The organism is Streptomyces sp. NPDC047042, assembly GCF_040644035.1.
GTDB lineage: Bacteria > Actinomycetota > Actinomycetes > Streptomycetales > Streptomycetaceae > Streptomyces.
Genome location: NZ_JBEYVP010000058.1, coordinates 1 through 54845 on the forward strand (window position 1 = coordinate 1; position 54845 = coordinate 54845).

General features: G+C 67.8%; 56 protein-coding genes and 2 pseudogenes. 40 read left to right on the plus strand and 18 right to left on the minus strand.

What is annotated here, in order from left to right; all coding sequences use genetic code 11:
* Positions 1–76: 76 nt before the first annotated feature.
* The 3 genes from ABZ855_RS43535 to ABZ855_RS43545 form a co-directional block, all read right to left on the minus strand.
* Positions 77–1105: a helix-turn-helix transcriptional regulator gene (locus tag ABZ855_RS43535; protein ID WP_360817950.1), complete on the minus strand. Its 1029-nt coding sequence runs from the start codon at positions 1103–1105 to the stop codon at positions 77–79.
* 212 nt (positions 1106–1317) lie between these two features.
* Complete coding sequence (locus ABZ855_RS43540; RefSeq protein WP_360817953.1) at positions 1318–2388, minus strand: helix-turn-helix domain-containing protein; 1071 nt, start codon at positions 2386–2388, stop codon at positions 1318–1320.
* Between the two features lie 132 nt (positions 2389–2520).
* Positions 2521–2988 carry an NUDIX domain-containing protein gene (locus ABZ855_RS43545; RefSeq protein WP_360817956.1) on the minus strand — a complete coding sequence of 156 codons (468 nt, stop codon included), beginning with the start codon at positions 2986–2988 and terminating at the stop codon, positions 2521–2523.
* A 168-nt stretch (positions 2989–3156) separates the two neighbouring features.
* Between ABZ855_RS43545 and ABZ855_RS43550 the strand changes: the two genes are divergently transcribed.
* The 18 genes from ABZ855_RS43550 (at position 3157) to ABZ855_RS43635 (ending at position 18711) form a co-directional block, all read left to right on the plus strand.
* Entirely contained in the window at positions 3157–3957 is an 801-nt protein-coding gene (locus ABZ855_RS43550; RefSeq protein ID WP_360817959.1) for a TauD/TfdA family dioxygenase, read from the plus strand.
* The gene (locus ABZ855_RS43555) at positions 3957–4499 is read left to right on the plus strand and encodes an ATP-binding protein (RefSeq protein ID WP_360817962.1); all 543 of its coding nucleotides are present in this window, start codon (positions 3957–3959) and stop codon (positions 4497–4499) included. Before ABZ855_RS43550 ends, ABZ855_RS43555 begins: the two co-directional genes overlap by 1 nt.
* A 239-nt stretch (positions 4500–4738) precedes the next feature.
* A complete protein-coding gene (locus ABZ855_RS43560; RefSeq protein ID WP_360817965.1) occupies positions 4739–5755 on the plus strand; it encodes a hypothetical protein in 1017 nt (338 codons plus the stop codon).
* A gap of 76 nt (positions 5756–5831) precedes the next feature.
* Positions 5832–7343: an amino acid permease gene (locus ABZ855_RS43565; protein WP_360817968.1), complete on the plus strand. Its 1512-nt coding sequence runs from the start codon at positions 5832–5834 to the stop codon at positions 7341–7343.
* Positions 7343–8728 carry a glutamine synthetase family protein gene (locus ABZ855_RS43570; protein WP_360817971.1) on the plus strand — a complete coding sequence of 462 codons (1386 nt, stop codon included), beginning with the start codon at positions 7343–7345 and terminating at the stop codon, positions 8726–8728. The genes ABZ855_RS43565 and ABZ855_RS43570 overlap by 1 nt, the downstream gene beginning before the upstream one ends.
* Before the next feature lie 345 nt (positions 8729–9073).
* Positions 9074–9532, plus strand: a complete 459-nt coding sequence (locus ABZ855_RS43575) for a GntR family transcriptional regulator (protein ID WP_360817974.1) — start codon at positions 9074–9076, stop codon at positions 9530–9532.
* Positions 9533–9613: 81 nt separating this feature from the next.
* A complete protein-coding gene (locus ABZ855_RS43580; protein ID WP_360817977.1) occupies positions 9614–9817 on the plus strand; it encodes a hypothetical protein in 204 nt (67 codons plus the stop codon).
* Positions 9814–10638, plus strand: coding sequence for an endonuclease/exonuclease/phosphatase family protein (locus ABZ855_RS43585; RefSeq protein ID WP_360817980.1), 825 nt, complete (start codon positions 9814–9816; stop codon positions 10636–10638). Before ABZ855_RS43580 ends, ABZ855_RS43585 begins: the two co-directional genes overlap by 4 nt.
* A 119-nt stretch (positions 10639–10757) precedes the next feature.
* Positions 10758–11774, plus strand: a complete 1017-nt coding sequence (locus ABZ855_RS43590; RefSeq protein ID WP_360817983.1) for a hypothetical protein — start codon at positions 10758–10760, stop codon at positions 11772–11774.
* A 46-nt stretch (positions 11775–11820) separates the two neighbouring features.
* Positions 11821–12270: a 6-carboxytetrahydropterin synthase gene (locus tag ABZ855_RS43595; protein WP_360817986.1), complete on the plus strand. Its 450-nt coding sequence runs from the start codon at positions 11821–11823 to the stop codon at positions 12268–12270.
* Complete coding sequence (locus ABZ855_RS43600) at positions 12267–13013, plus strand: 7-carboxy-7-deazaguanine synthase QueE (protein ID WP_360817989.1); 747 nt, start codon at positions 12267–12269, stop codon at positions 13011–13013. Before ABZ855_RS43595 ends, ABZ855_RS43600 begins: the two co-directional genes overlap by 4 nt.
* Before the next feature lie 54 nt (positions 13014–13067).
* On the plus strand, positions 13068–13712 hold the full coding sequence (gene folE, locus ABZ855_RS43605) for a GTP cyclohydrolase I FolE (protein WP_360817992.1): 645 nt from the start codon (positions 13068–13070) through the stop codon (positions 13710–13712).
* Positions 13712–14530 carry a hypothetical protein gene (locus ABZ855_RS43610; protein ID WP_360817995.1) on the plus strand — a complete coding sequence of 273 codons (819 nt, stop codon included), beginning with the start codon at positions 13712–13714 and terminating at the stop codon, positions 14528–14530. The genes folE and ABZ855_RS43610 overlap by 1 nt, the downstream gene beginning before the upstream one ends.
* The gene (locus ABZ855_RS43615) at positions 14527–15594 is read left to right on the plus strand and encodes a hypothetical protein (RefSeq protein ID WP_360817998.1); all 1068 of its coding nucleotides are present in this window, start codon (positions 14527–14529) and stop codon (positions 15592–15594) included. The genes ABZ855_RS43610 and ABZ855_RS43615 overlap by 4 nt, the downstream gene beginning before the upstream one ends.
* A 22-nt stretch (positions 15595–15616) precedes the next feature.
* The gene (locus tag ABZ855_RS43620) at positions 15617–16312 is read left to right on the plus strand and encodes a thymidylate kinase (protein ID WP_360818001.1); all 696 of its coding nucleotides are present in this window, start codon (positions 15617–15619) and stop codon (positions 16310–16312) included.
* A gap of 26 nt (positions 16313–16338) precedes the next feature.
* Positions 16339–17262: a DUF2797 domain-containing protein gene (locus ABZ855_RS43625; protein ID WP_360818004.1), complete on the plus strand. Its 924-nt coding sequence runs from the start codon at positions 16339–16341 to the stop codon at positions 17260–17262.
* A gap of 61 nt (positions 17263–17323) precedes the next feature.
* A complete protein-coding gene (locus tag ABZ855_RS43630; RefSeq protein WP_360818007.1) occupies positions 17324–18163 on the plus strand; it encodes a class I SAM-dependent methyltransferase in 840 nt (279 codons plus the stop codon).
* The gene (locus ABZ855_RS43635) at positions 18160–18711 is read left to right on the plus strand and encodes an NUDIX hydrolase (RefSeq protein ID WP_360818101.1); all 552 of its coding nucleotides are present in this window, start codon (positions 18160–18162) and stop codon (positions 18709–18711) included. Before ABZ855_RS43630 ends, ABZ855_RS43635 begins: the two co-directional genes overlap by 4 nt.
* 20 nt (positions 18712–18731) lie before the next feature.
* On the opposite strand, the gene ABZ855_RS43640 is transcribed toward ABZ855_RS43635, so the two are convergent.
* Complete coding sequence (locus ABZ855_RS43640; protein WP_360818010.1) at positions 18732–19250, minus strand: NUDIX domain-containing protein; 519 nt, start codon at positions 19248–19250, stop codon at positions 18732–18734.
* 275 nt (positions 19251–19525) lie between these two features.
* Here ABZ855_RS43640 and ABZ855_RS43645 point away from each other — a divergent pair, with 275 nt between their 5' ends.
* Positions 19526–20635: a hypothetical protein gene (locus ABZ855_RS43645; protein WP_360818013.1), complete on the plus strand. Its 1110-nt coding sequence runs from the start codon at positions 19526–19528 to the stop codon at positions 20633–20635.
* Between the two features lie 815 nt (positions 20636–21450).
* Positions 21451–22125 (plus strand): class I SAM-dependent methyltransferase, encoded by a 675-nt coding sequence (locus tag ABZ855_RS43650; RefSeq protein ID WP_360818016.1) that lies wholly within the window; start codon positions 21451–21453, stop codon positions 22123–22125.
* Positions 22126–22492: 367 nt separating this feature from the next.
* On the opposite strand, the gene ABZ855_RS43655 is transcribed toward ABZ855_RS43650, so the two are convergent.
* The 4 genes from ABZ855_RS43655 to ABZ855_RS43670 all read right to left on the minus strand — a co-directional run bounded on the left by ABZ855_RS43655 (position 22493) and on the right by ABZ855_RS43670 (position 26056).
* On the minus strand, positions 22493–23908 hold the full coding sequence (locus tag ABZ855_RS43655; protein ID WP_360818019.1) for an amidase family protein: 1416 nt from the start codon (positions 23906–23908) through the stop codon (positions 22493–22495).
* Positions 23905–25104: an MAB_1171c family putative transporter gene (locus ABZ855_RS43660; protein ID WP_360818022.1), complete on the minus strand. Its 1200-nt coding sequence runs from the start codon at positions 25102–25104 to the stop codon at positions 23905–23907. Before ABZ855_RS43660 ends, ABZ855_RS43655 begins: the two co-directional genes overlap by 4 nt.
* Positions 25101–25505: a secondary metabolite protein gene (locus tag ABZ855_RS43665; RefSeq protein ID WP_360818025.1), complete on the minus strand. Its 405-nt coding sequence runs from the start codon at positions 25503–25505 to the stop codon at positions 25101–25103. The genes ABZ855_RS43660 and ABZ855_RS43665 overlap by 4 nt, the downstream gene beginning before the upstream one ends.
* Positions 25506–25660: 155 nt before the next feature.
* Positions 25661–26056: an XRE family transcriptional regulator gene (locus tag ABZ855_RS43670; RefSeq protein ID WP_360818028.1), complete on the minus strand. Its 396-nt coding sequence runs from the start codon at positions 26054–26056 to the stop codon at positions 25661–25663.
* Between the two features lie 974 nt (positions 26057–27030).
* Between ABZ855_RS43670 and ABZ855_RS43675 the strand changes: the two genes are divergently transcribed.
* From ABZ855_RS43675 to ABZ855_RS43720, 10 genes are all read left to right on the plus strand, one after another.
* On the plus strand, positions 27031–27924 hold the full coding sequence (locus ABZ855_RS43675; RefSeq protein WP_360818031.1) for a helix-turn-helix domain-containing protein: 894 nt from the start codon (positions 27031–27033) through the stop codon (positions 27922–27924).
* Positions 27925–27926: 2 nt separating this feature from the next.
* Positions 27927–28619, plus strand: a complete 693-nt coding sequence (locus ABZ855_RS43680) for a hypothetical protein (protein WP_360818034.1) — start codon at positions 27927–27929, stop codon at positions 28617–28619.
* Between the two features lie 153 nt (positions 28620–28772).
* Positions 28773–29438, plus strand: a complete 666-nt coding sequence (locus tag ABZ855_RS43685) for a WhiB family transcriptional regulator (protein WP_360818037.1) — start codon at positions 28773–28775, stop codon at positions 29436–29438.
* Positions 29435–31003, plus strand: a complete 1569-nt coding sequence (locus ABZ855_RS43690) for a hypothetical protein (RefSeq protein ID WP_360818040.1) — start codon at positions 29435–29437, stop codon at positions 31001–31003. The genes ABZ855_RS43685 and ABZ855_RS43690 overlap by 4 nt, the downstream gene beginning before the upstream one ends.
* A complete protein-coding gene (locus ABZ855_RS43695; RefSeq protein WP_360818042.1) occupies positions 31000–31191 on the plus strand; it encodes a hypothetical protein in 192 nt (63 codons plus the stop codon). The genes ABZ855_RS43690 and ABZ855_RS43695 overlap by 4 nt, the downstream gene beginning before the upstream one ends.
* Before the next feature lie 82 nt (positions 31192–31273).
* Positions 31274–31501, plus strand: a complete 228-nt coding sequence (locus tag ABZ855_RS43700; RefSeq protein WP_360818044.1) for a hypothetical protein — start codon at positions 31274–31276, stop codon at positions 31499–31501.
* On the plus strand, positions 31498–32124 hold the full coding sequence (locus ABZ855_RS43705) for a hypothetical protein (protein WP_360818047.1): 627 nt from the start codon (positions 31498–31500) through the stop codon (positions 32122–32124). Before ABZ855_RS43700 ends, ABZ855_RS43705 begins: the two co-directional genes overlap by 4 nt.
* A complete protein-coding gene (locus ABZ855_RS43710) occupies positions 32121–33842 on the plus strand; it encodes a relaxase/mobilization nuclease domain-containing protein (protein WP_360818050.1) in 1722 nt (573 codons plus the stop codon). The genes ABZ855_RS43705 and ABZ855_RS43710 overlap by 4 nt, the downstream gene beginning before the upstream one ends.
* Before the next feature lie 53 nt (positions 33843–33895).
* The gene (locus ABZ855_RS43715) at positions 33896–34372 is read left to right on the plus strand and encodes a hypothetical protein (RefSeq protein ID WP_360818104.1); all 477 of its coding nucleotides are present in this window, start codon (positions 33896–33898) and stop codon (positions 34370–34372) included.
* Positions 34373–34450: 78 nt separating this feature from the next.
* Positions 34451–35155: a hypothetical protein gene (locus ABZ855_RS43720; RefSeq protein ID WP_360818053.1), complete on the plus strand. Its 705-nt coding sequence runs from the start codon at positions 34451–34453 to the stop codon at positions 35153–35155.
* Between the two features lie 168 nt (positions 35156–35323).
* Here the strand turns inward: ABZ855_RS43720 and ABZ855_RS43725 are convergent, their stop codons facing one another.
* The 3 genes from ABZ855_RS43725 to ABZ855_RS43735 form a co-directional block, all read right to left on the minus strand.
* Positions 35324–36133 (minus strand): DUF317 domain-containing protein, encoded by an 810-nt coding sequence (locus ABZ855_RS43725; protein WP_360818107.1) that lies wholly within the window; start codon positions 36131–36133, stop codon positions 35324–35326.
* Entirely contained in the window at positions 36130–36450 is a 321-nt protein-coding gene (locus tag ABZ855_RS43730) for a hypothetical protein (RefSeq protein ID WP_360818110.1), read from the minus strand. Before ABZ855_RS43730 ends, ABZ855_RS43725 begins: the two co-directional genes overlap by 4 nt.
* Positions 36451–36556: 106 nt before the next feature.
* Positions 36557–36910, minus strand: coding sequence for a DUF317 domain-containing protein (locus tag ABZ855_RS43735; protein ID WP_360818056.1), 354 nt, complete (start codon positions 36908–36910; stop codon positions 36557–36559).
* Between the two features lie 212 nt (positions 36911–37122).
* Here ABZ855_RS43735 and ABZ855_RS43740 point away from each other — a divergent pair.
* The 5 genes and pseudogenes from ABZ855_RS43740 to ABZ855_RS43760 all read left to right on the plus strand — a co-directional run bounded on the left by ABZ855_RS43740 (position 37123) and on the right by ABZ855_RS43760 (position 41438).
* Positions 37123–37874, plus strand: a pseudogene (locus ABZ855_RS43740) (TnsA-like heteromeric transposase endonuclease subunit).
* A gap of 137 nt (positions 37875–38011) precedes the next feature.
* Positions 38012–38779, plus strand: coding sequence for a hypothetical protein (locus ABZ855_RS43745; protein WP_360818059.1), 768 nt, complete (start codon positions 38012–38014; stop codon positions 38777–38779).
* Complete coding sequence (locus tag ABZ855_RS43750) at positions 38776–39192, plus strand: hypothetical protein (protein WP_360818062.1); 417 nt, start codon at positions 38776–38778, stop codon at positions 39190–39192. The genes ABZ855_RS43745 and ABZ855_RS43750 overlap by 4 nt, the downstream gene beginning before the upstream one ends.
* Positions 39193–39758: 566 nt before the next feature.
* Positions 39759–40811: pseudogene (locus ABZ855_RS43755) on the plus strand (TniB family NTP-binding protein).
* A gap of 222 nt (positions 40812–41033) precedes the next feature.
* Positions 41034–41438, plus strand: coding sequence for a hypothetical protein (locus tag ABZ855_RS43760; RefSeq protein ID WP_360818065.1), 405 nt, complete (start codon positions 41034–41036; stop codon positions 41436–41438).
* A 43-nt stretch (positions 41439–41481) separates the two neighbouring features.
* Here ABZ855_RS43760 and ABZ855_RS43765 read toward each other — a convergent pair whose 3' ends face one another.
* Positions 41482–42561, minus strand: coding sequence for an IS630 family transposase (locus tag ABZ855_RS43765; protein WP_360818068.1), 1080 nt, complete (start codon positions 42559–42561; stop codon positions 41482–41484).
* A 189-nt stretch (positions 42562–42750) separates the two neighbouring features.
* Here ABZ855_RS43765 and ABZ855_RS43770 point away from each other — a divergent pair, with 189 nt between their 5' ends.
* Entirely contained in the window at positions 42751–44028 is a 1278-nt protein-coding gene (locus ABZ855_RS43770; protein WP_360818071.1) for a hypothetical protein, read from the plus strand.
* Positions 44029–44157: 129 nt separating this feature from the next.
* Complete coding sequence (locus ABZ855_RS43775; protein ID WP_360818074.1) at positions 44158–44769, plus strand: hypothetical protein; 612 nt, start codon at positions 44158–44160, stop codon at positions 44767–44769.
* A gap of 421 nt (positions 44770–45190) precedes the next feature.
* On the opposite strand, the gene ABZ855_RS43780 is transcribed toward ABZ855_RS43775, so the two are convergent.
* The 5 genes from ABZ855_RS43780 to ABZ855_RS43800 all read right to left on the minus strand — a co-directional run bounded on the left by ABZ855_RS43780 (position 45191) and on the right by ABZ855_RS43800 (position 48392).
* The gene (locus ABZ855_RS43780) at positions 45191–45760 is read right to left on the minus strand and encodes a hypothetical protein (protein WP_360818076.1); all 570 of its coding nucleotides are present in this window, start codon (positions 45758–45760) and stop codon (positions 45191–45193) included.
* A gap of 136 nt (positions 45761–45896) precedes the next feature.
* Positions 45897–46106 (minus strand): hypothetical protein, encoded by a 210-nt coding sequence (locus ABZ855_RS43785; RefSeq protein WP_360818079.1) that lies wholly within the window; start codon positions 46104–46106, stop codon positions 45897–45899.
* A 162-nt stretch (positions 46107–46268) separates the two neighbouring features.
* Positions 46269–46700: a hypothetical protein gene (locus tag ABZ855_RS43790; protein WP_360818082.1), complete on the minus strand. Its 432-nt coding sequence runs from the start codon at positions 46698–46700 to the stop codon at positions 46269–46271.
* 36 nt (positions 46701–46736) lie between these two features.
* A complete protein-coding gene (locus ABZ855_RS43795; protein WP_360818085.1) occupies positions 46737–47354 on the minus strand; it encodes a hypothetical protein in 618 nt (205 codons plus the stop codon).
* A gap of 120 nt (positions 47355–47474) precedes the next feature.
* Entirely contained in the window at positions 47475–48392 is a 918-nt protein-coding gene (locus tag ABZ855_RS43800) for a hypothetical protein (protein ID WP_360818088.1), read from the minus strand.
* 192 nt (positions 48393–48584) lie between these two features.
* On the opposite strand from ABZ855_RS43800, the gene ABZ855_RS43805 reads away from it, so the two are divergent.
* From ABZ855_RS43805 to ABZ855_RS43815, 3 genes are all read left to right on the plus strand, one after another.
* Positions 48585–51617: a Tn3 family transposase gene (locus ABZ855_RS43805; protein WP_360818091.1), complete on the plus strand. Its 3033-nt coding sequence runs from the start codon at positions 48585–48587 to the stop codon at positions 51615–51617.
* 516 nt (positions 51618–52133) lie between these two features.
* Positions 52134–52499, plus strand: a complete 366-nt coding sequence (locus ABZ855_RS43810) for a hypothetical protein (RefSeq protein WP_360818094.1) — start codon at positions 52134–52136, stop codon at positions 52497–52499.
* Positions 52500–52641: 142 nt separating this feature from the next.
* Complete coding sequence (locus tag ABZ855_RS43815; protein ID WP_360818097.1) at positions 52642–54420, plus strand: SIR2 family protein; 1779 nt, start codon at positions 52642–52644, stop codon at positions 54418–54420.
* 136 nt (positions 54421–54556) lie between these two features.
* Here the strand turns inward: ABZ855_RS43815 and ABZ855_RS43820 are convergent, their stop codons facing one another.
* Complete coding sequence (locus ABZ855_RS43820) at positions 54557–54691, minus strand: hypothetical protein (protein WP_360818099.1); 135 nt, start codon at positions 54689–54691, stop codon at positions 54557–54559.
* Positions 54692–54845 lie beyond the last annotated feature (154 nt).

Here is a 54845-nt window from a genome sequence, read left to right on the forward strand (position 1 = left end):
CGCGCGCTCACGAAGCTCGGGCGGGTAGGGGGACGGACGTGCCATGGCTCGATCCTCTCAGGGAATCGAGCCTCCATCAGACCCGGAGCGGTTCACTGATCTGGGTTTCGTACCGCAGCACTTCGGCCGTGTTACCCAAGGCGACGTGGCCGGTGATGGCGTTGGCGAGGGTCCGCGTCACGCCATAGGGCTCGAGGGAGATACAAGGTGTCAGAGCTGTGGTCACGTCGTAGCGGGAACTCAGGTCCTCCGCCGCTTCGATGGCACGCAGCGTGCCGGCGTGGTCGCCCTGACGGGCCAAGGCGCGGGCAAGCCCGTTGACATGGAGGCGAACGGCCTGCGGGTCGCCGGGAGCGAGCGCGATTCCTGCGCTCGCCCAAGCAGCCGCGTTCACAAAGTCTCCGGCGTAATAGGACGACAGCGAGCGTGTGCCGTGTGTCCACATGACAGTCTCGAGGTCGCCGATGTCCTGGGCCATGGCGACGGCCTCGGTGCAGTAGGACGCGGCTAGGCCGTGGTGGCCTGCGTTCACAGCCATGTAGCCCAGTACAGCCGAGGTACGGGCGGCGACCCGGAACAACGCGATGCGGTGGGAAGCGGGCTGCTGTCCCTGGAGCAGTGCGTGCAGGTGAGAACGCAGCTCCCGCGCCCGGAGGGCCAACCGTCCAGGTCCTGCGGGGCCGTCAGACTCGTACTCGCCGATGATGCGCACCAGCGCTTCCTCGGCCGCCTCAATGGCGACCGGCGCGGTATTTGACGCCATCAGGGCGCCCACGGCACTCGCGATAGCCACCGGGTCGTCCCAGTCAGGGTCGACCGGGGTTTGTGCAAGTGACGACGCTGCGGGCCGGCGGATCGGAGTTTGTTGCAGGAGCTGGGGGCGTTCCGCCGGGCCTGTTCCGCGAGCCAGCAGTCCGTCCAGGTCGTCAGCCGTGATCTGAAGGGCGGCCCCGAGGTGCGGGCGCATCCACGGTTGCGGAGAGGCCGCGCCTGCTTCCCAACGAACGATCGTTGAGCGATCAACCCCCAGGCGCTCGGCGAGTGCTTCCTGGGTCAGGCCCACCGCCTGGCGTCGCTCGGCGAGACGATGCCGTCTGCCTGCCATGTATCGGTCCCCACATTCCTTACTGCGTCATGTGCGTAAAGACAGCCAGGTCATGCCCACCAACGCCTCATGGATGCATCATCAGTGCATCAGATCTGCTCTGGGAACACGGTAGTTGGATCGGTTGAGTGGAGCTCCACATTCCACGCAGCGAAGGGCCATAACCGATGGTGCCGGACGCATTCGTTTCTGCCTCCCCGGGAGCTGAGCGGCTAGGCCGCCATCTCGTGACGCATCCGGTCCAGTGCCTGAGCAGCGGCATCATGGACCTCGGGCAACCGGCAATCGGCAGTCCGCATTACCCGCTGGAGCTGATGCGGCAGACGTTGTGTCGTGGCCTCCCGGACGGCGAGACCCAGAGACTCGGCGGCGCCGGCGCGATCCTCCGCAAGGAGTTGAACGTGCGCAACGGTCACGAGCTCAATGACGCGCCATTGCGGTGCCACGGCCGTCGTCGGGGTGGGGCTGTGCTCTACCAGCCCCACAGCCACGTCAGCACGCCCTGTGGCGATCAGACCGCGCAAGCGGATCTCATGCAGGGAGAACGGGTTGAACAGGCTGCTGTGTTCGACGGTGGAGAGCAGGGCATCGGTTTCACGCATCACCTGATCGAACAGCTCCGCGTTACCCAGTGCCCCGGCCGCACGGGCCAGCAAGGGCAGTACGGCCGCGCGCGCGTCGTCATTCGGCGCCAAGGCCGCCGCTCGGCGGAGGCGTTCCACCGCCGCGCCACGAAGCCGGGCCTTACGCAGCTCGTTGCCGTGCATGCGCAGCGCGTACGAGGTCATGGCGGGATCGCCGAAGTACTCGACAAGATCGAGGCTCTTGGCAGTCCAGTGCGCTGCGGTACTCAACCGCTCCTCAGGAAGGACGTTGCCGAGTGCGACTCCCAAGCCCACGCGGGCTCGTGCGAGCAGGCGAAGAACGTCCCGTTCCGTGTGGCCGTCCTCGACACGCGCCTCAAGGCGGGCGACGAGTGGCCACAGTTCGCAGACTGCGTCGGCGGCATGGCCGGATTGACGGGCGATTTCAGCAAGCCGGACGGTGGACTCACCGAACTGCAGCATCGCCCGATGGTCGGCGTCGGCTACGTCGGTGATGCCCAGAATGTGGGGCGGCAGCCGCAGTTGCTCACAGATGTGGCGCCGGGATCCGACATCGGTAAGGCTGCGTTTCCCGAGCTCGAGGGCGGAGACGTACGTTTTGTCATAGCCGAGGAGTGCGCCGAGTTCGGTCTGGTTGAGGCCGTGCACGTGACGATAGAAGCGAAGGATCTTGGCCAAGTCGCCCGAGGCGAGGATGACTTCCGCCTGTGGGGTCGCCCAGTGCCATTGAGAATGGCTTGGCGACGGCCGCTTCCCTGGGAGGCGGATGTCTGCTCCGTTCGTTGTGAAGTCTTCCCTGCGCATGGCCAACTACATCCGTTGGCGCTCGTCGAAGCCCGGGACATCACTCCGGTACCAGGCGGCGACGGCCTGCTTGTAGCCGTCGGGCATGTTCAGCCGGGCTACTTCTCCGGCGGCGAACAACCCGAGTTGCTTGTGTTCGTGGCTGACGGCCGGGACGCGCTCCGGAGTAAGCACGGTGCAGCCATAGGTGACGATCAGGACCTTGCGCCCCGGGATGGGCTCGTAGATCCACACACCGCCGGGGATCAGCGGACCGGTTTTCACCTCCCAGCCGGTCTCCTCTTCGATTTCCCTCTCGAGTGCGGCTTCTGGGCTGGCATCGGTCGGTACCGCCCCGTCGAAGCTGCCGCTCTCCAGTCGACCGCCAGGCAGTTCCCATTCGTCACGCTCGTTCTTCAGCAGAAGCACACGGCCCTCTGCGTCCAGGGCAACACCCTTCACGGAGACGGGCCAGAGGGGCGGCGTGTAAGTCATCGCAATTCCTCGTCCTGCGTGGACACCCAGTGCCTTCGGAACGTAGCACGCGCGTGGCAACGAAGCTTCGACCTGGGCGAATTGACCGAGTCGACAATCTGTCGCTTTACCGCGCTCGGGACGCTTCCCCACTCTGGTCGCACCGACCTCAATCGAAGGAGTCCGGCGATGCACGACGTCGTCACACGGTCCAGAACGCTGTTCGCGTCCCACCACGTAGACCTCCGTGCGACGCAGTCCACCACCGCGATCGCCGCGCAGCTTCGCGAGTCCGGCTTGGTCACGGTCGACGGCCTCAAGTCCCGTGAGGCGGTCTTGGCTTTTGCTTCCCGGCTGATGACCATCACACCGCACCCGCACAGCACACCCGATGGGCTCACCAGCATCCGTGACACCGGCGCGCACAGTCACCGCTTGGGATTCGCTGGGCTTGGCAACGGTGAGCTGAAGGCGCACACCGAGCGCGCCGGCGTTCCTGCCCCACCGCGCCTGATGCTCCTGGTATGTCTGCGGCCCCCTGTTGAAGGCGGCGATGTCCTCTTGGCGGACGGGCGCGACATACTCGCGGGCCTTTCCCAAAGCGATCACGCGGCGGCCGTCACGCTCGCCAAGCCTCGCACTGCGTACTTCGGAGCCGGGGCCGGTCACGCCTCCCAGGTATTCACCGTCCACGCTGACAACCGCGTGTCCATCCGGCTCCGACAGGACAGTCTGGCCCGCTGGAGCCCCGTCGCCCAGCCATACCTGCCAGCGCTGCGCCGAGTGATCTTCGACTGCCAGCGTCACCTTGCTCTCGCACCGGGCCAGGGCTACTTGCTGGACAACCACCGCTGGCTGCACTCCCGCACCCGATTCTCCGGCGATCGGCTCTGCCTGCGCGCTCTCGGTGAGCCCCGCTTCGCTTTGCGCCACGGCTTCACGCCCATCCCCTCCATCCATCCTCTGCCCAGGACCAACGAGACCATCTGATGTTCTCCCCTATCGAGTCCATCCACCCGTCATCGCCCTCCAGACCATGCGAAGGCAGCGAGCAGTGGTACTCCACCAAGCCGCCCAGTCCCATCCAAGCCCCCACACATCAAGCAAGCCTGACGTTGGTTGCCGACGACAAGGCTCCCCGCGCAGCCCGGTCCTTTACCCGTAGCGCTCTCGCAGCCTGGGACATGGAGGACCTTCTGGACCGGACGGTGCTGATCGTCAGCGAACTCACCACCAATGCCGAACGCCATGGGCGTCGCCCTGCATGGCAGGAGCCTCCCGGCGGAACCGGCCAGGACAGCGCCGAACAGATCACTCTGACCCTTGCCGTGCAAGCAGATCTCGTGGGGATCGAGGTGGAGGACAACTCTCCTCTCCTCCCGATGCCCCGGGCTTCCTCGCCCCAAGACACCAGCGGGCGCGGGCTGCAACTCGTCTCGGCCGCAGCCGACGTCTGGATGGTGCGTCCCAACGAGGACGGAACCGGCAAACGCGTCCTGGCATTCGTACAGCGCCCAGGATCGTTCCGATAGAAGCCCGGGAAGAGCTGCGGTCGTCTTCCGCACTTGCCGGCCGTCACCGCAGACCACTCTGCTACGCCACTGAACTTGCCCCCGCCCGCAGCCCAGCCGCCGACCGCTGTGCGGCGCTCGGCGGTCACCCCCTCCCCTCTGCCGAAGGCCTTGATGTCCCCCACGTTCCCCGCACGTCCCCCGAGCCGGGCCCGTTGGTCTGCCTGCGGCCACCACCCGTATGCCTCCGAGGTGCACTGATGTCCTCCAGCGACATGGCGCTGATCGCCCATCCGGCAGGCGCTGACGAAGCGTTGCGTCTGGCCCTGGAAGACTTGCTGTTGGGGCGGTGGATGTCGACGCGGGATCTGCTGGCAGCCACCGGTCGCAACATGGCGCTGCGTACGTCGCGCAGTCAGGTCCTGGCGCTGTACGCGGCGCAGGGGGACGCTGTCTTCGCATGGTGTGCCGAGGAGCCTCGTTCCGGGGACGCGGCCATGATGCGGGCCCGCGTGCTGACTCAGCGAACTCTGGATCTTCAGAGCGCACGTCCGGGCCACGCGGATGTGTGGCGGGCAGCCGAAGCAGCACACGAGGCCTGCCTGCTCGCACAGGAGCGGCTGCCGCTGGACCCCGTGTGGCCGGTGTGTCTGCTATCGCTCGCGCAGGTGGACATCGACCCGCACTACCGGCGCTACCGGGACAACTGGGAGCCAGCCCCGAACTCCCTGGTACCGGCGGGGCCGTGGAAACTGTTGGACTGGGCGAATCGGCTCGACCCGCCGTACAGCAGGGAAGCCCATCACCGGGTACTCCAGTGTCTGCATGCCCGCGGTCGCGGGGCGTTGGGCTTCGCCCTCTGGGCGTCGCGTGACGCCCCGCTCGGGTCGTCCCTGCTGCTCCTGCCGCTCTACGCGTATGTGGAGGACTACAAGCGGCAGCGACAAGCGGGCATCCCTTACAGCCGCGGGTCGATCGGGTTCTGGACCAGCCAGGCCGTCCAGAACGCAGCCCGGAATGCGCTCGATTTCTGGTTTTACCCTATCCAGCAGCTCCCCCCGGACAAGCGGCCGGCGCGGTCGCTGTCCGACCTGAACCACTTGGCATGCATTTTGGGCAAGACGGGGCTGCCAGGTCTGGCGGGCCCGGTATTTCGGGAGATCGGCCCGTACGCCACTGTCGCGCCCTGGGCCCAGGTCAGCGAGAGCGCCAAGTGGCAGGACCGCTTCCACCAGGCCCGTGAATTCGCCTTCAGCCGAGAGCCCTCAGAGCGATGAACAGTCGGGCGCCCCCGCAGCAACGCGCCTTCTACACCACCTTGTTGTGTCCCTTTCGAGCAGAGGAATGCTTTCGGTGTCTGCGAAAAGAGCAGCTCACGCCAAGTTGGACGACGCTGCCGACCTGGCCGCGCACGGATACCCGCAGGAACTGGCCCGCAGGATGAGCCAGTTCGAAAATCATGCGATCTCCCTGACCGTCATCTGTGTCCTGGCCGGATGTATGAGCCTGTTCAATTTCGGTCTCGGGGCCGGCGGTCCGGCGGTCATGATGTGGAGCTGGGTCGCGATCGGCGCGATGGTGCTGCTCCTGGGCCTGTCCCTGGCGGACGTCACCTCCGCCTATCCGACTTCCGGTGGCATGTACTTCATGGCCGACCGGCTTGGCGGCCCCCGTTGGGGCTGGTTCACCGGCTGGCTGAACCTGATGGGTCTGCTGGGCGCGATAGCCGGGATCGACTACGGCTGTGCCACGTTCGCCATGGCGTTCGCCAGTTTCCAGTGGGGTGTGGAGCCGACCGCCGGCGCGACCATGACCGTCTTCGCGGTGATCCTTCTGCTGCACGGCGGCCTGAACACGCTCGGGATCCGCGTGGTCAACATCCTCAACTCCATCAGCGTGTGGTGGCAGATGGGCGGCGTCGCGGTGATCGTCGGCGCCCTGTACCTGGCGCCGGCCCCGCACCAGTCGGCCGAGTGGGTCTTCACCCACTTCAACAACGACACCGGCCTCTCCAGCCCCCTGGTGGTGTGTCTCGTCGGCTCCTTGCTGGCCGGCTACACGTTCTGCGGCTACGACGCCTCCTCGCACCTGTCGGAGGAGACCAAGCAGGCGGGGTATGCCGCGCCGAAGGGCATGGTCCGTGCCATCTACGTCTCGTGGATCGCGGGATTCGTCCTGCTGGCCGGGCTCCTGTTCTCCATCCAGGACTACAGGGGCACCCAGACCACGAGTACCGGTGTCGCCCCCGCGCAGATCTTCCTCGACGTCCTCGGCGGCAGCGGGGCCAAGCTCCTGCTGCTGGTGGTCATCGTGGCGATGTTCTTCTGCGGCAACGCCGAGGTTGCCGCGACCAGCCGGATGGTCTACGCGTTCTCCCGCAGCGGTGCGCTGCCGTTCTCGGCGACCTGGCGGCGGGTCAACAGCCGTACGAAGACCCCGGTGCCCGCCGTGTGGCTGGCAGTTGGCGTGGCGTTTGTCCTGGCCCTGCCCGTCCTGTGGTCACCCGCCGCGTATGCGGCGGTAACCGCGATCAACGCCGTCGGGATGACGCCCGCGTACGCCGTTCCCGTCTTCCTCGCACTGCGCAAGAACAGCAGCTACCGGCCCGGCCCGTGGACCCTTGGCCGGTGGCGCCGCCCGATCGGCTGGATCGCCGTCGTCTACGCAGTGTTCATCACCGGCGTCTTCATCCTCCCCCAGACCGCTCCGGTCACCTTCGCCACGATGAACTACGCCGGCATCACCCTGCTCGTCGTCCTGGCCCTGGCCCAACTGATGTGGCTCACCCGAGGCCGCCGCGCCTACCACGTCCCCGCCCTCGGCAACTCCTCCCAGCAGGCCGACCTCTCCACCCAGGTGATCTGATGACCAGCCAGAGCCCTCAACACGAGCAGCAGTCCATGGGAGTGCTCACCGTCGAGGACCTCACGGCCCTCGTGGCCGACGGGGAGATCAGCACGGTCATGCTCGGCGTCCCGGACATGAGAGCTCGCCTCAGAGGCAAGATCCTGGACGCCAAGCATTTCCTGACCCAGCTCCCCGCCGGCGCGGACATGTGTGCCTACGTCCTCGCCACGGACGTGGACATGAACCCCGTCGAAGGGTTCGACCTCGCGGGCTGGCGCACCGGATACGGCGACCTTCGCGTCGTCCCCGACCAGAGGACCATCCGGCGGCTGGACTACCTGCCGGGCACCGTCCTCGTGCACGGCGACGCCCTGCACCCTGACGGCACCGCCGTCGACGTCGCCCCCCGCCACATGCTCCGCGAACAGCTCAGGCTCCTCGCAGAGCACGAGCTGACCGTGAAGGTCGGCATCGAGAGCGAGTTCGTGCTGTACGCGGGCAGCGAGGCCCAGATCCACGACGCCGGCTACCGCGATCTAACCCCCGTGTCCCCCCACAACCTGGACTACGCCCTCGACCACCCGCCCGCTCTCAGCGCGTTCTTCGTGGACCTCCAGGACGCCCTGTCCCAGGCCGGCTCACCGGTCGAGGCGATGAAACCCGAAGGGGCCCCCGGCCAGATCGAGGTGACCTGGCCGTACGGGGACCCCGTCCGCGCCTGCGACACCTACACCGTTCACAAGCACGCCGTCCGCCACATCGCCGCCGAGCACCTCCTCACGCCCACGTTCATGGCCGCCCCGCAGACCGGTGTCGGCTCTGGGCTGCACCTGCACGTGTCCCTGTGGCGCGACGGCCAGCCGGTGTTCACTCCGGGCTCAGACGGCGACCTGCCCGGCCTCCTCCGGCACTGCGTGGCCGGACTCCTCGAGGCCCTATCGCACCTCGCACCGCTGTACGCACCCACCACCAACTCATACAAGAGGTACGCCCCCTGCTCTTTCGCCCCCACCGCCTACACCTGGGGAGTGGACAACCGCACCTGCGCCGTCCGTGTCGCGGGGCACGGCGAGAACACGCGGCTGGAGGTACGGCTGGCGGGCGCCGACGCCAACCCCTATCTCGCTCTCGCGGCCACGATCGCGGCGATCAACCACGGCCTCACCACCCACCCGAAACTGATGGAGCCGGTCACCGGCGATGCCTACACAGCGTTCGACCCGCTCCTGGTACCGCGCACCCTCGACGAGGCGCTGACCGATTTCCGGGAGAGCTACATCGCCCAGCTCGCGTTCGGATCCGACGTGGTCGACCACTACGCCCGTGCCGCCGAGATCGAGATCGCGGCAGAGCGCGGCCAAGTCACCGACATCGACCGCGAGCGAGGGCTCCTACGTGCCTGAACCCCCTCCCCGTTCCCGGCAGTTCGCCGCAGACGTCCCGCAGGTGCGCCCCGCCCTTCCCGCTGTATGACCCCTGCGGGCGGCAGCCCCGTTGCAGTCCACTGCCGCCCGCAGGTCCCGTGACCCGTCGCTGAGCGCGAGCCCCAACTCCGCGCTCGGTGGCGGGCACCAACCCCCCTTCGTTCCCCGGGCCTTGACGGTGGCCGGGGAACGAAGGGGCCCCGATGAAGCCCACACGTGAAGGACACGCCTGTGAGAGCAGCCGAGGAATCCGTCGGGCCTGTGCCGCAACCGGATACCGAGCGCAGCGAGGCACCCGGCACCCTCCCGGAATGGAGGCGGATATTGCAGGAGGCACCTGCCTGGACACCGGGCGCGTGGCTGACCGGCAAGGACGCCGAGGTGTTCACCGCCTTGGTTACACGGTCGTACGAGGCCGGCGGGACCGTCCGCGGCATCAGCGACGTCATCGCCCGCTCGTACGGATCTGTGCACACCGCCCTTGAACAGGCGGGAGTCCTCCGCCCGCCCGGAAGGCCCATCGCCAAAGGCCTCGCCGCACACAGGCCGAGCGGCGAAAAGCTCCAGCCCTTTGTCGAGCGAGTGATCCTGGAACGCATCCGTGACGGCACCTACCCGCGCGGGAAGCGACTGCCTCCCGGCACGTTGCTCGCCAAGGAGCTCGGCGTCAGCCCGTTCACCGTCCACGCCGTGTTCAAGACGCTCCGGCAAGAGCGCGTTCTCGAAAGTGCCGGCGCCGACACGTTGGGCACCTGGGTCAGCCCACCGGGCCTCCCTCAGTAACGACTCCACCGCCCCCGGCAACTACCCGGGAGGCCAGAGAGCCCACAGCCCACACCAAACCGTGAGGAAGATCTTCTGCGAATGCCCGCTCCCATTCACATCGTCTCGCGGTACGCCGAGCACCGCCCCAGCCGTACAGACCGCATCACCGCCGTCATGCTGCACCTGCTGTTCGACCTGACTCAGCAGACCGCGCGATTCGGCTCCAGCAGCAATCCGTGGGCGCACCTTGCCGCCTACGACGCGGACCACTTCGCGGCCTTCACCGTTGGAGGTTCGTCATGAGAGTGCGCGCCGCGACCTGGAGCCTCAACCGCGTCTCGGGGAAGGGGGCTCACAAGCAGGCGAGAGCCCTCGCGGACCTCGAACCAGACATCCTGACCCTGCAGAGGTGCTGGCGGTGGGACGAGGACGAGCGAAGCCGCCTGCTATCGATGGCCCACACGGTGGGCCTCACACCCATTCACATGGCCCCCTCGCGGGTCGGTGACGTCCGCAACTTCACAACGATGCTCTACCGCCCCTCGAAACTCCGCCTGATGGGCTGGCGCCCGTTGGCCGAAGGGGTCTTCCACCACGCGCTGATCCGGGCGCGGCTCCGACCGCTCGACCAGGCAGAGGACGAGCACAGCGAGTTCCTGGCCTTTGGCACTCACCTGAGCGGGACCGACGGTGAGATCCGGCTGAAGGAGGCCCGTTGGGTGACCGAGTACGCAGGCGACGTTCCCGGCGTGCCGCCCCGGGCACTGCTCATGGGAGACCTGAACTGCCCCAGCCCGGTGTTCGACCACGCTGACTGGCCGAAGGCTCCCGACACACTGCGATCGCGCTATCTGATCAGGCGGGCGGACGGGTCATTCGGTGACGCGGACACCGAGGCCATGAGGGTGCTGTTGGCCTCCGGTTGGCAGGACCCGGAGGTGCTCACTGGCAGGCCCCGAGCTGAGACCGTCGGCTTCTACTACGCCGCCGAGCTGGTTCCTCTGCATCTGGACCACGTCCTCGTGCACGGCTTGCCGGTGCTCAACTACCGCACCCCGGACACCGGGTACCTGTCCGACCACCGCCCCGCCGTGCTCGACGTGGAAGTGGGAACAAGCGCATGACATCCACGGTTCCCGAACCCGAGCCCGTCCAGCCCGCCGGAGCAATGGCCTCTTCCATGCCCCAACTCCTCCCCGCGAGCGAGGTGGCGACCCCGTTACCAGGCCCGTCGGCACGCCGCGTGACCGTGCACGTGATCGGGCTGCTCCTGCTCGCTTCTCTTCTCCCCCTGGCGAGCGCGACGGCGATGGTCAGCGCCATGTACGGCGTCCCTTGGGGGCGACGCGAGGCCCTTGTGCTCGTCATCGCCCAGGCCGGAGCTGCCGTCGTCGTGTTCTTCTGGCTCGCGTGGCGGGTGATTGCCCGCACGCCACTCGACCGGGTCTCACAGCGGCGCCGGCTGCTGCAGCGCGGCGCTGCTGTCGCCTGCGCAATCGTGGCTATGTACACGGCAGCAACTCCCCTCAGCGTGCTCAGAGCAGACCTGGGGAAGGCGGTGTTCGGGTGCGTGCTGGCGTGGCTCGCCCTGGAGGTGTGCCGGGATCACGACGTCCTGGTGGGCACCGGGCTGCCCACCACAGCTACCCAGCGTCTCCATGAGTGGAAGATCGCGGGAAACACTCTCTACGCGTGCGGTGTTGGGGCCCTTACCGTCACTGTGCTGACGCTCCTTGGCCGCTGGTTCGGCATCGACGGCGTACCGGCGATGCAAGGCGACCAACTGTCCGCCCTCGGCATCGGCCGCTTCTCCAGCCTCGCCCTCAGCGTCGTATGGGCCGTCGCGATTGAGGATGTCGTGATCGTCGCGGCCACGACCGCGCTTCTGGCAGCCATTCACCGGCCCGCGTGGCAGATCTACACGCTGGTCTGCGTCCTCGAAGTCGCCCTGCACGCCTACATGGGGCTGCCCGCGATCGGCATGACTCTCTACGGCGCCGGTCGCGTCTGGCTGTACCTGCGCCACCGGCGGCTTATCCCCCTGATGGCGGGCCACGCAGCTTTCGATCTCACTTTCGGCCCGTTCATGCTCCTGCCCTTCAGCTACCGGATCGCGCTGGTGATTCCCTATGCCGTGGCCTGGTGGATCAGCGGTCGGCTGCACGCGGCCGCCGCACGGGAAGCACCGATGGCCGAATCGGCTGCGCCCGACACCAGCGATTCCGGTCTCGGAGAGCGTTCGAGCGCCCGCATCGCCTGACAAATCCCTCGCGATGCCCGACAACCCACTCACGAAAGGGCACGACATGGCCCACGCTGATACCGACTCCACGCAACCCGCCGGCCGTCCCATAGACGCCCTCCCGCTCCCGTCCGGCACGTTCACCATCGGCAAGCAGTTCGACTTCGAGGCTGGGCATCGGCTGCCCGGCCTCCCGCCCGGGCATAAGTGCTCGCGGCAGCACGGGCACAGTTACCAGGTCGAGGTCATCCTCACTGCCCCCGCCCTGGAGGCTCCCGGCTTCGTCACAGACTTCGGGGCTCTCGCGCCGTTCAAGAAGTTTCTGGACGCCGAACTCGACCACCACAACCTCCACGAGGTCCTGCCCTTCGAGCCGACCTCGGAGCGCCTGGCCCAGTTCCTGGCCGGATGGTTTATCCAGAACGTCGAACCGGACATCCCCGGCCAGCTGGTCGCGGTCCGGGTCCGCGAGACGGAGCGCAGCTGGGCACGCTTCGACGTGGTGCAGCGATGACGGCCGCAGGCACCGACGCAGCGGCGCTCATGGGGAGCGACGCCGAGTTCTGGCTGATCGTCGCCGAATGCTTCGGGGTCACACAGCCGACCTTCCAGGGGGAAGGCCCCAGCTGCGGGGTCCCGGCCCTGTTCATCCGCCTCTCGCGCTGCAACTTGACGTGCGACTGGTGCGACACCAAGTACACATGGGACTGGAAGCAGTTCGACCCGCGTGAGGAGTCGAAGCGGCGGACGGTGGCGGACCTGCTTGCGTGGGCGCTCGCATCGGACGTTGAGCTCATCGTCATCACCGGTGGCGAACCGCTGCTCCAGCAGCCGCCCCTGATCCCGCTGGTTCGTGGGCTGCTTGCCGCTGGCAAGCGGGTGGAGTTCGAGACGAACGGCACCGTGGTCCCCGCCCCGGCGCTGCTGGTCGACGGTGTCCGCTTCAACGTAAGCCCCAAGCTCGCGAACTCCAAGGTCGCTGAGAACAAGCGGATCGTGCCGAACGCGCTGAAGGCGTTCGCGGCAAGCGGGCGGGCTGTGTTCAAGTTCGTCACCCGCACCGTGCTGGAGCTGGACGAGATCGGCGCCCTCGTGGACCGGTACGGCCTGGACCCGGTGTACGTGATGCCCGAGGGCTCCACAACGGAGGGTCTGATCGAGACCACCCGGGTGCTCGCGGACGCCGTCGCGGCCCGGCAGTGGCACTTCACCCAGCGGCTGCACGTCCTCGCGTTCGCCGAGACACGCGGACGCTGACCCACCCCTCCGTGCTCAGCCCCTCTTTCCCAGCTTGGAAGCGAGGCAAAGTCCATGACCAACGCCGTCTACAGCCCAGCATCCGGCGAGAGCGCGACCCTGCCACCGCAGGCCGCTCTTATCGCGACGCGCTCGGTCGACACCGTGCGCGTCGCCGATCTGATCGGCCAGCTCCTGACCGCCATCGGCGAGGACCCCGCACGGGAGGGCCTGGCGGACACACCGGCCCGCGTCGCGGCCTTGTACCGCGACTTCCTGTCCCCGGGTCCGTCGGCCGCAGCGACATGCTTCACCGAGAACCATCTGAGCGGGCAACTGGTCGTGGTCGGCGGCATGAGCGTCTGGTCGCTCTGCGAGCACCACATGCTGCCCATGAACCTGGAGGTCGCCGCCAGGTATGTACCCGCGGGCGAGGTGGTAGGGCTGTCGAAGTTCGGGCAGATCGCTCAGCGGTACGCGGGCCGTCTGCAAGTGCAGGAGCGGTTCACCCGACAGGTCGCTGACGAGATCGCTGGAACGATCGGCAGCGAGGACGTGGCCGTCACCGTCCGCGGAACGCACCTGTGCATGAGCATGCGGGGCGTGCGGATGGAAGCCGCCCGCACCACCACGCTGCAGGCCGGTGGACGGTTCGAGAGCGATCCGGTGCTCTCCCAGCAGTTCCTCACCCTCGCCACCAGCCAGTGGAGGGCTGCGTGATGGCCAAGAGCATCGACGTGTCCGTGATCGCCCCGCCCGACTACCTGGACGCCTTCGTCGCCCAGGAACCAGCCCGCGTCCACCATGTGGCCGCCCAGCGAGTCCTGACCGACCCCGCCTACCGTGCGTTCTTTGGCCGTGAGGCCGAGCGCGGCGCGGAAATCATCGTCGACAACGGCGTCTTCGACCTCGGCCGCGCCCTGCCGGCCACCAATCTGATCGCGGCGGCCCGCGCGGTCGGGGCCCGCGAGATCATCCTCCCCGACGTCATGCGGGACGGCCTGGCCACCATCAAGGCCAGCGACGAAGCCGCCCGCGAGATCCGCGACCTGAGCGACGACTTCCGCCTGTGCGCCGTGGTGCACGCCGCGGACGACGAGGAGTGGCTGCGCTGCTACGACCACTTCGCCTCCAGCGACTACGTCGACGCGATCGCCCTGCCCGCCTCCCGGCGCCCCGCCCCCGAGGAACAGCTGTGCCGCACCCGCTGGACGGCCACCCGCCACCTGGAAGACCACGGCATGGTCGAGAAGCGGATCGTCTACCGGCTCCTCGGCCTGGGCCGGACCGGACACCTGGAGCTCGTCGAGCAGCGCGAGCACGAGTGGATCGCCTCCGTCGACGGCGCCGCCCCGCTCATCCTCGGCGCGATGGGCATCGCGATGCTGCCCGGCGGACCGTACGAGAAGCCCAAGACCCCCCGCGTCGAGAACCTCGGCCCCATCCCAGAGGGGCGGTTCGACCTGATCCGGCGGAACATCGCCGTCATCCGCGAGTCGGCGGGCAGCAGTGTGCGGATCCCGGAGGCCCGCCCATGAGCCTGCGACCCGATCCGGTCCTCACCGGTGGCACCGGAAGGACGCTGCGCGCGACGCCGATCGTCGCCGACGGGCACACGATGGCCCCGGACAGTCTGCTGCGCTACCTGCAGATCAAGGTCCACCACCTCATCCAAGAACATGCCTGGGACTGCATCCGCATCGTCGGCGGCTACGACCGCCAAGCCGTGATCTCGGCGCACGAGAAGACCGGCAAGCTGTTCAACTTCGAGCGTCCCACCGCCGAAATCCACGGCCGGGACCTGGTCGTCAAGGCGTTCCCCGGCACCCACTACGTTCACCACTACGCGCTGATCATCGCCACCTACCTGGCCATGACCGGCCGACCCCTCGACACCGTCACTTACCAGCTGCCCGACGTCGCGGTGTGCCATGACGCGGTGCAGCACCTTGACCTCGATCTCGACGGCGACCTCGTGATCGTCGGCTGGGGCCTGGCGCATCTCGCGCCGGCCGGAGGTGTGTGGACCCGGGGGCCGGGCTACGCCTGGCAGCGCGCCTTGGTCCACGGCCGGCCAGTGGTCTACCTCGGCTTCCTGCACAGCATCTGGGGAGACGTCGCCGGCCGTGTTGTCGGCCGCCTGGCCGAGATCGGCGCCCGTGACGTCGTCTATGTCGGCAAGGTCGGGGCTCTGGACCCCGAGATCGAGCCCAACACGAGGCTCGCCACCGGCAACGAGAGCCTCGTCTGCGGCGCTCTCGTGCAGTGGAACGACTTCTTCGGCGACTTCGCCGCCGCTCAGCCGGGCGTACACACGGGCGTCCACGTGACCTCGCCGTCGATCCTCCTCGAGGACCGGGACTGGCTGACCAAGCACGCCGAGCACGCCTTCGTCGATCCGGAGATCGGCCCCATGGGGGCGGCCGCGCGTCACGCGGGGATCGGTTTCGGCTACCTCCACGTCATTTCCAACAACCTCGCCCGCCACTACCCCGCGGACTTGTCCAATGAGCGTCACCACGAAGTCGTCCGCAGGCGCGCCCTCCTAGTCAGCCGGATCCGCGACATCATCGCGAACCGCTTGGCCGCCCGCCCCTTCTGAACACCAACGGAGGACAACGACCATGACGGTCGCAGCACACCCCGCCACCCCCGCGCGTGGACGGGAGATCACGATCACCGGCATCGACGGGGCCGGCAAGTCCACCCTCGCCAGCCGCTTGCACCGTGCACTGACCGACGCCGGCCACCAGGCGCTCCTGATCGGCAAGCACAGCACCGAAGTCCCCATGGACCCGGAGCTGTCCGCTTACGTCGACCATCTCAACGAGGTCGTCTACCGCCGTGATGCGCGAGTCGCCCAGGCGTGCGGCGACCACTACTGGCTACTGGCCTTGGCTGCCTGGTACACCCTCCAGGACAAGCTCGTGATCCAGCCCGCCCTCGCCGCCGGCACCCACGTGATCCTCGACAACGCCCACCACAAGATCCTCGCCCGCTACACCGTCAACGCGGACGTCTCCACCCGCCTCGCCGAGCAGGTCTTCACTCACCTCACCGAACCCGACCTGGTGATCTTCCTGAGCATCGGAGCCCGCGAAGCCCTCGCCCGGAAGGGCTCGTTCACCTCGCTTGAGACCGGCCACTCCGGTGGCGGCGACGAGGACTTCATCCGCTACCAGGACAGCGTCCTAGCCCAGCTGCGCGAACAGGAGCAGCGTGGCGGATGGCTGTCCCTGGACGTCACCGACATGGACCGCAACACGGTCTTCAAGACCGCCGCCAGCGCCCTCGCCGACCACCTCCAGCTCACCATCTGACCGCACACCACCACGAGGAACGCACCATGCCAGCGAACCCACCCCGCGATGGCAAGTACGTCTGCCACGGCGTCACCTGGGCGACCGGAGCCCCCCGGCTGCTGCTCGCCCCGCTGCCCAGCGGCCCACTGGCCTACGCCGAGATCATGAACCAGCGACTCGGGTACCAGGTGAGCGGTCCCGGCCGGTGGTGCACCGGCCGGTACCAGTTCGCCGACGCCGTCCGCGTCGAGCCCGTCGCCTGCCCCGACCGCGCGCTGGCCGAGCAGAGCGGCCAGTGCACCAGGTGCTCCGGACAGGACGACTTCCGCTTCGCCCACCAGTTCCACCAGGGAGGACACGCCCCGGAGGCTCTCTTCCGGTACATGGCCCAGTCGCACTGGCTGTACCTGGCGACCTTCGCCGACGGCGCCACCAAGGTCGGCACCGCGGCCGAGCCGCGCAAACGCTCCCGACTCGACGAACAAGGCGCCCTGTTCGCCACCTACCTGGCCAAGAGCCCTGATGGCCGCGCCGTGCGTCACCTCGAAGACGCCCTCACCCGCCACCTGAACGTGCCCCAGATGGTGCGCGCCGCAGGCAAGCTCCGGGCGCTGGCCGACCTGAACGACCTGTCCACGGCCCGCGCCGCGCACGAGAAGGATGTCGAACGCGCCACCGACGCCCTGGCCGACATGAACATCCCTGCGGTGCGGGAGGCATGGGCACCGCCCGCCGAGGGCGACCGCCTGCGCACCGCCGACGGCGAGCGGGTTCTCTACCCGCACGATCTGCGTGAGGGCGAGCACGGCTTCACCCCCGTTTCGTGCGTCGGCTCCCAGACCTTGGCTGTCCTGGACAGCGACGACCACGTGGGCTACGTGCTCGACTTCGGCGCCCTCAAGGGCCGCCGCATCACCTTCGGCCCGTTCGCCTCCCCGAGCACGGCCGTCCAGGCATCCCTGTTCTGACCCTGATACGGCCCTGGCCCGGCCGGCGGGCCGGGGTCCTCACCTAAAGAGGCACCCCACGATGGCACCACAGGACGCCGTCCTCGGCTGGGACGAGGACACCACCGCCGAGGCCTACGCCGCCTTCACCCGCGACTTCCCCATGTACAGCGCCACCAGCCGCGATCTCGCCCGCCGCGCCCACCTCGCCGACAGCCGCCTGGTGGTCGACCTGTGCGGCGGGGCCGGCGCGACCGCCGAGGCCATCCTCGAACTCGCCCCCGCCCAGGCTCGCGTCATCTCCCTGGACAACGCCGCCGCCATGCAGCGCGTCGGCCGCCGCACCCTGACGGACCCGCGCCTGACCTGGGTTACCGCACGGGCCGAGGACCTGGCCGATCACATTCCGGGCCCGGCCGACGCCGTGGTGTGCAACTCGGCGATCTGGAAGACCGACGTCGAGGCCGTGGCCGCTGCGGTTGGCCGAGTCCTGCGCCCCGGCGGCCGCTTCGTGTTCAACATCGGAGGCGGCTTCGCCGGAGTCCGCCACTCAGACGAGCAGGCAGCGCGCATCGCACCCTCACTGCACACGCTCATTCGGCAGGTCGCAGCCCGCGAACACGGCTACGCCCCGCCTCCGGCCGCCTACACGCTTCCCAAGCTGCCTCTGGAGGAGGTCACTGAGCATCTGGCCTCCGCCGGGATGACCGTCCTCGACATCGAGGTCGTCGCCCAGCACAGCACGATGGCCGAGAAAAAGGCGTGGCTGTCGATCCCGATCTTCGCCCGACCTGACGGCGACTTCAGCCACGAGCAGCGCATGGACATCCTGACCAAGGCGTATGCCCTGACCACGCCCGACACAGCGACTGTGACGACCTGGCTCGTCGTGACCGCCCAACGGCCCCGGGAGCAACGCTGACCACCCCAGCCCGCCCCGGCGACCACGACAGCGAGACACCTTGCTGCGACCACACCAGCGTCGGGGTGCTCATCTCCTCGCCGGCCGGCCTCCTGGTCTTCGAACGGGCCACGCCCCCGGCCGGAATCGCCCCGGTCGCCGGCCATGTCGACCAGCACGGAAGCCCCGAGCAGGCCGCCCACGCGGAGACCGCCGAGGAGGTCGGCCTGGCCGTCACGCACCTGCACCTTCTGCTGACCATGTGGCGGCCCAACCGGTGCCGCCGCCCGGCCGTCGACCGTGTGGGCCACAACTGGTGGATCTACCAGGCCCAGGCATCCGGACCGATCCGACCCTCCGCCCGAGAGGTACGCGCCCCCCGATGGATACACCCCGACAAGCTCCAGCAGCATGCGCAGCGGACCGCTGCTTACGCCACAGGGCGCCTGAGCGAGCGAGAGTTCACGGAGACGCCCGGCCTAGCGCCAGTGTGGGTCCGCTTCCTGCACGACCTTCAACTCGTAACGATGCCCGCCGACACCCTGAGCCTGATCGATACGGTCATCTGACCGTTAGCCGGTTGCGAGGCTCAGCGCGCCCCAACCGAACGCCCGGCAGCCAACTGGCGCACGTGCGCGCGGATGCGGTCGCGGTCGTCCGGGAAGGTGCTTTCCCACTCCTCATCCAGATCGATCCACGCCGCCGGCTGGCCGCTCTCCCCACCGAGCGGCACATCACGGCCGACGATGGCGGCGTACGACAGGCCCAGCGTCGGCGACCAGTCGGCACGGTAAGAACGGACGGAGACGGCTGCCGGTACGGGCAGCAGCGCACCCCGCAGACCGGTCTCCTCCTCGAGCTCACGGCGCGCAGCGGACCGCGGCGTCTCACCGGGCTCGACCTTGCCGCCTGGAGGTACCCACCCGCGCCAACGGTGCTTCACGAGCAAGACGTGACTGAAAGCAGGGTCAGTGACCCAGACCTCGGCAGCGAGCGGCTCCATGGGCTCTTGACGAGCCCGTTCCAGCCATGCTCGAGCGTTGTCGAACTCCAGCGCAGCAAGACGAGCATCGGCGACAGCCGCGTCCAAGGTCATCTGATGAATCACTCAGCACACCCTACGCCGAAGCCATGTGCGCCCAGGGGAAACGGCCGCCAGGCCATCCAGATGAGCTAAGCGAGTAGGCACCCCCTGGCCAACAGCAAGTCCGGCAGGCAGCGCGACAGCACCGCCGCAGTCAACACAGAGAACACCGGCACGGTGTCCGTACCAGCAAAGGGGTACCAGCCATCAGCGACACGGTGACGCGAGGCGCCTGGGTTGTCCTGGGAGGAATACACCTGCTCAACGGGACCACTCCGCGCCGCACAGACGAACCGATCGTGCTTGTCAGGGTGACGCCGCAGGAGGTCTGCGTACCGAGCACAACCGTGGTCATCAAGTGGGACACGCTCGGTGCGTGCCCGGTCAGCGCCCTGACCGCGAGTGGCAGGCCACTCGGAACAGGCCGAATCGAAGGCAGCGCCCTGTTCCCCGACGCCATCGCTGGCCACGGTCTGAGCGAGATGGTCGGTGAGGCGGCAGCCCCTGGCCTCGTACCGCTGTGCTACCTGACCGAACATCCGGGCGGCTACCACGTGTACGCCCAGATCCGGTTCTATGCCGAGGACGCCTGCTTCGTGCGTACTTCCCGCGAACCGGCCGGTGAGGGCCCAGTGGTGGCCCTGCGCTGGCTGGATCCGGCCCAGGCTGCGCACGCGGAGTCGGAGCTCCGGCTCAACAACCACCTGCGGTACTTCCGCACCCACTTTGCCGGGACGGAGCTGGAGTACAAGTACAACCTGGAGCCGACCACGGACATCTGGGCAGCCTCCATGGAACTGCTGAAAGCTCTGCGCCATGGCGAATTGGCCGACTGCCGGCCGGAGTACCGGGAGGAATTCCAGATCCATCGCTTCGACAACCACATGTTCGACGTCACCGGACCCGACGCGGACCGCGGCTACGCCTCCTTCATTCCCACGGTCGACGGCAGCCACGTGCTGAAGCGCAAGTGGTTCTCGCAGGACACCTTTGCCCGCCGTGAGCAGCTCTATCCCGACATCGAGGTCACACCGGACGGCTTCGAGGAGTACCTACGCTCGACGTTGGGCCTGGACGTGCGGGCTATGCCGCCCTTCCGGCGCGTCCGATACGACGTCCAGTGCGAATCGATGCGCACCGGCCACGTCTACGGCATCTTCTTCGATCACTGCTCGCTCTTGGCAGCTCCCGAGGTCGTGCTCATGCAGTGCGAGATGGAATACCGACGCTCACGCAGCCTCCTGGACCACGACGAGGACGGGGTGCTGCGGGAGATGGAGCGCATCAATCGCTGGCTCCTGGACTACCTGACCGAACGAGGCTGGGCGAAACGAGGCACGTTCTACTCCAAGCGCAGCTTCTTGCGCGATGCTGTCAACGCCCGGCCTGAACTGGCCCCGAACCACTGAGAGAACCACCCTGCATCACGCTTGCCCAGCGCACCTGCAGCGACCCGAACCGGCCCAGCTCCCGCGCCTTGGGGTTGCGGTACCAGTCGGTGAGGTCGAGCTTTGAGGTCTCCGTGCAGCGCAGTCCCCAGCCGTAAATGACCTTGAAGGCAGTGCGTCCCGGTACTCGGCGAACACCTCCTTGCAGCCCAGTCGGATCGCCCGGTCGACCTGAGTGTCGGCGTGGTCGAGGAAGCACTGAATCTCCTCGCGCGTCATCGGCCAGCGAGACGGGCCGACCTCATAGTCAACCAGGTGGGCGGCGGTGTCCCACCCATGGCAGATCTGCACCGGGTTCGCGCCGAAACGCAGTTCACAATTCTGTGGCCACCGCTAGCGCGGCGAGCTGATGTAGTCGCAGAACATCCGCACCGCGGTCTGGTAGGTGTGGTCGTCGACTCTGCCCGGTGCAGCTCCGCGATCAGGTACATCGTCTACTCGTCCATCGCGGCGCCAGACCAGTGCCACGGGTACGCTTCGGCGGAGGCATTGAATCGGCGCACCGCCATCTGCCGGTCTCTGATCGTCTTCGGCTGCAGGCGCCAGCCGCCACACGCCGTGCGGCAGCACCAGGAGCGCGGAGCCTCCGCTCAGGTCGGTAGTCGTCGCCATGCCCTCTCACTTGCAGAGAGTGCGCGAATCATGCATCCAGTGCTGGATCCACTGTGGTTGGGCAGACCAGAGGACAGCAACCACCATTCAAGGGAGGTACGTTGAAGTCGCAGCTCCCCAGCTCAGACGATCCGGGATCGTGCATCGGATGCAACTCCCCGGAGATGACGAACCTGCGGGCCTGGACGACGTACGGCCGCTTCCAACTGGACCGCCAATACCGGACCCCAGACCCCGGTGAGCTCAACTGGGGCGCACCCGGCGGCCAGAGCCCAGGCGCCGCCGTGCTCGGGGACGTCGCTGGCAAACGGATTCTGGATGTCGGCAGTGGCGGCGGCCATTACGCCGCACACCTCGCCCGCGACCACCGGGCCCTCGTCGACGCGATCGACATCTCACCCACTCAGCACCAGCGGGCTCTCGCCCAGTACGGTTCGCTCCCCGGCGTACGGTACCTGTGCGGCGACGCCGTCGAACTCCTGTGGCAGGCGCAGGCGTACGACCTCGTGTACTCGATCCACGGAATCGGCTTCCTCGATCCCCACCGGGTCCTGCCCTCCGCCCACCACGGGCTGCGGCCGGAGGGACGAATCGTCTTCTCCGTCCTGCACACCGACATGCACGAAAGTGGCCCGTCAGAGTCCGTCGAGCCCCGTCGGCTCCAAGTCCGGCTGAAGGGGCTGGAGCCGCTGGATGTCGACCTATGGGTTCTTTCTCCCCAGGTGTGGGAGGGCCTGCTCGGCGAGTACGGGTTCACCGTTGAAGGTATCGACCTATTGCCCCGTGACGACGGTGACCCGGTTGTCGACCAGCTCATCCAGGCCCGCCGCCGTACCTGATTCCGCCCCGGGCATCGCCCGACGGCCCGCCTTGTCTCAGCGACCACACCTGAGCCTCGTGGAGTTGGCCATGTGAAATTCACCGTGATGACGCAGAACATAAAGTTGTACGCCAGAAAAGAGGTCGCTGGCCAATCCTTCTCGGCCTCATCAACGAGGTCGGACCAGCCCCTCTCCTCCTCCGGGAGCTCGACCGCCAGCGGACGCCTTCGGCCAGCCCTCGGATGCTTCATTCCGGGGCGAGTCCGATTGAAGCTTGCCGACTCTCGATCAGGTTCTCCACCTGCTCACTCAACGTGGCCATATGCTTCCAAGACATCTTCAGCGGACCCGGGGCGGGCGCCAGCACGGAACGGCGACCACGTCCTCACGCGCAGGTACGAAGCAGGGATGACAGCTGGTCCGCCACTGCAAGCAGAACGCGGTCCTCGTACGGCCGGCCGATGATCTGAACACCAATGGGCAGTCCCCCGGTGGTCGTGGTCACGGGTACAACCAGGCTGGGGAGGCCGATGTGGCTGGTGAGGTTGGCCCAGCCGGTCTGGTCGAAGAAGCTCCGTTCCTCGCTGTCGACCACCAGGGTGCGGCTGCCTGCCGGGATGGCAGCGGTGGGCGCGACTGGTGTGACGAGGACGTCGTGCTCCGTGAAGAACCGCTGCCAGTCCGATCGGAGTCGGGCGCGTTCTTCGTTCGCACGCAGCCAGGAGCGGTGGGTTTGGGTCCGGTGGCGCAGGAAGGCGGTGCGGGGGCTGGAGTCGTCGTCCTGCAGTTGTCGCGCGGCGGCGAGTTCAGCAGCAGCCATTCCGTCGTCGGCGGTGGCCGTAGCGGTGGCGTGCAGGAGCTGTTCGAACAGGCGCGTGGAGGCAGCGAACCGAACAGGTCCTGAGGTGTGGCGGACCAGGACTCCGGCTGCGGTCAGCGCTTCTTCAAGGGTGCTGAGGGCCTGGGCGGTCTCCTGGTCGACGGGGCAGTTCGGGTCTTCGGCCCAGATCGCCATGCGCAGCTGTTCGACGCTCCTGCCGGACGTCGGCAGATCTACGCGCCATGGTGTGTTCTCGGACGGTGCCGGGGTGGTCAGAGCGCTGAGTAGCAGGTCGAGGTCTCGGGGGTGGCGGGCCAGGGGGCCGGGGGTGACCATGTCGCTGCTGGTGAGCCAGCCCGGCGGCCGGGGAATGTGGCCGCGGGCGGGGATGAGTCCGCGGGTGGGGCGCAGGCCGTATACCCCGCAGTAGTGGGCCGGCAGGCGGAGCGAGCCGGCGAGGTCGCTGCCGAGGTCGGCGGGGGTGAGGTGGGCGGCGACTGCTGCAGCGGGGCCGCCGGAGGAGCCGCCGACCGTGCGGGCCGCGTCGCGCGGGTTGAGGGTCGGGCCGAAGAGTGCGTTGTCGGTGTGGAGGTCCTGACAGTACGTGGGGGTATTGGTCTTGCCCATGATCACCGCCCCCTGGTGGCGGAGCCTTGCGACCGCGTCGGCATCCCGATCGGGAACGTGGTGCTGAAGCTCCTCGGCACCGCTGGTGGTGCGCAGTCCGGCCGTCTCGAAGCTGTCCTTGATGGTCAGGGGGAGGCCGTCGAGGGCGCCGGTCTTCTGCCTGCGGGCACGGCGTTCGTCGGCGGTGTGGGCTGCGTGCCGGGCGGCGTCGTCGTCCCGGGTGACGACGGCGTTGATAGTGCTTGCGTCGATCCGGTCAAGGTGGAGATCGAGCAGTTCGCGGCTGGAGATCAGACGCCGGTTCAGAGCGCTGAGCTGGGCGTGGGCCGGGAGGGCAGTGTAGTCAGTGGTCACCGGAGAACATCCTCGCGGGCTGTGGAGCGCTCGTGCCGGGCGAAGTGCCGGGCGACGGCGCTCAGGACAGTGAGGTCCTCGATGGGGTGGGAGGATTCCATGTTCTGGTCGGCGAAGTCGGTAGACCGGGCCGGTGGCGTGCCGTGTGTGTGGGCGGTGAGGGCGGCGCGGATCTGGTCAGCGGTTATGGCAGCGTGGAGTTCGTCTCCCGAGAGGCCAGCGGCTCGGTGCCGCTGTTCGCTGTCCTTGCGCACGTCGTGGTCAAGGTAGGGGCGGACGGCTGTCTGTCCGTCGCGGATCTCCACGACGCGGCGGTAGACCTGGAAGGAGATGCCCTGTGTGGGTGGGCGTCCTGTGGCCGTGGAGTCGTTGGGTGTGAGGACTATTTCGGGTACGGCCCGGTGGAAGGCGAGCCACAGCGGGTGCAGTTGGCGGTGGGCCCGTCTCAGGCCGATCCAGTAGGCGGTGCGCTGCGCCTGGGCGGTGAGGGTGGGGACGAGCCAGCCGACGAGGGTGAGGATGGTGCCGATGTCACCGCAAATCCAGGCGAAGTCTTCCCAGCCGGCCAGTGAGGTTCCCATGGCGGCGGCGATCAGGTTGCCAATGCGGACGGCGCTGTAGCCCAGGGTGACGGCCGCTCCGACGGAGACGACCTTCAGGCCGATGCGGACGGCCGTGCGGGGGCTGCGGCTCGCCAGGCGCCAGCACGCCACGGACAGGTAAAGCTCGGCGAAGGTGTAGGCGCTGATGTAGAGGGTCAGGTAGGTCGCGTAGATGTGGTCGTGCGCGTAGTAGAGGGTGAAGTCTGTCGGCCGCTCGACGGCTGGTGTCAGCAAGAAGAAGAGCACGAACAACCCGCTGATGACGGCGGCGCCGGAGCTGAGCCAGTACCGCGACATGCGCCGCGCCCGGTCGGCGGGTGATCCCCAGTGGCTGAGGACAACCTGTTGGCAGGCCATCAGTGCCACCACGCAGCTCATGGCCAACGGCACGGCAAAGTTTCGCGTGCCGAGAGTGTCGTCGATGGCCCGCCACATGGGGCTGATCGAGAAGAGGAAGCTGAGCGCCGAGAGCAGGTAGACGGCCGTCAGCGCCGCCCAGGCGGTGTCCCTGCGCCGGGCGGGAAGGTCTCTGAGTAGGAATGCGAGGCCGACCAGCGCCACGGTCAGGCTAATTGGATGCAGGAGGTCTTTCACCGGTCGCTCCCTCTGCGGCTGAGCAGAGTGTGGGCGACCCGCTCCTGTATGTCGTCGCCCGCCGGGGACGCAGTGCGCAGACGGTGCTCGATGACGCGGCCGGACAGGTAGGAGGCGAGGAGCTCGGCGTCGTGCTCCTCGGCCTCCTCGTAGCTGCTGCGCCCAAGCATCATCTCGACCAAGTCTGGGTCGAGCAGTGGAGCGAGGTCCTGCGGCTCCGCTGCGGGCACCTGGCCGCGTTCGTGGTGACCGAGAAACAGATGGGCCATCTCGTGGCCGATGACGTGGTCCTGGTGGGCACGGCTTGTCCGCGAGTCGAAGAAGATGTAGAAGGCGCTCCGGGTGACAAACGTGACGCCGCACCGCCGCACCGGAACGGTCTGGGCCGCCTCGATGTGCACCGCGCGCCCTGTCCGGCGGGTAACTTCGTGCCGGAGGTCACGGACGCTTGCGACCTGAGGGAGTTTCAATTCCGTCAAGAGACTTGACTGTTGACGCGGGGACGACCACATAGTTCTCTCTGTTTCTCATTCTTCTGGGTCTATTTGACAGGGTGTCACTCGGGCTCTGGAGGGAGCCCTTCAAGTTCTCTCACCCTGTCAACTTCCTTTAGGACTTGGGCAAATCCGTCTTCGGAGAGCCCGATCATTCGGAAGAGGACGCTCTCGATCCCGGCCTGCTTCGACTTGACCTCAGCAAACTGGCGCATCGCCTCGATTGCCAGGTCGCCGTCATCGAAGAAGTCGCGCGGGAATCCGAACGCCCGGGCTAGCCACACCTTGGTCTCCGCGGACGGGTTGACTCGCTTCCCGGTGCGCAGCAGCGAGATATAGGAGTCGGAGAGCGAGCCTCCGAAACCGGCAATCCGTGCGGCAACCTCCTTGTTGCTGTAGACCCCTCGCCGCGGAGGGTGAACGTGCTCGAACAGCCAGTTCAGCCGCTCACGGAACACGGCCCCTTCATCGGCGGAAGCCCGCCCCGACAAGCCACTCATGATCAACTTCCCCCTGTGTCCGACATTTGTGACACCACCACCGTACGCCACCGTTGACTGGTGTTGACTGGCACGCCCCGGATATGACAAGTTCTCCACCGTCAGCACACTTCGGTTGACTTGGGGAGCTTTCCCTCAAGAGTCGTGTATTCACATGCGCAATCGGTTCAATAGATCGACGGGAGGCCCGCTCGCAGCAGATTTCACGTCCCTTTCATACACGGGCCCTACGTCGCGGAACCTCCGAGAAAGCTCAAGCCGAGCCGTTCTGAGAAAATTTCCGGCAAAGAAGCGGGAGCCGGCGCGGCTTTCGTGGGGCGTACACGGAAGGCCGAGGTGCGCAATCCCCTGCGCGATGCGACTGATTGGAGCGTGCCGAGAATCAGGCGCGCTGCCGCATTCCAGGCACTCTGGGCGACTACAGCTACAGTCACTCGGACGCTTCGCGTGGACACGGCCGCGCCTTCTGGCGATCACAAAACCCGGCCATCACGTCACGCTCTGCAACTAGTGCAGAGTTTAAGAACCAACTCTAGATCTTGAAACGGGTTCGTGCGTATGTTCGTCGTCCCCCAGGCACCCCACCTGGGTCAACAAACGTGAGGAGCGCGGCAGGTACCCACAAGACGTGTAGGGCCGCATACAGCGGCGGCGCCCGGGAGCGCTAACTCCCGGACGCCGAGCGCTCAACGGCACAACCGCCCCGGCAAGGGCGGAGATTGCCCATCTTCACCACGCTGATCCCTTCCACCGGGCGCATCAGCGTGGCAACACTACAAAGGGGATTCTTACATGCCTCCTGCCCTGCGCAAAAGGCCCGACCGTCTGGTCCGCGCGGCAGCCTCATCCTCCTCGGCGGCGTCGCACCCCGAGGAGAACACCACCGCCGCCCCGGCAACCCGCCGGTCCGCCTTCCCGTACGGGAGCGGCCGATGAGCAGCGAGGCCCGCGATTGGGTGTGGGAACACAGCACGAGCAGGGGCACGGCCCGCCTGGTCCTGCTCTCGATCGCCGACCGGGTGGCCGACAGGCAGTGCATCGCCTGGGCCTCTCTGGCCAGCCTTTCAGAGCGTACGAATGCCTCCCGGTCTACGGTGCGCGACGCGCTCGACCGGCTGCTCGCCGCCGGCGAGCTGGAGCAGCTCGACGACCTCACCGGCCCCCAGCGCAGCACCGTCTACCGCCTGCCCGCCACAGCCGAAGTCCTGGCGGACGCGGCCCTCCAGGACGAGGCGGACCACGCAGCTCCAGCGACGGACGCGCACGCCGAGCCTGACGTGACACTGCGCGTCTCGGCCCTGCGGCGGTACGGAATCCGCCCCCGCGAGGTACCGGATTCCCCTGCCAGGTCCCAGAATCCGGCAGGTCCGGAATCCGGCACTTCCCAACGGAAACCGGCACGTCGACCTCCCGGAAACCGGCACCCCGGTGTACCGGAAACCGGCCCCCAGAACCGTAGTGAACCGAAGGTGAACCGTAGGTACAGCAGTAGTGGTACCCCGGTCACCCCGGCAGACGAGTGGCAGGTCGACCCAGCCGCCCACGCCTGGGCTCGCGAGAACGGACACCTCGACCGCCTCGGCGAGGAGGGACTGCGAGCGGCCGACGCGAAATGGCGCCTGCACCGCGCGGACTTCAAAGCCCGCCGAGCCTCCGCGTGGGCTGCCGACTGGCGCTCCTGGATCGCCCGCGAACACGCCCCCCGCCGCCCCAGCCCCGCCGCCCTATCCGGCAACGGCACAGGCCCGACCGGCGGTATGACCCGCGCCGAGGCCCACACCGCCGCCCTCCTCGCCGCGCTCGACGAGCCGACCGGAACGGAGTAGCCATGGACCGCCGCGAAACGGCCGCCCTGCTGGCCTACATCGGACGCCTCGACCCCCGCACCATCCGCACCGACCAGGGCGAGGCCCGCGATCAGCTCGCCCAGTGGCACGAACTGCTCGGCGACGTACCGCTGGCCACGCCGCACGGCTGGGACGCCCGCACCGCCGCCCGCCGGCACATCCGCACCTCGCCGTACCAGATCCTGCCCGCGGACATCGGCCGCCCGTGGGACAGCTACCGGCGTGACCGCCTCTCCCGGCACACCGACCCGACCCCGTCCGCCGACCCCGACGACCAGGTGGCCTGGACCGCCGAGCTGGTCGGCACCCGGCGCGCCGTCGCCTCCGGCACCACGCAGCCCGCGCAGGCCAGGGCGATCACCAGCGCTCGCCAGATCGACCCCGAGCTGGAGGCACGGCTGCGGGAAGTCGGATCGTGCATCCCGCCCGAGGCCCGAGCCGACCTCGCCCGATTGTGGCCGGCCCGGGCTGCACGCGAGGAGGCAATCGCCCAGGGCCTGCCGGACGCACTCTCGGTCCGCTGCACGTGGTGCGAGGCGCCCATCGGCGAGCCGTGCCGCCGTCGGCGCGTCGACCCCGACGGCTTGGCCCGCGGCAATACGGCGCGCCCGAACCCGCACCACTGCCGCCGCGACCTCGCAGCCCAACAGGCCCAGCAGCCCGCGATGGCCTGACCGGCCCACCCGCCGGTGCGCAACCGCCCGGCACACCACAGCCCCCTCCTTCCCCCTCCGGCCGCGGAACCCCCTATCCGCAGCCGGTCCCGAACGCCGCGTCCAACGACGCCGGCCCCCACCGGCCGACGCGGCAGCACCTGGGAGACCACCTTGCGCCACATCACCGCCCACCACGCGCCGGCCACCGGTCTGCGCGGCATCGGCGACACCAGCTGGCAGACCCACGGGGTGTGCCACGGCATGGACCCCGAGGACGCCGACGCCGTCTTCTTCCCGCTGCCCCGCGACCACGAGGAAATCGCCGAGGCGAAGGAGCTGTGCGGGCTGTGCCCGGTCCGCCGCGACTGCCTCAACTACGCCCTGGAGAACGACCTGAAGGAAGGGGTGTGGGGCGGGCTGACCGAGGCCGAGCGCGAACCCTGGCACAAGGGCCTTCCCCAGCGCCTCGACTATGGCCGGGTGATCGCCTTCTTCAACGGACGCGACGTGCACCTGACCAAGGCCGAGCGCCAGATCGTCGTCGACCACGCCTACGCCCGGGGCTGGCGCACCGACCGGCTCGCCGCCGCCCTGCAGATCGGCCACAAGCACGCCCGCGACCTGCTGCGGCAGGCCGCCAACAAGGTCTTCGACCGCGACAACTGCCTCGGCGTGCCGCCGAACCCGTACAAGCAGAACAAGAAGACCAAGAAGAACAGGAAGAAGGCCGCTCCACGGGCCAGCCGGACCGCGGTCTCCACACCTGGCCCGCAGCAGCTGGTATCCCCGCTAGGTAAGCCCGACGCGGCGCACATCCCTCTCGGAAAGGCAGCATGACCCGCTCCATCGCCTGGTCCCTCGGTGCCGTCCCCGACTTCACCTTTTTCCTCGCCCTCGGCGTCTCCGCCACAGCCGTGGCGGTGGCCCTGTCCGCCTGGGTACCGCGCCACCGGCAGACGCGCCCGAAGAAACGTCTCGGCAGCCCGGCGGTCAAGGTCGCCGCGCTCGCCGCGCTCGGCTGCACCGCCTACAGCGCGGACACCAGTTGGCGGTTCGCCGCCGACTACCTCGACATGGCCGGCACCGCCGAGCGGGTCGGCATGTTCGCCGCCGCCGAGTTGGCATTGTTCGCGACCGCGCTGATGGCGCGGCAGAACCTGGCCACCCTGGGCGCGCCCGGTCTGCCGGGCAGCCTGGTATGGGCCATCACGGCAGTGCAGGTAATCCCGGCCTACGCCGAGAGCGGCCCCGTCGGAGGCACTGTCCGCGCCTTCGTCGGACCGATCATGGCGGCGATGCTGTGGCACCTGGCCATGGGCATCGAACTGCGCCTGCGTACCCCTGGCGCCGCTTCCAACGGTCTGATCGCCTCGCTGGGACGTGAAGCACGTGAGCGGCTGCTGTCCCGCCTGGGGATCGCCGTCCGGGATCGCGATGCCGCGCAGATCACCCGCGACCGGGCCACCGACCGCGCCGTGTCGCTCGCTGCCCGACTCGCCGAACGCACCCCCGAACAGCAACAGGGTCGACGTGGGCGTCGGCTCACGCGACGGCTGTCGAGGGCGATCGGCCGGGCCTCGGTCGGAACGGATCCCGCCCAGCGCGACAAGCTGCTCGGCCAACTCGCCGCGCGTCGGAACGCGCTCGCGCTCGCCACGGTCCCCCTGTCCTCCCCCTGGTCCCCGCAGCAGGCCAGCACGACGGTGACGGTCCCCGCGCCGTCGTCCCGGAACACCACGGTCCCCGACGACGGTCCGGCCACGGCCTCGAAGTCCGTCGGGGACCGGGGACCGCGCCCCGAAAAGGGATTGGTCCCCGAAATCGGGGACCGCGGAACCGGGGCCGGGGACCGTGGCATGGGGACCGACGCTCCCGGGGACCGGGACGAGGGGACCGGGGCGGTCAAACCACAGCCCCCGCAGCCACTCACCGGGGACGGGGGGACCGGCCTCACTGAGGGCGAAGTACCTGCTCAGAACGCCCAAAGGGACCGGGGACCGAGCGGTCACGAGTCGGGGACCGACACCGGGGACCGGGCACCCAGCACCCCTGGCACGGGGACCGACACCACCGGGGACCGGGGACCCGAGATGCCCGTACGTCGGCAGTCACCCACGAAGACCAAGAGCAAGGGAAAGCGCGGTAGCCGGTCCCGCAGCCCTAGGAAGCAGCGCCCGCCGCGTGAACCGGGGCAGTCCGTGGACCAGCTCGTCCAGCAGGTACGCCCTCACGTACCGGCCCTGCTCTCGCGGGACGGCAACGAGAGCGTCACCCGGGTCCAGCTGCGGGAGATCCTCCGCCGCGAAGACCTCAAGGGCGTCCGAAACGACCGAATCGGCCTCGTCCTCCAGCAACTGCGGACCGAGGCCGACAACGCACCGACCAGGAGAACCACCCGATGAAGACCTGCCATCAGTTCGCCAGCCTCCGCCACGAGTACGAGCGGGAGATCGGCTACCTGCACGCCCACTCGGAACTGCATGCCGGATCTCCGGCGGCGAAGTCCAGCGCGACGCAGGCCAAGTCGACCAAGGCCCGGATGGCCCGGGCTCTCAGTGGCCACGTCGGGCGCTGCCCCGAGTGCGGGTAACCCGCAAAGCAGCAGGTCAAAGCACTATGGGCTGCGGTGACCCGGTCATCGGCCGGGCCACCGCCCACATCGGGAGGCACCCGTGATTCCCCATCCCCACCATCCGCCCGCGCACGCTGAGGCGAACGCCTGGGCGGAAGTCCTGGTCCGCCGAGGGCTTCTGCATGCCGCAGTGCTCGTCCCGACCTGCCAGTGGCTCGTCCAGCACAGGGCCGACGGACCCGTCCACGTACTCGACGGCCCGTCCGACATCGTCGAATTGGCCGCCGCCATCCAGCACCGCATCCGCACTAGGCCGGACACCCGATGACGACTTCGAACACAAACCGCACCGCCCTGGCAGCTGTTGTCGACTCCAACTCGGTCTCTGGGCGAGCAAGTTGGGGCGGAAGCGTAGCTTCCGCCAACCCCACCCCCAAGGGGGCGGGAGAGGACCTGCACCAGGGGGCGCAGGTCCTTCAGGCTTCGACCGAGGGCGGATCGAAGCCTGGACAGGAGGAGAAGCCCACCGAGCGTCGCAACCACCGCAAGCGCGCTGACCGTGCCCGTCAGCGTCCGCGTCAGCCGCGCGAGAAGAAGCGCCTGCACCAGCCCAACACCCGTTTCAACGAAGAAGAGTTCGTGTCGATCAAGTCCGCCGCCGCCCGGTGCAACCTGTCCGTCGCCGGATTCCTCGCCCGATCCGCGCTCGCCGCCGCACGCGACCTCGACCGCACCAGCGCCGAGATCGCCGACGAACGTGAAGTGATCACCGCCCTGTTCGACAGCCGCCGCAAGCTCGGCTGGGCCGGCAGCAACCTCAACCAGGCGGTCAAGACTCTCAACTCCGGTGCCGAGGCGCCCCAGCTGGGGGCAGCGATCGCCGCCGTCCACCGCGCCGCGGAGAGCGTCCGCGAAGCCTCCGCGCGGCTGATCGAACAGCGCGCCACGTGATCCCCAGCGTCAACAAGTCCGGCTCCCGGACGATCGGCCTGCTCGCCTACCTCTACGGCCCGGGCAAAGCCGAGGAGCACATCGACCCGCATCTCGTGGCCTCCTTCGACGGCATGTCCCCCGACCCCGGCCGCGACCCGCACGCCACCCTCAAGGACCTCCAACTCCTTCTCGACCAGCCCGTGATGGCCCTGCCGCAGCACGCGCGCCCGGCCAAGCACGTCTGGCACACCTCCGTACGCGCGACGGCGGACGACCGGGTCCTGTCCGACGAGGAGTGGGGCGAGATCGCCCGGCGGATCGTGACCGCCACCGGCATCGACCCGGGTGACGGGCAGCCCGGCTGCCGCTGGGCCGCCGTACGCCACGCGGACGACCACATCCACATCGTCGCCACCTTGGTGTGCGAGGACGGCAGCCGCCCCGACGACTTCCGCTCGGGCAAACGCGCCCAGGCCGAGTGCCGCCTGATCGAGAGGGCACTCGGGCTCCACCAGGTCGAACCTGGCGACGGCACCGCCGCCCAGCGGCCCACCAGCGCCGAACGCCACAAAGCCGAGCGCCAGGGCCGCCAGCGCACGGCGCGGGAGGAACTGCGCGAGACCGTACGGCGAGCGGTGGCCGGCGCGACGAGCGAGGAGGAGTTCTTCGACCGGCTGGCCGCCGCCGGCCTTCTGATCCGCAAGCGGGCCGCCCCCTCCGGGGACCTGCTCGGCTACAAGGTCGCGCTGCCCGACGACCGCAACAAGGACGACGAGCCCGTCTTCTACCCCGGCGCGCGCCTCGCACCGGACCTGTCCCTGCCCCGGATCCGGGAACGCTGGTCCACCGGCCGCCACGACCAGGACGCCGTACCAGCCGGTCCGAAGGAGCGTACGGCGCCGGGCGGGCCGTCAGCTGCCCGTCGGCGCACTGCCTCAGCGGCCTGGCAGGCCGTACTCGTCATCGAGCACGGCGACGACGCGGTCGCCGCCGCCCACATCGCCTCCGCCGGCGAGATCCTGGACGCCCTGGCGAAGACGTCCGCCGCCCACACACGGGCCCAACTGCGCGAGGCCGCCTTCGTGTTCGAGCGTGCCTCCCGTTCCCACGTCCGGGCCGAGCGCGGGCACGACCGGGCGCTGCGGCAGGCCGCCCGCGACCTCGTCCGCAGCGGCCCCGCCCTCGGCCGGGGCGAGGACGGCGCGACGACTGCGATGGCGATCGACATGCTGTTCTTCCTCATCACCGCAGCCGCCCACTGGCACGCGAAGAAGGGCCACGCCCAGCAGGCCGCCGCCGCCCACCAGGCCGCTGAACATCTGCGCGCCGCTTACCAGTTGGCTGCCACCCAGCCGCTCGGTGCCCTCTACCAGCGCGGCCGGCACCTGGGGCGGCCCCTCCTCCAGCGGCAGACGACGGTACTGCGCGAAGCCCTGCCGGAGCTGGCGGAGCAGATCCTCGCCGAGCCCGGCTGGTACGCGCTCGCCGCCACCCTTACCGACGCCGAAGCCGCCGGCCACGATCCCGCCGCACTCCTGGCCGACGCCACCGCGCGGCGGGAACTCGGCACGGCCAAATCCGTCAGCGACGTCCTGGTCTGGCGCCTGCGCCGGGCCGCGGGCCTGCCCGCCGACACCAGCAGCATGGTGGGCGGCGCCCCTCACCAGGATGAGTCCGCGCGCCGTACGGGGCGGCAGGCACCACGGAGGTCCGGGCCCCGGCGAGGCCGGGCGTGACTGTGGGATTTGTGAATTGAAGCAGGCCGGGGACTTGGGGCACGATCATGACGGTGCTGGACGAGACGAGGGAGAGCAGCGGGTTGTTTGAACGAATACGCCGCCGACGCGGAGCGGACATCGAGGAGATGCACCGTGTCCACGGTGGGATGTGGGCAGGGCTGGAGAGCCGGGTGCCGCCGGAAGTGGAACGAATCCGGGCCGCGATAGCAGCGGAGGAGTCGGCCGCAGTGGTGGACGACTTCCTTCCGCCGGATCTGCGGGTTCCGAGCCATGACCAGCTTGCCGGGCGGATGATGACCTGGCCCCAGCCACTCGTCGTCGACGGCGAGATGGCCGAGTGCGGCGCCTGCGGGGCATACCGGGACTGGCTCGTCCTCTCGACCTGCGACGAGATTTGGCTGCGCTGCCGGGCCGGACACCAGCAGCACGAGACGCGTCTCGACACCGCCTGGTACAACCGGCACGCCCGACCGGCCGACGCGACGCACGACACATTCGAGGACTGCCTGCGCCACCTCGGGCACTGACCCCCACTCCTACCACCCCGCCGGGCCTTCTGGCCGGTACTGACCACCCGTCACCCAGCACCAAGGGGTCAGTTCCGCATGCGCGTTCGCGTCACCACCGCCCTCGGCATCGTCGCCGCCACAGCCCTCGGGCTGTACGCCTGCTCCACCGACACCAGCGAGCCGAAGCCCACCGCCCCGTCCTCCATCCGCACCGGGAGACCCGCGATAGACGCCGGCACGGCCACCGATACCCCGCTGTCGTCGGCCACGCTGGCCTCCCGCCTGCTCAGCGAGCAGGATCTCGGCAGCGGCTACGCCCCCAAACCGGAAAACTCCTCCTCCCAACACGACGACGTGACCGTCCTGGGCTGCCCCGCCCTCAACGACCTGGGCGGCGACGCGGCCACCGGAGGAACGCTCGTCTTCCCCCACCGCGCGAAGGCCGCCTTCACCTACGCCGGCAGCAGCAACTCGGAGGTCACCGAGGAGCTGTACAGCGACATCCCCGGCAAGCTGTCCGCCGGCACCGACCGGATCTTCGACGCTATGGCCGGATGCCCGCAGTACCAAGTCCTCGTCGGCGGCACCGCGATCGACGTGACCACGCAGGCGGTGACCGCACCCCACCTCGGCCAGGAGCGGTGGAGCCAGCTCCTGGCCTTCTCCACCGGCGGAGCGGACACCGTGGTGAAGCAGACCGCGATCCGCAACGGCATCCTGCTACTGGTGGTCTCCGGCTCACCGGCCCTCGTCGACCGGCACCTCGACCAGGCCCTCAGCAAGGCGGCAACACCCCGCTGACCGCCCACCCGACCTCACAGCGCCCCAGAAACTGCCCGCACGGCCCGGGGCGCTGTGAGGTGTCACCGCTCTTCGGTGACTGCGCTTGCCGGGGAGCGGTACAGCACAAGGGCCCTGCCTTCCAGAAACGGGAGGCAGGGCCCTTGTGCTCCGAAGGTGCGTCAGCACTCAGCCGGCCGGGGCGCGTAGAAGCCGGTCCCGGGTGCTCTCGGGCAGCACTCGGCGCAGGACCGGGGCCGTGGAGCTGAGGGAGCCGGCGAACGCGGCGACGAGGTCGTGCGGCACGCTGCCGCTGAACGACGCCGCCCACAGGCACGGCGCGCCGAGCACCGGTTCGGCCCACGTCTGCCATCCGGCCCGGCCCACCTCGTGGACACCGGCATCGAGGACGCGCGGGTCGGCGTCCTGGATGAGGGGCGGCACTTCGCCGAGGGTGAGGTGCGAGGTGAACGTCGGGTCCATCGCGCCGGTGTCGGGCCGGTCGATGTCGCGGAGCCAGCCGTGTGCGGTGACCGCGTCGAGGACGAGCTCGGGCACGGCGAACTGCTCGGCGGGCTGGTCTCGGGCGTCGAGGGCGAAGAGGAAGTCGACGATGACCTCTCCGGGGACGTCGGGGGTGAAGTACGCGGACCACTGAGCGAGCGGGCTGGCGGTGTCCGCTCGGGCGGACACATGCCAGGCGATCGGCAGCTCCCCCAGGTAGAACGGCTCGTCCGCGAGGACCCACTGGGCCCAGCGCAGGGTGTCGGGGCTGAGGTGCAGGACGGTGGAGCGCAGGACCTGCCGGTCTTCCGGCACCTCGTCCGGCTCACGTCGTCCGCGGAGGATCGTCAGGCTTGTCCAGCCGAGGCCGGTGAGCGTGTCGGCGACGGAGTCGTAGAGCCGTCCGTCGTCGCCGGCAAGGTGGCGGGGACCGACCCAGTACGCGCCCTGGGCCTTGTTCGGGGTGGACGGGTCGAAGGGGAAGTCGGGGTTCAGGGGCGCTCCAACGGCTGGTGGGCAATGTACTTTCCGCCGGCGCTGCGGCGGGGGCGGCGCGGGGGCGCCTGGACGGGGCCCTGCCAGGCCAGCAGGACGGCGACCTCGGGCGGCAGATGGCCGAGCTGGGGGTCCGCGTCCCGGCCCTCCGCGAGATAGACGACCGCTTGTCCGGTCGCGTCCGCTGCCTGGACCACCTGTTCGAGGCGGTGTTCCATCGGGAAGAACGGATTCATCGCCTGCCGCACCGGAGCACTCGGGTCGCAGACGGACAACTGGTCGATGAGATCGCTGACGGTCATCTCCGAACGGGTCACGGATAGCCTCCATGAGTGAGGGAAACGGTGGACGATGGAGTGGTCGGGTGGTCGGCAGACAGCCAGCCGCCCGCCAAGCCAGAACTACCTTTGAGCGCCTGTGCGGTCATGCGCGACGTAGGATCTCCAGCACGCGCGCCACGGCGGCGGCGACCATGTCAGCCGGCGTCCCGATGTCGAACGACGTCTGGTAGCCACGCACCCTGGCTGTGCCATTGACGGCGATCTTCCATCCCTCGCCGTCCGTGCCGGGGCGGCCGAGCGGGAACCAGCCGAGGTAGAAGCGGCCGTCCTTCGAGCTGACGTGCACGTCCGCACGGTCGTCCACAATCAGGTGGAATTCCTCCGCCGAGAACTGGTCCATGACCAGCGTGGGCTGGCCGGGGCCGAGCTGCCATTCGCGAAGCCGCAGGGCTTCGACGGTGGCGGAGAAACCGGGGCCCACCGGCGCTACGGCCACAGGCAATAACCTCTCTGACCTGGGTTTTACAAGGTCGTCTACGTTGACATGGTTTCGCGCACGTTCGCCAGTCTTTCCGCGATCTTTCCTGTCTGCCCCCGGCGAACTGCTGTCCTTTGTCATCCAATCGAGGCGTTTGACAACGAAACCAGTCGTTTCGGCTTATTTGACAGTGAACCTAGTCGTGCGGGGTGAGCACGCTGGGGTGTTGGATGGCCGTACCGGCTGGGGCGGACGGGGCCGTGCCGTACGTCGAGGTGTCGTGCATGGATGGCTGGCGCGAGCGTCGACGGCGTCCGATGTTGGACTGCGTGTCGGTCAGGTTCGAGGACGCAGTTCCGGTACGGCCGTCTCGGTGGCCTCCGGGCGGGCGCCATTTCCCGGGCTGGTACTGGGCGACGACGACCGGGCAGCATGTCGGCTTTGAGTCGTGGCTGGAGCGGGACCATCTCGTGCTCAGGATTTCGATCCCGCTGTGGTGGGTATCGCGTCCCAGCCGTTCTGGCTGCACTGGCACGGAGGTTCGCGTGAGCGTCGGCATGCTCCGGACTTCTTTGTGCGCCGGGCGGATGGCTCGGCCGTGGTCGTCGATGTCCGCGCCGACGATTGGATCGCGCCGCGGGATGCCGAAGCGTTCGAAGTGACGCGCCGGGCCTGCGTCGATGCTGGGTGGGACTTCGAGCGGGTGGGGACGCCGGAGGCGGTGCTGCTGGCGAACGTGCGGTGGTTGTCGCGCTACCGTCATCCCCGCTGTCGGCAGGGTCCGGTCGCTGCCCGGCTGATGGACGTCTTCTCGCAACCGGGGCCGCTGATGCCCGGGGCCGATGCGGCAGGCGACCGGCTCGCGACGCTGCCCGTGCTGTTCCACCTGCTGTGGAGGCAGGAATTGTCCGCCGAGGGGACAGCGGTCGAACTGCAGGGCCCGCGCACGGTCGTGCGCCTGTCCAGTGAGAGTGCCGGATGAAGGAGAAGCGGCGACGGGTTCCGCCGACTGCCCGGATCGGAGAGTTCCCCAATACAGCCGCTGACCAGGCTCGTTGGTGGGAGGACCACATCTGGGAGGTGCTGCACGGTCTACCGCCGGATGCACCCCAAGGAGCAGTGCCGCGACCGGAGTTCGACCCCAGGCGGCATTCGCTGGCCGAACGCGAGCGAGCCACGGCGGCCGAGCTGACGGCAGCTGGCCATCCGATGACGGCCAGCGGCATCAAGCAGCGGCGCCAGCGATATCACCGCGACGGGCTTGTCGGGCTGGCCGACGGCCGGTCGGCCAAGCAACTGTCGGCCTTCGGACGGATCGCCCCAGCGGTGGTCGAAGCAATGCGGCAGGCGATCGCCGAGACAGCCGATGCCTCCTCAAGGACGGTCCGATTCACCATCTGGCGGACGAAGCAGATCCTGGCGTCCCGTGAGGAGGCCCATGACATCGAGCTACCCACGGAGCGCACGCTTTACCGGCTCTTCGCCAAGCTGGCTGTCGGCACACACGCGACCGGCTCGGCGACCACTCGCCGCTCGCTGCATGCACGTCCGGCCGGCCCGTTCGGGGAAGTGCCGGCCGTCGCCCCGGGCGAGTTGATGCAGATCGACTCCAGTCCGCTGGATGTCCTCGTGCGGCTGGACAACGGCATCGCGGAGAAGGTCGAGTTGACCGCACTCGTCGACATCGCCTCCAGGTCGATCACTGCGGCGGTCCTGCGGCCCACGACGAAGGCAGCCGACGCCTCCGCCCTCATGGCCCGCAGCATCACACCAGAGACAGTGCGTCCGGGCTGGCCAGAGGCGCTGCGGATGTCCCAGTCGGCGCTGCCCCACGAGCGGCTGCTGGCCCGGACGAGCGGCTGGAGCACGCGGCGGCAAGATCGGTGATCATTCCGGAGACGATCGTCTGCGACCACGGCAAGGTCTTCATCTCGCACAACTTCCGTGCCTCCTGCCGCTTCTTGGGCGTCACGCTGCAGCCGACACACAAGGCGTCCCCCTTCGAGAAGAGTGTGATCGAGAAGACCCTGGGTTCGGTGTCAACGCTGTTCGCGCAGTTTGTCGCCGGTTACACCGGCCGGTGGGTGGACCGTCGCGGCCAGCGCTTGGAGGACGGACCGTTGTGGTCGCTGCCCGAGCTGCAGGAACTGCTGGACGAATGGATCGTCGCCGTCTGGCAGAACCGGCCGCATGACGCCCTGCGAGATCCCAGCGCTCCGAAGCGGACTTACTCGCCGAACGAGGAGTACGCGATGCTGCTGGAGTCGTGCGGCTACGTTCCGGCCCCCGTTGAGCGGTGAGGACTACATCGAGTTGCTGCCGGGAAAGGTGGCAGGCGATCAACGCCTACGGGATCCGGATGAACCACCGCACCTACGACAGTCCGGAGTTGAACCCGCTGCGCCGTCGGCGCTCCGGGGGCGCGGAGAAGAAGGGTTTGTGGGAGGTCCACTACGACTCTTACGACGTCTCCCGGATCTGGTACGCGACCGCCGCGGCGAGAGGGACCGGTGGATCACCGTGTTCTGGCGGCACCTGCACCGCGTCGGCGTCCCGTTCGGCGAACTGGCCTGGGACCACGCCCGTCAGCAGGCCCCGAGGAATGGGAACGAGGCACAGATCGCGGACGCGGCAGCCGCGCTACTCAAACGCGCCCACGACGGCCCCCGGACGAGGAGGGCCCTCCGGCGAAGCGGTCCCGGCGGGATCGCCGGATCGCCGCCCGCACCCGGGCGACCGCCCCAGGGCGGGAGATTCCCGATCCGCCGGCCGACAGCGAGCCGATGGATGAGGGCAAGGACACCTCGTTGGCCGAGGTCGTCCGGCTGAGACTGTTCGACCCGTTGGCTGACCCCTGGAGGCGCTCGTGACCATCTCCAAGCCGGCGGCACGCCGCCCCGTATCGCGGGCGGCTGACACCGAGGCCGGGCGGCAGCTGAACACCCTGGCCGGGTGGCGGAGGTTCATCGACGGGCCACCCGCACCCCCGGCTTTGTCGTCCCGGAGGGCTTGGCAGCGGATGTCGGTGTCCGAGCGGGGCCTCTACGACGAGGACCGCGTTGACCATCACGCCCGCATGCTCACGGTCGCCACCTCGTTCGTCAGAAGACGGCGATCTGCGGCCGACGGCTGGTCCTGCTCAACCGCCACGCGATCAGCGCCCGCCGCGGGCTGATCGTTTCCGGCCCTGCGGGAACCGGCAAGACCATCGCCATCACCCAGTTAGGGCGCTCCCACGAACTCCTTGACCGGGCCCGGCACCCACATGTCACGGACCGCATCCCGGTCGTCTACGTCACCGTCCCGCCTGCCGCGACCGCCCGCATGATCGCGACCGAGTTCGCTCGCTTCCTGGGCCTGCCAGTGCGGGCACGTTCGAACATCACCGACATCATCGAGGCCGTGGTCGGTGTCTGCACCGACACCCGCACCGGGCTGGTGCTGGTCGACGAACTGCACAACATCTCACTCGCCAGTCGCCACGGCGCCGAAGTCGCCGACACGCTCAAGTACTTCTCCGAGCGCCTGGCCGCCACCTTCGTCTATGCCGGCATCGACATCGCCGAATCCGGCCTGCTGTCCGGGACACGGGGCGCCCAGATCGCCGGCCGCTTCACCCTGATCCCCTCCCGCCCCTTCCCCTACAACAGCGAATGGAAGGGCCTGGTCGCTGCCATGGAGGACACCCTGCGGCTGCACGACCACCACCCCGGGCACACTCACGGGCCTGGACCGCTTCCTGCACGACCAATCCGGCGGCATGATCGGATCCCTCTCCCACGCCATCCGCGGAGCCGCGGTCGACGCCATCCTCACCGGCACCGAGAAGATCACCAAGAAGAGCCTCCAGGCCATTCCGCTCGACCACACCGCCCACACCACGGCGTCGCTGGCCACGAAGACCGCCACGTTCCGATGAACAGCGAGCTACCGCCCCGGTTCTCACCGCTGCCGGTCCGACTCCGTCCCTGTCTCGGAGAGTCCTCCAACTCCTACATCCGGCGTCCGGCCCGCGCCAACCATCTCAAGCCCAGCTTCCTGCACTGCTACCTCTGCGGCCCACCACAGTGGTTCGGCAAGCCGCTCCTCGAAAACCTCGCCACGGCCGCAGGGCACTCGCCTGAAGTACTCGAACGTGCCCTTGCTGACGCCGACGCCCTGGGCGGCAAGAACAGACCACGCCGCCGCCCAAGAAGAATCCCTTCACCCGGCGCCGGGGCCTGGCCCAACGCATCGCCCAAAAAGCCTCAAAGGCACCCAGATCCACACGCTCGCCAAGCGCTACAACCTCCGCTGCCGGGATGTCCGGTTCGCCCTGGAGATCCCACGCCTCACCACCGCAGAGGCAGGTCCGCTGACCGATCCCATCACAGGCGAACTCGCCGACCTGATCGAGAGCATGATCAGCAGAAGGCTCAACGGAAGGCAGATCTGGACCGAACTCCTGGACCACCACGACTACCTGATCACATACGACTCCATCCGCCACTACATCAGATACGCACGACGCCGAAGGCGCCCGGCATCAGGAGATAACTGTCAATAACCGGGACACCGGAAAACAAAGTGGTCACGCATACCTGGTGAACCTAGTGTCCTGAGTCGTTAATTCGTGTGCAGTAGGCGGCGAGGATGTCGTCGGCGCTCTTCGTCCAGACGAACGGCTTGGGGTTCTTGTTCCACTCGTTGATCCAGCCGCGGATGTCCCGTTCGAGTTCGACGACGCTGCGGTGGGCCGAGCGGCGGAGTTTGCGGCAGGTCAGCTCGGCGAACCAGCGCTCGACGAGGTTGAGCCAGGACGCCGAGGTGGGGGTGAAGTGCAGGTGGAAGCGGGGGTGACGTAGCAGCCACTTCTTGACCGGCTCGGTCTTGTGGGTCGCGTAGTTGTCCAGGACCAGGTGGAGTTCGAGGTGCTGGGGGACGGCGGCGTCGATGACCTTCAGGAAGCGGAGGAACTCCTGGTGGCGGTGGCGGCGGTAGTGCTGGGCGATGACCGAGCCGGAGGCGATGTCCAGGGCGGCGAACAGACTGGTCGTGCCGTGCCGGACGTAGTCATGGGTCATCTTCGCCGGCGTGGTCGGCGCCATCGGGAGCACGGGCTGGGTCCGGTCCAGGGCTTGTATCTGCGACTTCTCGTCCACCGCCAGGACCAGGGCGTTCTCGGGCGGGGCAAGGTAAATACCCACCACGTCACGGACCTTGCTCACGAACTGCGGGTCGGTCGACAGCTTCCACGTCTCCACGATGTGCGGCTTGAGACCGAACGCCCGCCAGATCCGCGAGACGGCCGACTGCGACATTCCCGCCGCCCCGGCCATCGAACGCGTCGACCAGTGCGAATCACCCGTCGGTGGCGCCTGGTCAAGGGTCCTGGCGACCAGGGCTTCGACCTGCTCGTCCGTGATCTTCCGCGGCGCCCCCGAACGCGGGCGGTCCACCAGGCCCTCCAGCCGGTCGGCGGCAAACCGGGACCGCCACTTACGCACCGTCTCCCGCGAGACACCCAAGTCGTCCGCGACCTGTGCGTTCGACAGGCCCTCCGCGCACGCCAGCACGATCCTCGACCTCAGCACCAGTGCCTGAGACGCGGTCTGCTTGCGCAACCAGCCTCGCAGGACCCGGCGTTCGTGATCGGACAACGCCAACGACAACGGCTTCGGACCCGGCATCACCCCACCCTACAATCGCCCATGAACTTACGACTCAGGACACTAGGGCAAATGAGCGTCGCGGTCACAAGGTACCGCCCTGGCGCGTAATCGTTCCTCAGAGCGATTAAGTCTTGACCGTCTATCTTCAGTGAGGCTTCAGTGATGCGCGCACCCACGCGTGTTGCGTGTCATCTGAAGGGAACTGTCATGCTGCAGTACCGAAAGAGACGCTGGTCTGTGATCGCAGCGACAATCGTGGCTTTCGCTGCGTTCGCTGGTGCGGCACCGGCTGGCGCGGTAACGGACAGCCAGGACAGCAACAGTAGATCCGCTGGTGTTTCGGAATTAGCCCCTCTGATCCCGGAAACTACACCGGGCTCCGACGAACCTTCGAGGGAACCTGGCGCAAGCCGGCTCGCCGCCACAAGCGAGATCTGCACCGCGTCCGATGAGAACGGCCGGGGCTCCTGCATCGAGTACAACAATGCCGACACCATACCGGGCCTGCCCAGCGGCGAAGCCAACTCGAAACTCGCGGCAGTTCCTCCACCTCAGTGGTGCGAAGACGCCCAGGGCGTCGTGTATGCCACGCGCACTCAAGCCTGCCGCATCGACGGGGTCCTCTACTACACGTGGGTCGAGCGCAACGGCGTCCGGACTACTACAGGTGAGGCCAATCTCCTCCTCATCAACTACAGCTATGGCAGCACCAGCGAGTCCCGCATAGCCCATCAGCTCGACGTCACAGCCTTCAGCGGCTGGGGCGACGCGCTCAAGGGTTCCTACAGTGGCACGGCTCGAGTCGGGGCTTCCTGCACCAAGGAGAGCGGTTCATTCCCCGCCAAGCCGATCCAGCCGCTGAGCCAGTGGTACACCGGCGAGGCGTTCTACGACTCGACTGCAACAGCCGCCGGCGCCAAAGGCGACTGCTACACAGGGTGGAATCTGACCTTCACGAACCCGGGCTACACCTCGTCGACGTACGTCGTCCCCGTCTTCGCCGAGTTCCGGTGCGACAACAACACCCCCGCCAGGACCGATCCCGGCTGCGTGGTGGATTGGTACGCCTCGGCCGTCTACTACAGCCAGGCCACCAACCCTCAACTGGCCTCGCACGTCTCCCGTGCCCAAGCCTCGGGACTGCCTGGTGCGACCTTCGAAGCTCCTCTGACGCGCACCACCGATCCGGCCGTCAACCAGGCCAACCGAGACAAAGCATGCGGTGACGCACCCAGCGTCACCGGCAAAGAATGCGACGAATACCCCGTCGCCAGCTCCAAACAGGGCCTCTCAGCCGGCGGCACACGCCGCACCTTCGATGGATGCGGGTTCTCTGGTATCCCAGCCGGGCAGGGCCCCACCGGGGTCAGCGTATGCATGATCCCCGCCGCAGAGAATCACTCGCAGGGCGGACTCCACTCAGCCCTGTACCGGGGTGAACGCGTCCTTCAAGACGACCCGTTCCGTGTAATCGTGATCCCCTAACACCGCAGGCGGGGCGTCACGCCACGCACCCAGGCGCCGGGAACGGAGCGGCCCCTTCCCAGCCGTCCCGGCGCCACACACGGGCACAACCGGCTCCAGCGAAGCTAACCTGAAGCGGAAGGAGGATCCATGAACACCCCCTGGCACGACGTCTTCGTATCGGAAGGCACCTTCGGGCTGCTCGATAACGGCGATATCCCCGTACATTCCGCTGACTGGTCCAACGGCCTCATCGCGCCGATGCTGCAAGGGGGCGCCCTAGTTCGCACAGGCATCCAGACTGGATACGTCCGCGTATGCGCCCGCACCGAGAGGGAACCAACCGAAGACATCGACGAGTCACGGCCCTGGGAAGAGATCGTGGAGGCAACCGTCACCGCTCCCCACAATCTTCTCCGACTCGAATCCCTGGACTTCGGGCCCCCTGCCCCGGGCACTCTCCTGACGACTGCGGATTGTTTCCAGTACCGCGTCCGAGTGCACGCCCTAGGCAGGGACGTCGCCCAGAGCAACACCACTCCAGTACCCCCGGAGGAGTATCTGCTGTTGGCATGGCCCTCCGAGCCAGCTCCCACTCACACCCTGCGCACGAGTAGCCGCCTCGAAGAGGAGGAACAAGCCGAGGCTGCCAACCCCCATCCTCCACGCCTGGCTCCGGACGAACCGAGTGAGGCGACAGCGGAGCGAGAGATCCGTGCTCAACTCGACGATGCACTGCGCAGGAGTCGCAAGAAGCAGTAGCGGAGTGGCGGCTTCGCGCAGTCCGCCCCGGATCCCACCGTCCGCTCGAAAGCGTCCATGTTCACCCCTAATCTCTGCTCGACGAGTGCCTCCCTCCGCGCGAATGAGCAGCAGCGCGTCAGCGCCGCTTCACCGCCTACTGAGCGCCTTCCGCGCGCATCCTTGGGCGACCCCAGGTACGGCGCCTCACGCAGCGCCTGTGCGACCTTTACGTCGATGACTTCATTGACATTCAACTCAGTCGGGCCAGGTCAGCGCGCTGCGAACGACTAACTTCGCTGTCAAAGGACAACTGCCGCCCTGTCTCATCGACGTTAGTCTTTCTCGCGCCGAGGACCTTGCTGAACTGGATTCAGGGAGGCACATGCGGGCAAGAGCGGCGTGTTCTGGTGAGCGTTCCCTCGCCAAGCACCGAACCCGTTTACAGCTGGCGGCGCCGAAAGGGCAGCCACGCTCTCCCAGCCGGCGCCTCTTCGGCGCCAACCTTGAGAGCGGTTCTGGCCACCTTCAAGAACAGGTTGTGCTGGCCGTGGTAGGCGCCGGAGAGCCTGGTCCGAGCCGCCATCTGGCGGCCCCGGTCTCTTCGTGCTGTGCCAAGCCAGACTGGTTCTGGGGCATGGTCGTAGAGGAGGGACTGCTGAAGCGCAGTGGCCGTATCGACTACGTCCATTGGAGCGCGGAGTTCGAGTGCAGCGAAGGCCCGCTTCAACCGTTGCGAGTCCAACTCCCGGGCCCGGCGCTCCATCTCGTCCCAGCGTTCGTGGAACGCGTCCTCGTACATGGCTTGATAGTCCTGGTAGACCTGCTCGGCCTGAAGGAGGAATTCTGCACAGAGGGTGGGCAGGAGTTCTCTAATCCATGGGGCATCGGCTTGGTAGCGGGCCGCGCTGGCCTGGCTGCGGCTGGCTATGACTGCACCACCGGCGCCTAGGAGTGCTCCGCCGAACGCCGCTCCCGCAGCGATCAAGCCGAGCAGGACCTCGCTATTCATATGCCCTCCAACTCGTCACGAAGGCCCGGAAGTTACCACGGATGACCATGCTGATCATTTGTGTTTGGGTCGATGCGCGTCACCTCAGTAGTCCGGCGATGTCGAATGCGTCGTGAACCGCGAACGCTTCGCGATATCACGCTTTGGCACGGCGAAGTCGCCGCAGGCCGGGCGTGGTCGAGCGCCAGTTGTCCGACGGGGAGAAGCCGGTGATGTGATGGCGGACCTGGTTGTGCCAGACGTCGAATTCCATGACCCAGGACTCGGCCAGGTCATCCACGACGATCAGTGCGGGGTGGGTACCGGCGGTGGGCGGTACAGGGGTACGGCCACTGGAACTGGGCATTCTCCGAACAAGGGGTCGGCATGGAAGGCCTGGCTGTCACCATGTGTTCCACGAGCGCACCGGTCGCGTGGTATTCGGCGGGCACCTGCTGTAGGAGGCCGTCCAGCTCGATCACGATGGTGCGGTGGCGCTTTCCCGTCCGCCCGTGGGGCGGCTCCCAGGTCACCGGGTCACGGCCAGGTGCGAGGTGAGCGGGATGTCGTAGCGCATCCGAGAACGCATGGCGGCAGCGGTATGGGGCCTGCCGGAACCGAGAGCGCGGTATCCGTCAAAGATCCAGCCGGTCACTTCCAGGAAGGTGCCACGGCCCGTGCTGATGTCCAGTTCCGTGTTGAGGAAGGCAGGCCGCTTGGCCACCGCGAAGCCCTGCCAGGCGCGGTCCCAGCGGAACAGCGTGCCGAACTCCGGGTCGTCCCAGACCAGGAGGCGGGTGCGCGCGTGGGCGGCTCGGCAGTCGAGGATCCACAGGTCTGTGTGGGCCTCCCTGCCAGCGACTTCCATCGAGGCAAGCGGATGGGCCTGGATTTCTGCCCGCTTGCCGCAGCGCAGCAGGCAGTCCGCTCTGCGGTTCCCGAGCGGGATCTCGGTGGCCACCCCAGTCCTTGACTTCTTTGTGCCACGTGGACTCGGTCACAGGGCGCCCGCGTACCGGAGGAGTTCGGCGTCTTCGTCGTCCAGGCCAAGGGCCTGGGCTCCGACCTCGGCAAGGTAGTCGGCGAGGTTGAAGATGCCGGGGATGCTGTCGATGCCGACGACGAGCCGGTCGTAGCGCTTGAACAGGGCGAGGATGCGGTTTCCGCGGGCCCTGTGCTCCTTGGCTCCTTGGGCGGATTCCTTGGCCGCACTCTCAAGCCGGTCCGCTTCCATGAAGTCCCGCTCGGCAAGAGGAGGCAAGCCTTCCATGATGCGGTCGAGGTCTTCCAGCACAAGTTGCTGGGCCGACTTCTCCGTCAGCTCGCCGCCCTCACCGATCAGAACCTTCGCCACGACCCTTTCGTCGTCAGATCCAGCACCGTGCGGGCCGGGAACCGCAGCGTCGCCAGGGCCTGATGCTCCGGTCCCGCAGTTCGGAACCATGCCGGTGGTGCCGCCCTGTGTGGGTCCGGCCGGACCAGCGAGAGCGGCGATACGAAGTTCCTTGCAGACCTTGTTGAACGACGTGGTGCACATCGATTTCACGGCGCGGTCAAACACCGGACGGAATTCCGTAGAGAGCACGTTGATCTTCGACCGGACGACGCTTTGCATCCGAGCGAGCTGCTCGACTTCGCTCCCGCCCTGGCGGATGCACCGCAGTGCCTCCCGGTCGAGGACGTCGCGTACGGCGTTGGGGTAGCGGCCAGCGGCATTGGGGATAGGCACGGATTTCTACTTTCCGGAGAGGAGTCGGATCGTGCGGGGGCGCTTGTCCAGGACGCGGCCGGCCCAGGAGGTGACGGAGTCACGGATGGATTCGACGGACTGCCACACGTCGGGGTCGTCCACGTGTGCGAAATCGTCGGGACCCAGCAGGAGGATTTCCCTGCACTTGTGGGCGAGGCCGAAGTAGCGGATGGTCCAGTCGGCACGCGGATCGCGTTCGTTGTCGCCGATCAGCTCGTTGACCAGTTCTACGTCCGGATCCGGCACGGGGCGCATCTGCTCGCGCACGTACCGGGCGACCTCCTGGTCCTGGAGGACCTCACGCACGGTCGGCTCCCGCAGGATGGACAGAACGGCTTCCGGGTTTTTGGTCAGTTCCGCGACGACGGCCTCCCGTACTCCTGCACGGCGGAGCTGTGCGACGATCTCGCCCGGCGTCTCCATGCTGCAGGCCGCTCCGTCCGCCAGGCCCAGGGCCCGGCAGTACTCCCCGGCGTCGAGTACGGCCGGCCATCCCGCCCGCTCGGCGCCGGCGAGCCGCCCGAGCAGCAGTCCGACACGACGCGCGCGCTCGGCCGTGTCGGTTACGCAGGCTGCGACCACGCACTTCCACGGCACGTGGACGGACGACGTGGCGAGACGTTCACGAAGTTCCGCGCCCGCCAACGCCGTGACGCGCTGGTATCGCTCAAGCGTGTCGGCCGCATAGCCGAGTTGGCGTGCCAGCGGTTCCAGAGCGCTGCTCACCGCCAGGCTGGACTGCTCGGCGATCTCGGCACACACGTCGCCGAGTCCGAAGCGCGCCGCAAGCTGCACCCGCGTCGCCTGGACGTCCTGCTCCGCGAACCCTCTCGCGCGTTTGAGTTGATCGTCGGTGTAGCCGGGAACTGCGCTACCGCCCGGCTCGATCCACACGTTCTCCATGGCCAAGGACGGTAGAAGCCCGAACCCTCGGAAATAGCCGCGAGCCACTCGAACGGCCGCGCAGAAAACGGGTCGACGACCAAGATCTCAAAAATGTGCCCTACGGCCGATAACCCCCGAAGTCCGGTTTGACCCGGCCCAGTCGCCGGCCTGAATCTGCCCTGCGTGACAATCCGATCGTCAGGAGAGGCAATGCTCAGCGCAGAGGAGCGGCAGGAGGTGACCGCAGGGTACCCGTCGTTCGTCAATAGGATCCCGGAGCGCGACTGGCCCCATCTCCGGCTCGGTGAGGAGGACCAGCGGCTGATCCAGGGCAAGCGAGGCGAGCACAACCGGCTCGGCCTCGCCGTGCAGCTGACGGTCGTGCGCTTGCTGGGCCGTTTCCAGACCGACATGGAGAGGATCCCGGAGGACCTGGTGCTGCGTGTGGGCGAGCAGCTCGGCATCTCCGACCCTCTCGCCAAGATCATCCTGTACGGGGAGAACGGCGACACCGTTCGAGACCACGTACGAGAGATCAGACGGGAACACGGCTGGACTTCCTTCCTGGAGGGCGAGGCTCAGCTCGTGGCCTGGTTGGAAGACCGGCTGAAGTACTCCACGGACGGCCCGAAGGCGATGACGCTCCAGGCCCTGGTCTGGCTCCGCGAGCAGCGTGTGCTGCTTCCCCGATACTCGACGCTGCGCGACCTGGTGACGCTCTGCCGTAGTAGAGCCGAAGACGCAGTGTCGAAGGAACTCGTCTCCAAAATGAACCCTCACCAGGTCGGCACCATCGACTGGTTGATGGAGGTTCCTCCCGACGGGCGCATCAGTCGTCTGGACGGGCTGCGCCGCGGGGTAGGCGTGCCCTCGTGGGCGAACTTCGTGAAGGCGCTTTCACGCACGGACGAGATCCGCGCTCTCGGGTTCGTTGATGTGGATGTCTCGTCCATCCCCGGCCGCAAGCTGGCGCAGCTAGCCGATCACGCCTTGACCGAGCGGGTACCGCGCCTGAAAGAGCAGACCGGCAAGCGGGCTGCGGTACTTGCGGCCGTCAAGCGCCTGGAGACGAGCGCCCTGGACGACGCCATCGACATGCTCGACAAGCTGATCACCGAGGGCTTCATCGCCAAACCCAAGAGGTGGGCCGACAAGGCCCTAGTCGACGCCTACCCGAGGTTCGCCCCAGCCGGCACCCTGTGCGCACAGGCACTGCTCGCCGTCCTGGAATCCGTGGTGGAGAGCATCGACCACGACAGCGGTGAAATCACCGACCCAGTCACCAACACCGACTCCACGCGCGCCGTACTGGAGACGGTCGCCGACCGGGACACTCTCCTGCGGGCGGCCAAGAATCTCCTGGAGTACATGCCGGCCCGGGACTCCGATACCCATGAGGCCCGTCGTGCCAAGGCACTGGAACGGTTCCGAGACGTACGGACGCTCGTACCCGTCCTTGTCAACAGGGTCCGCTTCGGCGCACGTCCCGCGGGCCAGGCCGCACTGAACGCGCTCCACGCCTTGCCGCCTCTCCTGGATCGTAAGGACGTCCAGCTCGAAGACATCGGCACCACACTGTTGAAAGGTTCCTGGAGACGCCTCGTAGTAGGTGAACCGGAACAGTCCGACGGCGCGGTGGACCTGTACGCATACGCCCTGTGCGTGGTGGAGACCTTCCACCGGCATCTGTGCAAACGAGAGATCTTCGTTCAGGGCTGTTCCCGCTGGGGAGACCTCCTCGCGCGACTCCTGTCAGGCGAGGTCTGGGCGCAAGCCCGGCCCAGCCTGCTCACCAGCTTGGACCTACCCGAAGACCCCAGCGCCTACCTCGACCGCGCTGCCACAACCCTGCACGCCCACCTCGTCAGAGTCGCCTCCCGCATGCCCGAGGGCGCTCAAATGCCACTCGGCAACGGCGACTTGGCCTTGCCGAAGGGACGGCCACCGCGTCCATCGAGCCTGAGTCGGCAAGTGGAGAAGATGCTCCCCAAGGTAGAGCTGCCCCAAGTGGTGCTGAACGTGCTGAGCCGGACCGGCGCGATCGCCGCGTTCACCACCCGCAACGGCAACCCTTCCCCCTACCCGGAATTCGAGCTGTCCGTAGCGGCCGTGATGGTCGCGTACGGCTGCAACATCGGCCTCGAAGCCGTCGCGAACGAAGAAAAGGACGCCCTCAAACTCGACCGCCTCACCAGCATCAGCCGCGAATACTTCCGCCCCGATGTGATCGAGGCGTGCACCATCCTCATGCTCGGCGCGGAGAACGACGCACTCAGCACCCTGCAGTTGGACGGGGAGCGCCTCGCCTCCGTGGACGGCCACGGCTTCGTCATCCCCACACCACAGCCCGGCCTGCTCATCGCACCCGAAGGCAATTCCGAGGTCACCTGGCTGACCATGCTGACCGAGCAGGCCATCCAATTGTCCGGGCGCATGGTCAGCGGCCGGCCCAGTGCCGCGCTGGAAGCGCTGAACACCCTTACGACCTACCGGGACCAGACCAACGTCCCGGACAGCCGACGCCCCGAAGCCATCGTCGCCGAGGCCGGAACGCACGAGGACCTCGTCTTCGGCCTTCTGACTCTCTCTGGCTACTCCTACCAGCCCGCCCCGCACCAAATCAACGACACCAGGCTCTGGCGCATCGACAGGTCAGCGGACTACGGACCTCTCCAAGGCGCAACACGCCGACAGATCGACCTTTCGCAGATCGCCGCGCACTGGGAAGACATCCTGCGGATGATCGGCTCGATCCACCACGGTGCCGTCAGCGCACACGACGCACTTCGGATCCTGACCCACAACGGCCAGCCCACCGGCCTCGGATCAGCGATCGTCGCCTTCGGCCGCATCGCCAAAACACGCCACCTGCTCCGTCTCTACGACAACCCCGAGTACCGGCACGGGATCGAAGCGCAGAGCAGGCTGCACAAGGAACGTGCCGACCTCGCCAGGCGTATCTGTCACGGCATCGACGGCCCCTTCCCCGACTACTACCCCGGTCTGGAAAACCGGCTCGGCGTTCTCGGTCTCGTCCTCAACACCGTGGCCCTCTTCAACACGGTCTACATCCAGAAGATTGTCGAAAAAATGCGCGCCCAGGGCCAGATCATCGCTCAAGGCGACCTCCGCCAGCTTTCTCGGATGATGTACAGCCACATCAACATGCGCGGCCGATTCCACTTCGAACCGCCCACCGACACCATGTTCGAGATCCCCGACCTCGAACCGGACCCCACCTGAAGACCGCAGACCACTTCCGTAGGCAGAGCCGTCCCTGAGAACCACTGAACGGCGAGCCCCTCCACTCACACCGAAGCCGGTGCCTCACCCGAGGTACCGGCTTCCCCCTTGCCCACCAACGCCCACAGTCTCCGCCCCAGGATGACCACCTCACTCCCCGACGCCGCGTCAATTTCAACGAGCCCGAAGCCAAGGGACCTCTCAGCGCCCGTCCAGCCCGACCAGCCAGAGCCCCTGACCAGGCACAACACCTCGTAACCCACATTTTTGAGATCTTGGTCGCCGCGCAGTGGGGCACCAGCCGCTACGCAGGAGCGGTCACGACCTGTGAGGTGGTCAGTTGGCCCTGATGGCTGGCCTCGTGGACGAGTGCTTCATTCTTCGGTGAAAGTGGATGTCCACTCAGATGCTGGCCTGGCCGTCCTCCTGCGCGTCGCAGGCCGGCCCCACTACAACCCAGCGCGGGATCAAGAACCTGTTGCGCGTCCTGTCCGCGCTCGCCCTGGCCGTTCCATTGTGGTCACGGACGGCGAAGGCCGCGTGCTGTGGTGCAACCCAGCACGGCCCGCGAGCTGCGCGGACATCACCCACGTTCGCCGATTAGGGCTGGTCAAGCTCCTGACCGACGGACCTGCGGTCGAGATCCTCACTGGTGCCGACTACCAGGGACTTGGCACCCAGACCGACGGCCGGGTGGTGACACCACCGCACCGCAAATTCAAGAAGAACGCCCCGGACTGGTACGAAGAGATACACGAACGTCAGCGCAAGGCACATTCATCACGACGTATCCGTGTCGAGTACGGCATCGCCCACGAGCACCAGCTCGTTAGGCGCAAGCCGGTCACCCACGCCGACATTTCTCGCGAAGTAGCCGTGTGAAAGAGCGCACCTCGCAGCCGGGGCCGACTGCATGGACCGCGGTCTCGTGAGTGGAAGCCCATCTTTTCGTCGATCTGACGTAAATTGGTGATGGGTGGTCAACTCCGACCGCTCTGCTCCCGCGTGCCCAAGGAGACGTGCCATGGCCGACCAGTCGACGGAACCCCATGTGAATCTTGCACTCGGCCTGCGGGCCGTGCCTGGGGGGTATGCGGTGCTGCTCGGCTCCGGGGCATCCGTATCGGCGGGCATGCTTTCCGCCTGGGGCATCCAGTGCGATCTGATCCGCCAGATCGCCAGCGTCGAGGGCACCAGCATCCCCGACGGAGACGACGACCCGTACGACTGGTACGTGGAGCGCTTCGAGCGCGAGCCGGCTTACGACTCCCTCCTGGCCGACCTCTCCGGGACCACCGGCGGGCGCCAAGCGCTGCTCCGCTCCTACTTCGAGCCCGACGAGACGGAGCGCGAGCAGGGCATCAAGCAGCCTGCGGACGCGCACCGCGCTCTCGCCCGCCTCGTCGCCGACGGACACATCAGGGTGATCATCACCTTGAACTTCGATCACCTCGTCGAGGACGCCCTGCGCGAGGCCGGGCTACGCCCGACCATCATCCGGCGCCCGTCCGACCTGACCGGGATGATCCCCCTGCACGCGCAGCGCCAGGGCGTGGTCATCCACCTCCACGGCGACTACCTCGACCCGGACAGTATGCGCAACACCCCCGAGGAGCTCAAGGAATACGAGCAGGAGGTCGACAAGCTCCTGAACCAGGTCTTCGACGAGTACGGCCTGATCATCGCCGGATGGTCCGCCAAGTACGACCCGGCCCTGGTAAGCGCCCTCAAGCGCTGCCCCACCCGCCGCTTCGACACCTACTGGGCCGACCCCTACCCCCTCTCCACCACCGCCACTGAACTCCTCGAACAGCGCCAGGGCACCTACGTGCCGGCCGACGTCGACCGCTTCCTCACCCGTACCGCAGACGCCGTCACTGCCCTCACCGAGCGCAACCGTGCCAACCCCCACAACATCGCCACCGCCATCGCCACAGCCAAGCGCGAACTGCGCAGCGACGGCCCGGCCATCAACCTCCATGACACCCTGCGCCGCGAAGCCGCCCGCCTCGCCGACCATCCGCTGCGCACGGCCACCCCTGACATCCCCCAGCCTGAGCTGGAGGCCGAGCACGAGCGGCGGCTCGCCGCGTGGGAGTCCGAGAGCGAGACGCTGGCCGCTCTCGCCGCGGTCACCGCCTACTGGGGCACCGACACCACCGACCGGTACTGGTTCGCCGACGTTGAGCGCCTTGCAACCGTCACCTGGGGTACCGGGCAGAGGGCGCTCAACGACCTGCGCCGCGCACCGGCCACCCTGCTCCTGCACAGCGCCGGAATCGCCGCCGTCGCGGCCGAGCGCTGGCCGCTGGCGGCCCGCCTGCTCACAGGCCCCCGTGCCGAGGACATCATGCGCAGGACCGACATGCCCGCGGCGGCCCTACTCGGGCCCGAGACGGTTCTTGGCCTGCACACCGCGGCACGGGTACACGGATACCTCAAGCCCATCTTCACCGGACACGTGGTGGCCAACGAGAGCGCCTTCACCGAGGCGTGGGAGCGCTTCGAGTACCTGCGCCTGCTCGTCCAGGAGGACGCCGGGAACTACATCAGTACGCCGCACCTGCTGGTCTCCGGCATGCGCGGCGACTACCGTCCGCTGGCATCCCAGTGGCTCGATCGCGAACTCGCATCAGGTGACCAGCACCCGCTCCTGCGCGCCGGCTTTCTTGGCGGGGACCTCGAAAGGGTCACCACCACCCAGAAGGTGGTGGACTCCCGTATCTCCGAGTGGGTCGACCAGATCAACCGGAGCACCAGCAAGATGATCAACAGGTTCGGACCGTTCTACCCCACGAGATGAGCTGATCGGAGCGAATGAACACAGGTAGACCGCCACCGACATGGTGACGGCCTCCCGGCAGGAGTATCAGAGGCGCTCGACGCACCGGTCCCCGCCGCATGCACCGCGGCGGGGACCGGCCGTTCCGGTTCACAACTCAGTGGCACTCCGGCACGCCCGGCATCCAGGCCAGTCCGGACAGGAAGATGTTGCTGATCCACCCCTGTCGCTGTGGCAGATACGACCAGGCGTCGTTGGTGATGCCGCCGTAGGCCACCGTCTGCCCGTGCACGGCAGTTCAGGATCCGAGATGGTGCGCTGACTGCCTGGTATGTGGGGCTGGCCAGGGACGATTGCTTAAATGGTTTTACGGATGCAGGGTTTTCCATACCCAGATGACGCGTAAAACCTGACGGGGACGCTGCGGATGCGTAAAGTCTTAAGCG

Excerpts from the sequence above, each read along its gene's own strand:
- ABZ855_RS43535 (WP_360817950.1), bottom strand. The coding sequence starts at position 1,105 with ATGGCAGGCAGACGGCATCGTCTCGCCGAGCGACGCCAGGCGGTGGGC.
- ABZ855_RS43545 (WP_360817956.1), bottom strand. The coding sequence starts at position 2,988 with ATGACTTACACGCCGCCCCTCTGGCCCGTCTCCGTGAAGGGTGTTGCC.
- ABZ855_RS43550 (WP_360817959.1), top strand. The coding sequence starts at position 3,157 with ATGCACGACGTCGTCACACGGTCCAGAACGCTGTTCGCGTCCCACCAC.
- ABZ855_RS43555 (WP_360817962.1), top strand. The coding sequence starts at position 3,957 with ATGTTCTCCCCTATCGAGTCCATCCACCCGTCATCGCCCTCCAGACCA.
- ABZ855_RS43560 (WP_360817965.1), top strand. The coding sequence starts at position 4,739 with ATGTCCTCCAGCGACATGGCGCTGATCGCCCATCCGGCAGGCGCTGAC.
- ABZ855_RS43570 (WP_360817971.1), top strand. The coding sequence starts at position 7,343 with ATGACCAGCCAGAGCCCTCAACACGAGCAGCAGTCCATGGGAGTGCTC.
- ABZ855_RS43580 (WP_360817977.1), top strand. The coding sequence starts at position 9,614 with ATGCCCGCTCCCATTCACATCGTCTCGCGGTACGCCGAGCACCGCCCC.
- ABZ855_RS43585 (WP_360817980.1), top strand. The coding sequence starts at position 9,814 with ATGAGAGTGCGCGCCGCGACCTGGAGCCTCAACCGCGTCTCGGGGAAG.
- ABZ855_RS43595 (WP_360817986.1), top strand. The coding sequence starts at position 11,821 with ATGGCCCACGCTGATACCGACTCCACGCAACCCGCCGGCCGTCCCATA.
- ABZ855_RS43600 (WP_360817989.1), top strand. The coding sequence starts at position 12,267 with ATGACGGCCGCAGGCACCGACGCAGCGGCGCTCATGGGGAGCGACGCC.
- folE (WP_360817992.1), top strand. The coding sequence starts at position 13,068 with ATGACCAACGCCGTCTACAGCCCAGCATCCGGCGAGAGCGCGACCCTG.
- ABZ855_RS43610 (WP_360817995.1), top strand. The coding sequence starts at position 13,712 with ATGGCCAAGAGCATCGACGTGTCCGTGATCGCCCCGCCCGACTACCTG.
- ABZ855_RS43615 (WP_360817998.1), top strand. The coding sequence starts at position 14,527 with ATGAGCCTGCGACCCGATCCGGTCCTCACCGGTGGCACCGGAAGGACG.
- ABZ855_RS43620 (WP_360818001.1), top strand. The coding sequence starts at position 15,617 with ATGACGGTCGCAGCACACCCCGCCACCCCCGCGCGTGGACGGGAGATC.
- ABZ855_RS43625 (WP_360818004.1), top strand. The coding sequence starts at position 16,339 with ATGCCAGCGAACCCACCCCGCGATGGCAAGTACGTCTGCCACGGCGTC.
- ABZ855_RS43630 (WP_360818007.1), top strand. The coding sequence starts at position 17,324 with ATGGCACCACAGGACGCCGTCCTCGGCTGGGACGAGGACACCACCGCC.
- ABZ855_RS43650 (WP_360818016.1), top strand. The coding sequence starts at position 21,451 with ATGACGAACCTGCGGGCCTGGACGACGTACGGCCGCTTCCAACTGGAC.
- ABZ855_RS43675 (WP_360818031.1), top strand. The coding sequence starts at position 27,031 with ATGAGCAGCGAGGCCCGCGATTGGGTGTGGGAACACAGCACGAGCAGG.
- ABZ855_RS43680 (WP_360818034.1), top strand. The coding sequence starts at position 27,927 with ATGGACCGCCGCGAAACGGCCGCCCTGCTGGCCTACATCGGACGCCTC.
- ABZ855_RS43690 (WP_360818040.1), top strand. The coding sequence starts at position 29,435 with ATGACCCGCTCCATCGCCTGGTCCCTCGGTGCCGTCCCCGACTTCACC.
- ABZ855_RS43695 (WP_360818042.1), top strand. The coding sequence starts at position 31,000 with ATGAAGACCTGCCATCAGTTCGCCAGCCTCCGCCACGAGTACGAGCGG.
- ABZ855_RS43705 (WP_360818047.1), top strand. The coding sequence starts at position 31,498 with ATGACGACTTCGAACACAAACCGCACCGCCCTGGCAGCTGTTGTCGAC.
- ABZ855_RS43720 (WP_360818053.1), top strand. The coding sequence starts at position 34,451 with ATGCGCGTTCGCGTCACCACCGCCCTCGGCATCGTCGCCGCCACAGCC.
- ABZ855_RS43765 (WP_360818068.1), bottom strand. The coding sequence starts at position 42,561 with ATGCCGGGTCCGAAGCCGTTGTCGTTGGCGTTGTCCGATCACGAACGC.
- ABZ855_RS43770 (WP_360818071.1), top strand. The coding sequence starts at position 42,751 with ATGCTGCAGTACCGAAAGAGACGCTGGTCTGTGATCGCAGCGACAATC.
- ABZ855_RS43775 (WP_360818074.1), top strand. The coding sequence starts at position 44,158 with ATGAACACCCCCTGGCACGACGTCTTCGTATCGGAAGGCACCTTCGGG.
- ABZ855_RS43780 (WP_360818076.1), bottom strand. The coding sequence starts at position 45,760 with ATGAATAGCGAGGTCCTGCTCGGCTTGATCGCTGCGGGAGCGGCGTTC.
- ABZ855_RS43785 (WP_360818079.1), bottom strand. The coding sequence starts at position 46,106 with ATGCCCAGTTCCAGTGGCCGTACCCCTGTACCGCCCACCGCCGGTACC.
- ABZ855_RS43795 (WP_360818085.1), bottom strand. The coding sequence starts at position 47,354 with ATGCAAAGCGTCGTCCGGTCGAAGATCAACGTGCTCTCTACGGAATTC.
- ABZ855_RS43800 (WP_360818088.1), bottom strand. The coding sequence starts at position 48,392 with ATGGAGAACGTGTGGATCGAGCCGGGCGGTAGCGCAGTTCCCGGCTAC.
- ABZ855_RS43805 (WP_360818091.1), top strand. The coding sequence starts at position 48,585 with ATGCTCAGCGCAGAGGAGCGGCAGGAGGTGACCGCAGGGTACCCGTCG.
- ABZ855_RS43815 (WP_360818097.1), top strand. The coding sequence starts at position 52,642 with ATGGCCGACCAGTCGACGGAACCCCATGTGAATCTTGCACTCGGCCTG.